Consider the following 57,290-nt stretch of genomic DNA (forward strand, 5'->3'; position numbering starts at 1 on the left):
GCATCCACATCAAAGGATGGAATGCCGAGGCATTGAAGCTTTGGACGATCCGGCGGATTAAAGTGAGTTTGGGCGATCGTTTCAGAAAGCCCATAGCCTTCGACAAAATGGAGACCTGTCAGATCAAACAGCTTTTCTCCTACTGCTGCCGGGAGGGCCGCTCCTCCGCCTGCAAGTCCCTGAAGTGACGCCATATCTTCCTTTTTCAGCTTCGGATTCGCCAGGAAATCAATAAGCATTGTACTAATGTTGACCCAGTTGCTTACCTTTTTCTCACGGATGATGCTGCGCGCGTATTCACGTTCCCATCTTGTCATCAGCACCATGGTCGCCCCTGACATGATCGGAATATGCATGCTATGGATCATGCCGGTAACGTGAAAGAGCGGAAGGGTTGCAAGGCTGACGGCATCGGAAGTTGCATTAAGCCAGTGGTATCCACCGAATGTATTTGCCTGAACGGTCCGATTTGTATGCATACAGCCCTTTGGCAATCCGGTAGTCCCGGACGTATAAGGCATAACAGCTAGATCATCCGGTCCTGAAGCGGACGGAAGCGGTATGCACCCTGCACCTAATGCCTCCTTCCATAAAAAATGTCCTTCTTCATTAAACATTCTTCTTTCTGCACGAACCTCTTCCGGCAAATTCAACTCGTGAGTTCCGGCATAATCAGAATAGGCAGCAGCGACGACCTGTGTAATCAAGCCTTCTTTTATTAGCGGTGCAGCCCGGTCATATAATTCCTGTCCCACTATGGCACTTTTTATTTCACAGTCTTTTACGTAGAAACGGAGTTCATCTGCGGTGTTCATTGGATTGATTGGAACGACCACTGCATCCGCTCTAAGAATGGCATAAAATCCAATAATAAATTGAGGTGAGTTCTGCATATAGAGGAGAACGCTCTCCCCTTTCGTCACATTCATTTTTTGCTGCAGAAAACCAGCCAGTTCATCTGCTTCTTTTAATAAATCTCCAAAACTCATTTCATTTCCGTAATAATCGATCGCTGTTTTACTGGGATATCTGGAAGCCGTTACCTCAAGGTTGTGATAAAGAGTGGTTTCCGGCAAAGTCAGTGTTGTGGAGGTTCTTACCGGCCAAAATTTAAAATGATCCTGATTCAATTTATCCACCTCATCCTGTATATTGTAAACGCTTACTTTGTTGAATTTCTAGATACTGAGTCTTTTTCCTTTCGAGAATCGTATTATTTTCTTCGTTATAATTCGACATTCACATGTATACTGATTTATTAGTAAAAATTGCCGCTTGTTTGTCCTCCCAATTTAAAAGAAACTTAAGGTAGTAAAAAAACAGCCAAACCTTTAGGAGGAGATTATGAAGAATCATAGATTGATGATTTCACTCATCACGTCCGCGGCTATCCTTTTCTCAGCTATAACCATCCAGCCATCTGTATCAAAAGCAGACACCGGTGACCGCAATCCTGTTATTTTCATTCACGGTGCAGGCGGAATCGGCACAAGCTTCTACAGCATTGAAAATTACTTAAAATCACAAGGATGGTCCGACAATGAACTCTTTGCGATTGAAATGCGCGATAAGACGGGAAATAACAAGAATAACGCCAAGCAGCTTGCTGCATATGTAGATGAAGTTCTTAAGAAAACCGGTAAAAGCAAGGTTGATATTGTGGGACACAGCATGGGAGGACCAAATGCCCTCACCTACATTTTAAATAGCGGCGGAAGCAAGGTTGATGACGTGGTCACATTCGGTTCGCCAAATAAAATGGTGACATCGAAGGCGCCTGCCGGCAATGACCCTAACCATAAAATTCTTTATACTTCCATTTACAGCACAAACGACATTGTCGTAAATAAATGGCTATCTCCCCTTCAAGGAGCAAAGAATGTTCAAATCAGCGGACCAGGCCATCTTGGAATGCTTGCGAACACTCAAGTTAACGAGCTGATTAAAGAGGGATTAAATGGCGGGGGCAAAAATACGAATTAACGATTAAGGCCTGTCTCAATGAGGCAGGCCCTTTTTACTTCCTGAAAACGAGAGCGAAAAAAGCCAAAGAATTGATTCCTCTGGCTTTTTTAACATTTACGGAACCAAAATTAATTTCCCTTTTGTTTCCCGCCCTTGAAGCATCCGGTGAACTTCCGGCGCTTCCTCAAGCGGGTAGACGCCTCCTATTGTCAGCTGCAGCTTCCCTTCGCTTAAGAAAGCAAGCAATTCATGCAGGCTTTGTGTGTAAAGCTCTTTCTTGCGCATCATTTGCGGAAGAAAGAAGCCGATTACAGACAGGTTTTGCCCCATTAGCGACGAAGGGTACAGCTTTGCCTGTTCTCCGCTCGCTACTCCGTAGATGACGAGACGGCCAAACGGTGCCATACAGGAAAGGGTTTTTCTGAAAATATCCCCTCCGGCCATTTCAAGCGCCACGTCCACCCCTTTACCTTCTGTAAGATTAAGTACTTCTTTTTCCCAGCCTTCCATCGTATAATCGACAGCCTCGTCCGCACCAAGCTTTAATGCTGCCTGCCGCTTTTCTTCTGTACTGGCCGTTGCAATGATTTTCCCTGCTCCAAAAAGCTTGGCAAGCTGAACGGCAATCGAGCCTACTCCTCCCGCTGCCGCATGGATAAGAACCGTTTCTCCCTCTTCAAGCCGTCCCATCGTTTTCAAAACATGATAGGCACTTAAACCTTGCAGCGGCATCGCTACCGCATGATGAAGATCGACGCCGGCGGGAACGGGAATGAGACCGCGCTCGTCTGCTACTGTATATTCCGCATACCCCGTAGCTCGTGAGGTTCCAAGGAGGGTGACAATTTTATCTCCTTTTTTGAACCTCTTTACTTCACTCCCTGTTTCAACGATCGTTCCAGCCACCTCAGCTCCCGGAACAAAAGGAAGCGGCGTATCAATGACATATTGCCCCTCGCGTCTTGCTGTATCCGCATAGTTCACTCCGATTGCTTCTATTTTAATTAATACTTCTTTTTCACCTGGGCTTGGTGTTTCAAGATCGACGACCTTCATCACTTCTGGACCGCCATATTCATTCAGCTGAATGGCTTTCATCTTCTTCTCCTCACTTTCCCTGAAATTCCGGTTTTCTTTTTTCTTTAAATGCCAAGACACCCTCTTGATGGTCAGCTGTTTCAATCATCATCGGCTGTGTCAGCCTCTCCTGCTCAAGAATATCCTCTAATCGGGAATAGGAGGCTTGTTCAATGATCCGCTTCATTTGGCCGAATGCCTGAAGCGGTCCCTGGGAAAGTCGGAAAGCATAGGAGCTCACCTCATCCTTTAGCTGCTCGAGCGGGACCGTCCGGTTGACGATGCCATAGGACTTTGCCGTCACTGCATCGATTGGCTCTGCGTTGAAAAACAGCTCCTTCGCCCTCTGCGGTCCGATCAGACGGGGGAGAAAATAAAGGCCTCCCCCATCGGAAATCAGCCCCACCTGGGCAAAGCTCATCACGAATTTGCTGTCCTCCGCTGCAAAGATAAAATCACAGGCAAGCGCCAGGTTAAACGCAGCGCCTGCTGCAAAACCATGAACCGCAGCAATGACGGGCTTGCCAAGCTTTTTAATAGCAAGAATACACTCGTTCAATTTTCCAAGGTGCTCGTATATTTGCTGTCCGTTAACCTGGCCCATTGTTTTGACATCCCCGCCTGCACTGAATGAGCGGCCAGCCCCCGACAAAATCACGGCTTTTATTTCCTCATTTGCCTCTGCCATACGAAGTGCCTCGGTGATTCCAACAATCATTTCTGCACTGAAAGCATTTAACGATTCCGGACGGTTCATCGTGATCGATAAAACCGGTCCACTTTGTTCAACCAATAAATGAGACATTGAATTTCCTCCTTTTATTTAATGAGCCATCCGCCATCAACAAGTAAATCGGAGCCTGTCATATAGGACGCATGCTCAGATGCAGCGAAAGCAATAACATGGGCGATTTCCTCTGCCTTGCCCACCCGCCGCAATGCCGTATTTTTTTCAATCGCAGCGGCAAATTGAGTGTTTTGCAGTCCTTCTTCGGTTAAAGGCGTCTCCGCAAATCCAGGTGAAACGGAATTGACCCGGATTCCATATGGGGCAAGCTCCAGAGCAAGGGCCTTAGAAAAATTAATGACACCTGCCTTGGCTGCGCTGTAATGAGGAATATGAGAACCTGCTTTATAGCCGGAAAGGGATGCCACATTCACAATCGCACGATCCATCCTTTTCTCCTTGCTGCTCTCAATCATGAGTTTCCCAAGTACCTTGCTCACAAGAAAAACGCTTCTCAGGTTCAGGGACTGGACCTCGTCCCAGTTTTCTAATGACGTTTCAAGAATTTTGGATTGCCCGGACCCTCCGGCATTGTTCACGAGAATATCGAGCGAACCGGCTTCCTTTACATATTGAGCTAACGCTTGAATTTCTTCTTCGTTCGTCACATCTGCCCTGAAAAACACGGCCTTCTCCTGTACTGTCTGTTCATTTATATACGCTGCCGCCTTTGAAAGCTTATCCTCGGTCCGTCCGACAAGGATCACCCTGGCTCCCTCTTTGGCGAGCATACAGGCCGTTTCCATCCCGATTCCGCTGCCGCCGCCTGTTACTACTGCTGTCCGCTGTGAAAAACGCATGAAGTTTCTTCCTCCCTACATAACGATATAAGATTCTTTTTGCAGAAGAGCGTCCGCTATAAAACGGTTTCTTTCTACACGGTTTGCTGAACCGAGTTCAGCAAACGTCACGCTGATCCGGGAAAGAAGAAGTTTCTTCCGGTCATCGGCAACTAATTGATGAACGAGCTGCCTGGCTAATGCTCCGCCTTCATACAAGGCTTCCTCGGCTGCCGTTTGGCATAGGCTCACCATTAGCTTTGCTTTTTCTTCTCCTTTTGCATCCAGCGTCTTTTTAGCGCGGAGCAGAGAGGATTCTGCAGAAAATAAAGCCGCTGCCAGATCGGACAGTTTCAAAAGCGTCTCCTGTTCTTCGGTCATGTTCCCGCCGTATTTTTCAAAAGCCGCTCCAAAGCAGACAAGCAGAGTATTCCTGAGTGCTGAAACGATCATTTCTTCGTTTTCAAGAAGTCTGCCGCTGCCTTTTATATCCTCTTGAAGGGCTTCATACGCCTTCGATACCATGCTTTCAAATTCGACCTCTCCTTTTGCAGCCTTCCTCAAAAAGTGGGTAGGCAGCAAAAGACGATTGATCTCATTCGTTCCTTCAAATATCCGGTTGATCCGTGAATCCCGGTACACCTGCTCGATCGGATATTCCTGAATAAAGCCCGCACCTCCATGCAGCTGCAGAGATTCATCTGCCGCATAATCGAGGGTTTCTGAACCAAACACCTTGCAGATTGCGCATTCGGCAGCGTACTCCATCATCTGTTTTCCAATCAGCCTGTGATCCTCCGCTTCATATAAATCACCAAGCGCATCCTCAAGGAGACCTGCTGTTCGATACTGAATCGACTCCGCCGCATAAATTCTTGAAGCCATGAGGGCGAGTTTTTCCTTCGTTGCCGGGAAGTCTGCGATGCTGCGCTCGAACTGAAAGCGCCCTTTCGTAAATTCAAGTGCGAGCTTAAGTGCATGCTTGGATGCACCCATACAGGCTGAACCTAGATTAAACCTGCCCAGATTTAAAACATTCAGAGCGATCACATGACCTTTTCCCGGTTCCCCAAGCAGATTTTCTTTCGGTACAAGACAATCTTCGAGCAGCACCGTTCTAGTTGACGAGCCTTTGATCCCCATCTTTTTCTCTTCGGGTCCTAAGGTTAAACCCGGGAAGCTTTTTTCAGCGATAAAGGCAGAGAAATGCTGGCCATCAATTTTAGCGTAGATGATAAACGTGTCCGAAAAAGCAGCGTTCGTAATGTACAGCTTCGATCCGTTCAGCACATAGTGCGTTCCGGCATCATTCAGAACAGCAGTCGTTTTCGCAGCCAGTGCATCCGATCCAGAACCGGGCTCAGTCAGGCAGTACGCACCGATGTATTCACCGGATGCAAGCTTCGGGAGATATTTAGCTTTCTGTTCCTTTGTTCCAAAATACGTAATAGGCAGGGTCGCAATACACGTATGATTGGAGTGGGCGACCCCGTAGCCGCTCGTTCTCCCAATCACTTCTCCAACGATTCCTTTCGTGATTTTGTCTAATCCCAGTCCGCCGTATGTCTCTGGAATGCTGTGGGCAAGCAGGCCAAGCTCTCCCGCTTTATGCAAAAGCCCGACAACCCGCTCAAAATTTTGTTCTTCAATTTCTTCACGGTATGGATCCACTTCCCTTTCAACAAAAGCCCGCGCTGTTGAAGCCATCATTTTTTGCTCATCGGTAAAGTCTTCAGGTGTAAAGATGGTGCGGTAATCTGAAGCTTCATACATAAAGCTTCCGCCTTTAATTTTTACAGAGGCTGTCTGCAATTCTTTCACTCTCCTTTTTTAAAAAACCGTATCCTGCATGCTTTACTCCATACTCATCGGAATGAGTCCAGGGTTTCAGGGTATCTACTTAAAACGCTTCAGCGATCTGTTTTTTAAAATGGGCAGGACATCATAAACATCTGTTTGAGCCGCATAGGCAATTTCTTCTGCAAATCCGTATTGGCTGAGCATCTTTCCGACTCTTGAGGCAGACAGTATTTCTGTTTTTTGACTTTTAAGACTTGAATAAAAGAGCTTTGCCGCAAGCGCCGAATCGGTCAAATCCCATGTTGAACTCAATGTAAGAAGTTCAATCAAATAGCCGGCCCCGAGAAAATCCTCCACACAGAACTGGCCGGAGGATCCGGAGCATATGAGAATCAGAGTTTCTTCAGAATGTTCCGACTTCAGTTGCGCTGCCATTGTCTTTGCATTAAGGAAGCTGGCCGCATACACCGCTTTTGCAGATGCTGAATTTCGGATCGCAACGGTCCCATTCGTTGTAGAGAGAATGGCCGTCTTTCCGGAAACATGATTTTTTAACATAGAAGGTCCCGGATCAAGAAAGCCTTCAATCGTTTTCCCCTCATACTCCCCAATCAGAACAAACGAATTTTCCTCAAGTGCAGAGGCTGCTTTTCTTGCCTCTTCTCCGTTTAGCACCGGAATAACTTCCTTTGCACCGTTGGCAAGGATGCTCGTTATGGTCGTTGTCGCAAGCAGCACATCAAAAACGACAGCGATTTTCCCGGCAATCTTTTCCGGCTGAATGTCTTCCTTTTTCAATAAAACATGGATTTTACCCATGAAACGTGCCATGTGCTGTTCTCATTGCCTGATCGATTAAAGTGCGGACAAACGGCGCAAACTTAGCGAAGCGTTTATCCTTTGTCTGGCCCTTTTGATAGCGGTAATAAATCTGCTGGCAGATTACGGCCAGTTTAAAATAAGCGAAAGCCAGATAATAAGGAAATTCTTCTAAATTTCGGCCGCTTTTCTCTGCATAGCGTTCTGCAAACTGCTGTCTTGAATAGAAAGCGGGATGAACGGTAATGGAAGGCTTCCCAAAGCCGAATTTGAGTGAATCCGGGTCATCCTCCTCTACCCAGTAGCTCATGGCTGCTCCAAGATCAGCAAGCGGGTCGCCGATCGTCGCCATTTCCCAATCAAATAAACCCGCCATACCTGTTAAGTCCTCAGTAAAAAGAGCATTGTTCAGCTTGTAATCATAATGAATGACAGATGGAGAACCGGACGCAGGAAGGTTCTTTTCAAGCCACCCTGTCAAGGAGTCGACCGCTTCAATTTCTTCGGTCTTTGCCCGGTGGTATCGTTCAATCCAGCCGCCCACCTGGCGTTCCATAAATCCTTCAGGCTTGCTTAGATGGATTAAGTCTGAATTCTGATAAGGAATGGAGTGGAGCTGAACGAGTTTATCGACCATAAGCTCAGAAAGCATCCGCCCCTTTTCTTCCGTCATTTCCATACCTTCCGGAAGCACGGTATCCACCATGACCCCTCTTCTTCTTTCCATCAGGAAAAACGAACTGCCTGCCACTGAAGAATCTTCTTCATATAAGAAAGGCTTAGGCGCTTCAGGAAACAGCGGATGCAGCGCTTTTAATATACTAAACTCCCTTTTCATATCATGAGCCTTCGGTGCAACAGGACCGAGCGGCGGTCTTCTCAGCACCGCCTCCCAGTCTCCCGCTTTTAATGCATAGGTGAGGTTGGAAGCACCCGCTCCAAATTGCTCAATTTGCAGCGGCTGATCCGGCATTACCGGAAACCGCTCTTTTAAATACCGCTCCAGCGCCTGCAGCTGAAGTTCTTCCCCTTCTCTTACAGGGATTGTATAGGACATCCATGCCGCCTCCCTTTTTAGGCGTGAGCCAAATATTTTTCAAGCACGCTCCGAAGCTCATCCGGTATTTCTTCACTCTTCTGCAATGTAAAATTAAAATAGACAATCACTGCTTTTCCTTTTGCAATCATTTTTCCGCTGTTTGCATCTTCAATGATGTGTTCGAGATGAAAGCTTTTCCCGCCTACCTTTGAAATCGCCGTTTTCACAATCAGCTCCTGATTGAAATAGGCCTGCTCCATAAAATCACAGGAAGCAGAAGCGAGGATAAACGGCCAATTATCCGCCGAAAGAGGCGAGCTTAGTTTTCCGAAAAACTGAACCCTTGCTTCCTCTATGTAGATGAAATAGCTCGTATTATTCACGTGTCCTAAAACATCGGTTTCACAAAATCTGACTCTGATCTTTATCTCATCATGCATGTCGTTATGCCTCCTTAGCGGTGGGTAAATTCCGGCTTCCGTTTTTCAATGAACGCCTGTACGCCTTCTTTAATATCGTCCGTCTGGAAAACCTCCTCAAAAAGCTCGGCCTCCCGTTCCAGGCCAGCCTTTAAGGAAACACCCAATCCTTCATCAACAGAGCGTTTAATCCTTGAGAGGGCAGGCAATGAAAAACGGCTGATTTTCGCAGCGAGCTTCAAGCCATGCTGAAGGCCCTCTCCTTTTGGAGTGACTTCATTCACCAAGCCGATTTCCTTGGCTTTCGCAGAATCAATCGGATCTCCGGTAAACATCATTTCCTTTGCCCGCGCTTCCCCTATTACTCTCGGAAGCCGCTGTGTCCCGCCGCCTCCTGGGAATAGACCGAGTTTAATTTCAGGCAATCCGATTTGAACGTGTTCTTCTGCAATTCGTATATCGCACGTCAGCGCCAGCTCGCAGCCTCCGCCAAACGTCAGCCCATTTAATACAGCAATCACCGGCTTTGGAAAATCATCGAGTTTATTCAGAACAGCATGGGATTCCATGAACTGTGATTTGATTCCTTTTTTCCCTATCAAACTCGGAAACTCCTTAATGTCCGCTCCTGCCATAAACGCACGGTCCCCTGCACCGGTCAGGATGACACAAACGATTTCCTGGTCATTTCTCATTTCATCCAGCAGCTGATCCAGTTCTCTCAGGACAGCCTGGCTCATCACATTGAGCGGCGGATGGTCGATTGTCAGGACCATAACTGATCCTTGTTTATCTCTCTTGATCACACTTTCCATTATTGCTTCACCTCTACCTTCGAGTATTCATACCAGCCCTTGCCCGTTTTTCTTCCAAGATGGCCCTGTTTTACTTTTTCTTCAATGCAGACAAATGGCTTGTCGGCAGGATCTCCCGTTTCCGCATAACGCTGCTGCATGACATAATAACCGACGTCTATACCGGATAAATCCATAAGCTCAAATGGACCGATTGGATGATTGAGCGCTTTCCGGCAAATGGTATCGATGTCTTTATAGTCTGCATAGCCGTTCTCATAAAGGTATACTGCTTCCCTTTGAAGCGCTCCAAGAATCCGGTTGGCGATGAAGCCTGAAATTTCTTTTTTCAGAAGAACCGCTGTCCGGTTAATGGTTTCGCATACGCCCATTGTCAGCTGCGCTGTTTCTTCAGATGTCTGTTTGCTTGTCACCACTTCCACACAGTCCATCACAAGGGCAGGAAAGAAAAAGTGCATATTGATCACTTTATCCGGTCTGTTCGTAGCTCCCGCGATATAAGAGTTCATAATCGTTGAAGAATTCGTGGCTAAAATCGCATGAGGCTTCGCATATTCATCCAGCTGTGCAAACACTTCTTTTTTTACCTCCAGCTTTTCCACCACGGCTTCAATAATAAAATCAGACTTTGAGGCAGCTTCTTTTAAGCTTGCAGTCATGGTGAGGAGGGAGAACGCCTTTTTCGCTTCCTCTTCTGACAGCTTGTTTTTCTGCACGCGCTTGTCTATTAATCTTTGGAGGACGGCATCCGCATTGGATAAAGCGTTTTCATTTACATCCTGCAAAATGGTTCTATATCCTCCAAGTGCACACAGCATGGCAATTTGATGCCCCATTTGTCCTGCGCCAATGACGGCGATCGTTTTGATGTCTTCTCTTTTCATCTTTTATCTCTCCCTTTCACTTACTAACCGGTTGGTATGCTGAAAGGAAAGAAAGCATCAAGTGCTTCCCTTTAATCCCTCAAGCAGTATTTTAATAAAGATGTCTGAGATGCTAGAATCCGTTTCACGGCCGGATGGGTCAAACCAGAAGTAGCTCCAGTTGGCCATTCCCAGTACTCCGAGGGCGACAATATCCACTGGCAGATCATCTCTGAATTCCTGTTTTTCCATCCCGGCCCGCAGAATTTCTTCGATTTGCCTGCGGAACAGATCGCGTTTAGAGGCAATCAGGCTAAGATGGGGTTCGCTCAAGTTACGCATTTCCCTGAAATACACCTTCGCGCTCAATCCCTCTTTTTCTATATCGTGAATAAGCAAATAAACGACCTCATGCAATTTTTCCCGATAACTTTTTTGCGGATCTTCGAGGATGGTCTTTTGCTTTTGAAGAAGACTGTCAATATAGCTTAAATGAATGTCCATCAGCAGCTGTTCTTTGCTTGTGAAATAATAATAGAATGTTCCTTTTGTGACATTCAGCGCGTTGACGATATCCTGAATCGATGTTTCCTTGAACCCTTTTTCAGCAAAAAGCTGAATACTCATTTGTCTGATTTGTTCTTTCATGCTTATGTCCTCTCGATCTAGCCGGTTTTGCTCCGATTATAGCATAGCCGCTTAAGATTAGAGTTTCTTTGCTGATTCTTCTCTTAGTGCGCGTCTTAAAATTTTCCCAACGTTTGTTTTCGGCAGCTCTGCCCGGAACTCTACCTCGCGCGGCACTTTATAGGCAGCCATCTGATTGCGGCAAAATTCAATGATTTCATCAGGCGAAGCATTTTTGCCTTCTTTGCACACCAGAATCGCTTTAACGGTTTCACCCCGGTATGGATCCGGAACACCTATCACTACAGCTTCCTGTACAGCTGGATGTTCATACAGCACCTCTTCCACGTCGCGTGGATAGATATTATAGCCGCTCGCAATAATCAGGTCCTTCTTTCTGTCTACGATATAAAGATAGCCCTCACCGTCTATCCTGGCCAAATCACCGGTAAAAAGCCATCCGTCCCTTAATGCGGCAGCCGTTTCCTCCGGCATGTTCCAATAGCCTTTCATAATTTGCGGTCCGCTGATGACCACTTCTCCAAGCTCTCCATTTGGAAGCTCCTCAAGGCCTGTAGCAACATCGACAATTTTATAAGCGGTTTTCGGAAAACCGATTCCAACACTGCCTAATTTGCGCTCCCCAAAGTTCGGGTTGCAGTGGGTACAAGGCGACGCTTCAGATAAGCCATACCCCTCGAGTACCTTCGCCCCTGTTTTTCGTTCAAACTCTCTCATAAGCTCAACCGGCATGGGTGCACTGCCGCTATTGCAGATCCGAATGCTGCTAAGATCATACTCTTCCGCTTTAGGATGGCTTGTGAGCGCTACATACATGGTCGGTACACCAGGGAACATCGTTGGCTGTTCTTCCTTAATCGTTTCAAGAACTTCCTCAAGGTCAAATCGCGGCAGCAAAACCATGCAGCTTGCCGTTAATACAGATAGATTCATACAGGAAGTCATACCGAAGACATGGAAAAACGGGATAACCGATAAGCTTTTTTCCTCTCCGATTACAATATCATTCTTAAAGAACTCATAGGACTGGTAAACATTTGCGACAAGATTCTGATGGGAAAGCATCGCTCCCTTTGATCTTCCTGTCGTACCTCCGGTATACTGAAGGACGGCAATGTCATGCTCCGGTTCAATCGGAACATGAATGGGAGCTTCTGCTGCTTCTGCAAGAAAGGATTCAAAGCTGAAGGCCGCATTTGCAGGCTTTTCGGTGTATCCTGGTGTAAGGCTTACCGTGACCACTTGTTTTACACTCGTTTCTTCCTTAACTGCTTCTACTTTCGGATAAAGCAGGTCATACACAATGAGCGTTTCCGCACCGGAGTCCGTTAAAATATGGGAAAGCTCTCTTTCCATCAGCATCGGATTCACTTGAGTGACAATCGCGCCTGCAGCCAGGATACCGTAATAAGCGATGACATATTGGGGGCAGTTCGGCAGCATGATGGCCACCCGATCGCCTTTTTGCACACCATTTTTTTGAAGAGCCGCAGCGAATTTCCCGGCCAATCCTGCAAGTTCCTTGTAGCTGAATGTTTTTTTGTAAAACGTGATCGCGGTCTTTTCCCCGTGCACCTCAGCAGTTGAGCGAAGCATTTCATGAATCGGTATGTCAGGTATCAGGCAATCATGGTCAATGCCTGGCGGGTAGCTTGCTAACCATTGATTCGTTGTCTCCATCCTTCATCCCTCCATCTGTCAGTAAGTTAAAGTGCCCCCATCAACAAGGAGCGTACTGGCCGTTACAAATGAGGCATCATCGCTTGCGAGGAAGAGTGCGGCTTTTGCGACTTCATCCGGGCTTCCCGGTCTGCCAAGAGCATTAGCGGAGGAAATAATCGGCCAGTTTTTTTCATCCAGCTTCCAGTCTTTAATAATATCTGTATCAATGACTCCCGGGGCAATCGCATTTACCCGGACCTTTTTCTTCCCGTATTCAAGCGCAGCATTTTTCGTCAGCATAATCACGCCTGCTTTTGAAGCATTGTAAGGCGCAAGGAGCTTCTTCCCTTTTAGCCCAAGGATGCTTGAGGTGTTAATCACACTTCCGCCACCGCTCTCCAGCATTTTCGGAATTCCATATTTCATCCCAAGAAAAACACCCGTCAAATTGATATCAATGACCCGCTGCCATTCCTGAAGGGACATGTCTGCAAGCCTTACACTTTCATTGCCTACACCGGCATTGTTAAATAATATATTGAGAGATCCATAGGTTTCCACCGCTTGCTCCATAAGCTGCTTGATTTCATCCTCTGACGTTACGTCTGTCTTAATAAAAATGGCTTCTCCGCCATCTTCGCGGATTTGAGAGACCGTTTGCAGGCCCCCCTCTTCCATTACGTCCGCTACGGCTACACTTGCCCCTTCTTTTGCAAAAAGGAGAGCCGCCGCCCTGCCAATTCCGCCGGCTCCACCGGTCACGACCGCCGTTTTCCCCGCTAGCTTCATACTGGTCTCCCTGCTCTCTTTTGTATTTCAGTCTCCAAACCTGCTTTTACAAAACGTGCGTGCCTCCATCTACCACCAGTACATCACCTGTCACATAATCAGACGCCTGCGAAGCCAGAAAAACAGCCGCTCCTTTTAAATCCTGACCGGATCCAAATCTGCCAAGCGGAGTACGCTGAAGAAGACCATCCTTCCCCTTTTCTATAATGACCTGTGACATTTTAGTAGGGAAAAAACCTGGTGCAATGGCGTTGACATTGATGTTGTGCTGACCCCACTTGGCTGCGAGATCCTTCGTGAACGTAATAACCGCACCCTTGCTCGTATTGTAGCCGATGGTATCCATATATTTCGGATCCGCACCGCCAAGACCCGCAACGGATGATATATTAATGATTTTTCCGCTTCTCTGCCGGATCATGTAGCGGCCAGCTTCCTGCGACATTAAAAACGTGCCTGTTACGTTTACATTCAATACTTTTTGCCAAGCATCAAGAGGCATATCCTCAGCAGGGGCACCCCAGGTGGCACCGCTATTGTTAACTAAAATATCAATGGCCCCGAACCGTTCATACGCAAGCTGAACAGCCCTTTTTACATCTTCCTGTGACGTAATGTCGCAAGCTAGGGCCATTGCATGACAGCCTGTTTCTTTCTCGAGTCTTAAGGCCGTTTGTTCACATGCCTCTTTTTTCCTTGAGCAAAGGACGATATTCGCCCCCGCCTCGGCAAGCGCCTCCGCAATCTGCTCACCAAGCCCTCGTCCCCCGCCGGTAATCATCGCGGTTTTGCCTCTTAAGTTGAATAGTTCATTTACATGCATTCGCTTCACCTCATACCGTCTGCAGGGAGACGTCGTATTTTTTCAATTCAAGCCGTGCAAGCTGTGCTTTGTGCACTTCATCCGGTCCATCTGCAAGTCTGAGCGTTCTCGCATTCGCCCACTGCGCGGCAAGCGGAACATCCTCACTGACCCCTGCTGCTCCGAATGCCTGGATCGCCCGGTCAATCACTCGTAAAGCCATGTTCGGTGCAACTACTTTAATCATCGCAATTTCAGGCTTCGCTATTTTATTGCCGGCCGTATCCATCATATAGGCTGCTTTAAGCGTCAATAGCCTGGCCTGCTCAATGTCGATGCGCGATTCAGCAATCCAGTCCTGCACAACACCCTGTTTAGAGAGCGGTTTGCCAAACGCTTCTCTTTTTTGTACACGCTTACATAACTCCTCAAGCGAGCGTTCAGCAGCTCCAATTAATCTCATGCAATGATGAATTCTCCCAGGTCCCAGCCTCCCTTGGGCAATGGCGAACCCCTTTCCTTCTCCCCAAATCATATTGGATGCAGGGACACGGACATCCGTAAATGAAATTTCCCCATGGCCATGAGGGGCATGATCATATCCGAAAACCGGCAATGTCCGTTCGATTTTCACTCCAGCTGTATTTAGGGGAACAAGAATCATCGACTGCTGCTCATACTTCGGTGCATCCGGATCGTTTTTCCCCATCACGATCGCAATTTTACAGCGCGGATCCCCCGCACCGGATGACCACCACTTCGTACCGTTAATGACGTAATCCTCCCCGTTTCTTTCTATGCGGCATGAGATATTCGTCGCATCAGAGGAAGCCGCATCGGGCTCTGTCATTGAAAAACAGGATCGGATTTCTCCAGCAAGCAAAGGCTCAAGCCACTGCTTTTTTTGCTCCTCTGTTCCATAGCGGACAAGCACTTCCATATTTCCTGTGTCCGGAGCCCCGCAGTTAAACACCTCGGGGCCGATTAAAGACCGTCCCATAATCTCACATAGAGGAGCATATTCAACGTTCGTCAAGCCTGCTCCATACTCACTGTCTGGAAGAAACAAATTCCACAGACCCTGCTTCTGAGCTTCTTTTTTCATCGTTTCCATAATTTCGGGAACAGCTGACCATCTCGATGATTGGCTGTTTAATTCTTCTTCATACCGTTTTTCATTCGGATACACGTGCTCATCCATAAATTCATTGAGCCGCTTCTGCAGATCCTGAACCTTTTCCGAATACGAAAATTTCATATCGGTTCCTCCTTGGGCCAGCTAACTAACCGGTTGGTATGTAACATAACTCTATCATATACTAAATATTCTAAATCTTTCAACCGATAATCCGGATTTTTAGTCATTACCATAACTGAATAACATACCGGGTCTATTTTTCGGCATCAGCCAATACAGATAAAGAAGAAAATATGGAGAGGCTGATGAGCGATGACGGGACTAAATCAGGATGAACTCGAGAAAAAAATCGATGAGCTGAACAAAAAGATCGAAAGACTGGAGTCAAAATTGCAGCAGTCACACAATATAGGATCGAACATTTGGGTGCTTGTTCCCGTTGCGGCAATCATTATGTGGGGGCTAACAAAAATCTTTTAAAAGCAGAAAGGCACAGACAGGCATAGGTCCCGCCAGTTTCTGTGCCCTTTTTGATTTAGATATGTTAAATAACTCTGTTGATAGTACGCAAAAGAAAAAAGTGTGGAGCATTACAGATTTCAAATCAGATGGTAAGGAACGTGTTCGAGGTGTGTACCATATTCAAAATTTGAATGGTTATCACAATCGCTTGAAGGAAAATATAAATCGGGTTAATGGAGCGGCAGTGAAATACCTCGAGCATTATTTGAGCTGGTTTCAATTTTTAGACCAAATCAGGCACCGAAATGACGATACAACCGTTAGCAAGATGATTGTTGAAGGCTGCCTGTTCTCAATAGATGCCACCTATGATAAATTTAGGTTATCAGAATTTTCCAAAGGAATATCAAAGCGATATTGATCATTAAGGGGCAGTTATATGGAACAAGTTAAGTTCCTAATTTGAATAAATAATATTACATAGTAAAAGGGGATAGTTATGAGTTTATTATTAGGTAAAGTTTCTATGGATGAAAGTGAACTAAAAAGTATATTAACTAAAATAAAATATGGAGAAAGTGACTGGCAAGAGGCGGATAGGTTATTGATATTAAAATCTATGATAGAGCATATCGGTTCAACAGATGGTGAACTCCGCGACCAGTTGATTTATACCTCTTTTTATAGATTGATAATTGAGAGTAATCAATTAGAACCTGAAATTTTAAAAGAATTATTAGATACTTGTTTGAATGACCTTCTTTTTAAAGGAATCGGTGAAAAAGAAACGGATACTGTATTCACAAGAGCGTTTACTACACTTTTAATAGCAATAATCTTGAACAGAGATAATCAAGCAAATTTTTTATCACCAAGCACAGTTTATAGCATTAAAGAGAAGTTAATTAAGTACATCAACCTTGAGAGAGATTTAAGAGGATATGTCGCTGGCAAAGGGTGGGCACACAGTATTGCACACGTAGCTGACACTTTTGAAGAATTGGTGAAAAATCTAAAATTAGACACAGATGTTTATCCAGAAATACTAAAGACATTGTGGAGTAAGATTATAATATCTAACAGTGTCTATGTCCACGATGAAGATGAAAGGATATTAATACCTATACTTGAAATGCTGGAAAGAGGATTGGATGTTCAAGAAATAGAAGAATTAATGCAACACTTACCGATTGAATTAATGGCTCAAAAGGAGCAGCTTGAGGATGAAAAGTATTGGCTCTTAGTGTTTAATATTAAAACATTCTTAAAAAGTTTTCACATTAAAATAAACGGTAATTCTAAATTACTATCATTTCAGAAAAGTATTGAACAGTGCCTAACAAAAATCCATTGAAGAAACCTCTTCACTATCTGTGATATGAGATTAAGCATAATACTTGGTCCTTATCAGGGGGCTTTAATTAGTCAAAGGAACTCCAAAATAACGGAGTTCCTTTTCTTTATTTCAAAGACTTTGTTAATGCCTGGTGTTGATTTTTAACACCTGTTGATTGGAGCGGAAGGCGTGAGACTCCGTGCTAAGAGCAGCGGGACAGGTGAGACCCCGCAGTCGCGAAGCGAAGAGGAGGCTCACCGCCCGCCCCGCTGGTCGCTGAGCGCCTGCAGCGGAAATCAACAGCCAAGTTTAAAAGATCTATTTAAAAAATCAACATGATTGTTTAACATAGCTTTTCATTTAGTTAAAAATCTAATTAAAAACTTATTTCGCTAATTCATAAATCGCCTGCGCATAAATTGCGGTTGCGCGGATTAAATCCTCTATTTCAATATACTCGTCCTTTTGATGAGCAATATCCGGTCTGCCAGGGAATAACGGACCGAATGCCACGCCGGCTTTCAGTGAGCGGGCATATGTTCCGCCGCCAATGGAGATCAGGCGCGCTTTCTCCCCGGTTTGCTCTTCATACACTTTGGATAGCGTTTGGATAAGCGGATGATTCGCTTCTACATAATGGGATGGTGAGTCATTGAACATGGTCAGTTCCGCACCTTCAATGGATTCAAAAGCAGCCTTGATTGGCTGGGATGATGCGGTAACCGGATAGCGGACGTTGATTCCAAGCTCGCCGGTCTGATTTGAAAATTTCATCGTTCCAAGATTAACCGTTAAATCTCCGCTCACATCATCGTTCGCTTTTATTCCAAGAGCCTGACCTCTTGTATCCCCATCAAAATGGTCTTTAATAAAAGAAACGAATCGTTTTCCGGCTTCGTCCAAATCGAGTGTTTCAAGGAATGAAGCTAAGCTGACTCCGGCATTCTTTCCATTGTTCGGTTCCATTGCATGTGCGGAAACCCCTTCAACCTGAAGAACCGTTTGTCCGCTTCCTCTTCTAACAGAACCCTTTACATCTTCTTTTTCAAGCCATGCTGAAAATTGAGCTTCGAGTTCGTTCGTTCCTTTTACTTCAGCTTCCGCAAAATCAGGCACCATGTTAAACCGGCGGCCCGAGGAGAAGGAAACAAGGGTTAAGCTACCGGAATCAGCTGAATCTCCATTAAATTGGAGTTTCGCATCAATAATTCCTTTTTCCGCATGAATAATCGGGAAATCCGCATCTGGTGCAAATCCGATATCAGGCATTTGCTCGTGTTTAAAATAGTGGTCGACACAGCGCCAGTCACTCTCTTCGTCCGTTCCGATAATCATACGTACTTTTTTATTCAGCTGCACACCTGAATCCTTAACAAGCTTCATCGCGTGATACGCTGCCATTGTCGGCCCTTTATCATCGAGAGCGCCACGGGCAAATATTTTTCCGTCCCGTATTTCTGCGCCATAAGGATCTGAAGTCCATCCGTCTCCCTCAGGAACCACATCAATGTGGCACAGGATGCCAAGCAGTTCATCCCCCTTGCCCATTTCCAAATGACCTGCATAGCCGTCAAGGTTTTTTGAAATGAAACCATCCTTCTCGCCTTTATTCAGCAAGTGCTCAAACGCTTCCTGAATTCCTTTCCCAAAAGGAGCTCCTTCCTGTCCGTCTTCTTCATCCAAAACGCTTTTAATGCGCAAAAATTCCTGAGTATCCTTAATGATCTGTTCCCGTCTTTTTTCTGTTTCTTCAATCCAATTAAACATCTTCAAACCCCTCTTCTGCTCTATGTATGATTTTGCTCTATATATGATAAGATACCAAACGAATAGGTTCTATGAAAGAACGGGGCACAAAAAAGAAACATACCCCTTGCATTTTTAATAAAAAACGAATATTATTATTAAGGTTTTGAAATAATGTTCGTATTATTTGGAGGTTTCCCATGTTTAAACTAAAAGAGAACCAAACCACTTTAAGAACTGAAATAATCGCTGGCTTTACGACTTTTCTTACCATGGTCTACATCGTGGTAGTTAACCCGCAAATTCTATCTGCTGCGGGAGTACCTCCTCAGCAAGTATTTGTTGCAACCATTATCGCATCCATCATCGGAACCCTGTGGATGGCGTTTTTCGCGAACTACCCTATTGCAATCGCTCCGGGAATGGGCCTGAACGCCTATTTCGCTTTTTCCGTCGTTGGAGGAAAAGCAAACATTTCCTATGAAGTAGCATTCGCTTCCGTGTTTGTTGCTGGTATTATTTTTGTCATCCTTTCCCTTACTCCATTCCGAAAACAGCTGATTGAAGCGATCCCTTCAAACCTGAAAAATGGAATTACAGCTGGAATTGGATTATTTATCGCTTTTATTGGACTACGTACTTCCGGAATTGTTGCCGATCATCCTCAAAATCTCGTAGCACTGGGAGATCTTCATTCAGCACCTGTCGTGCTCACCTTAGTCGGACTTGCTATTACACTCGTTCTGATGACACGCAATGTTAACGGCGCAATCTTTATTGGAATGATCGCGACCGGCCTCATTGCCTATTTTACCGGTCAGCTTAAGATTACAGGAGTCATGGCACTGCCTCATCTGCCTGAAGGAATCATCATCAACCCTATTACTGCATTTGGTGATGTCATTCATTACGGTTTGTACGCTGTTGTATTCTCCTTTCTGCTTGTGACGATTTTTGATACAACCGGAACGATGATCGGGGTTGCCCAGCAGGCTGGCCTTATGAAAGGCAAAGAGCTTCCTAACGCAAGAAAAGCATTGCTTGCAGATTCGTCCGCTACAACAATCGGCGCCATGTTTGGTACAAGTCCTACGACAGCATACATTGAATCATCCGCAGGTGTTGCCGCTGGAGGAAGAACAGGTCTTACTGCGCTCGTAGTCGCCATTCTGTTCGCAATATCCTCCTTCTTCTTTCCGCTAGTAAGCGCAGTATCCGGGATTCCGGCGATTACGGCTCCTGCCCTGATCATTGTCGGAAGCTTGATGATGGGATCCATTGCGAACATCAACTGGGGAGAATTGGACGAAGCGTTCCCTGCATTCCTTGTTATTCTTAGCATGCCCCTTACTTCAAGCATTGCAACAGGTATTGCCCTGGGATTCATTTCTTACCCGCTCATGAAAGCAGCCAAGGGCAAATGGAAAGAGGTTCATCCTTTTGTTTATATCTTTGCCGTTTTGTTCTTTATTCATCTTGTTGTGATTGGGTCACATTAAAAAAAATGCCGCCAATACTCTGTATACAGAGCTGGCGGCATTTTTTTTATGGACAACGATAAATGCTGCAGAGCGATGGATTCGGTAAGCTGCAATTTTGCGGGAGTGAATTCTTAATTGGATTCCCACGTCCTTCTGTTCACATAAAACGGAATATTGTCCTCAGGTACGGTATAAATCAATCCTCCATAAGGAAGGTATTCAGGCTGACCAAGCTTTGTCTCATAGTATGACCTTGCCTGCTGCTCTGGCCAGATCATTTTCATTGGAATAAACTAGTCCGGTTACCTGATGCTGAACCATTTCAGGAATGCTCCCAGCCGCAGGCAATCCAAAGATTTGTACCTTAGCTTAGAAAATCATATTTCATATTAACATTCTGTTTCTATAGAACTAGGCAGAAGTCGAATTTGAGAAAAATTCATAATATGTGTGCCAGCTGGCATAAAGGATCGAAAATAGCATATATAGTAAACTGAAGTATGTTTTTAAATATGAATATGTTAATATTGTGTAAATTCAAGCCTCAAGGTAGAATCTTTCCAGCGATATCGTGTAAAATATAAATGTAGCATCAACTATACCAACTAAATAGGGTAATACGAAGACATTTTCAGTGGTTGACATCCTAGATTGCTTCGGGTCTTTAGACCTGTTCAATCCAATAATGAGGAGTGGTTTTTTGAAACCTTCAACTAATCGTATGCTAAACCGTATCAAATCTATCTACATGTACATCATGGAAAGAGGTACAGTTACAACACAGCAGCTTGTTGACGAGTTTGGTATAACACCAAGAACCATTCAGCGTGATTTAAATGTGTTAGCATACAACGAGCTTGTCAAGAGCCCCAGCAGAGGTAAGTGGACGACTACAAAAAAGAAAGTAAAACTCACTTCGTAACGCAAGCATGGTAAGAACCTATACATAAAAAAGGAGCCTCGAAATTCAGGCTCCTCTTTTTTATATAAAATCTGCCGGTTTGCTATTTCGCAGAATCTCCACTTCTTCATCGGTCAAATCCCGGTACTCTCCAGGTTCAAGATCCTCATCCAGCTCTAAATCACCCATCGTAAGCCGCTTTAGGTACGTCACTTTCTTACCGACCGCCTCAAACATTCTTTTCACCTGATGAAACTTCCCTTCTGTAATCGTCAGTTCAATTTCAGAGGTTTCCCCGCTTTTTAGAATAATGAGTCTCGCAGGCTTTGTTACATATTCATCATCCAAGGTTACTCCTATTTTGAAAGCAGAGATATCAGATTCCGTGACCTCACCTGAAATATCCGCATAATACGTTTTCGGAACATGCTTTTTTGGAGAAAGAAGCTGGTGGGAAAGCTGTCCATCATTCGTTATCACAAGCAGGCCTTCCGTGTCTTTGTCCAATCTGCCAACTGGAAAAGGCTCTCTGACCGCATCCTCTGGAGTCAGCAGATCGATTACCGTATGCTGTGCAATATCCTCTGTGGCAGAGAGAACGCCTGGAGGCTTATTCATCATTAGATAAATAAACTCCCTGTACTCCACCTGTTCACCATTTACCGTCACCATCTGGTTTTCAGGATCCACATGTGTCTTGGCATCCTTTATGACGACACCATCTGCAAGCACAGCGCCTGTTTTCAGCATTTTCTTTACTTCCTTGCGGCTCCCATAACCGATTGTAGCCAGAAGTTTATCTATTCTCATTTTACTTCCACCTCATTTTAAAAGGAAAGGCTCTTAGGCCTTTCCTTTGTTTTTTCTGTTCAAAAATGCAAACCGTGAGCCGAAGAGTTTTTCAAGAAGGCGGGATTTATAAGCTCCATAAAGATAAGCTGTCGCCCCCCCGCCAATCGTCAATGCAAGCAAGAAACCAGCCTGTACTTTTCCAGCTTTAAAGTTAATAAAGATTTCGGCAAATGACTGTACAACCGAAACAATAATACCCATCATAACAGTCAAAATCAGAATGAAGATTGTTCTTTTAAAGAATTTATTCATACTAAACTTCGCATGTCTTTTAATCATAGCAAACCCGTACAGAATGGAAACGGCGAAGCCAAGAGAAGTCGCAAGAATTGATCCTTCTCCTCCCATCCACAGAACGAGCGGATAGTTTACTGCCGCTTTAACGATTAACCCGACTGCAAGGCTGATTACCGCAAGCTTCTGCTTGTTAATCCCCTGCAGGATTGCAGCATTTACGGTGAAATAGCAAAATAGCAGAGCAGATGGAGCCTGCCATTGAAGGAGCCATGCAGCTTCTTGAGAATAATCAAAAAACAGTTCATAAATCGGTCCAGCAAGAATGATCATCCCTGCTGATGCTGGCATAATCAAAAACATGATAATTTGAAATGCCTGATTGATCTGCTGGTGCACCTGGCGCATTCCGCCTGCTGTAAAGGCTCTTGTAATGGAAGGAACAAGAGTTAAACCAAATGCGGTAGCTAGAGAAACTAAAATCATAATTAAAGATCTGCCTTGAAATTGCACATAAGTAAAGATGTCTTTGGATTCTTTATTTGAATAGCCGGTTTCCCTTAATGCAGCATACATGGTCCCCTGGTCAATCAATTGATAAAGCGGAATGGCAAGGCCGACAAATACAAATGGAAGCGAGTAGGCAAGAAGCTCTTTAAAAAGCTCTCTCATTTTTACATCTGAAGGCGGCACTGTATTTTCTTTCATCGCCTCAAGGCTATGTCTTCGCTTTCTCCAATATACATACAAGACTAAGAGGCCTCCTGCTGCTCCAACGGCAGCAGCCAGAGTCGCATATCCGATAGCTGTTACAAGCGAGCCATGATAAATATTAAGCACCGCATATACGGAAGCGAGAAGGAAAATAATCCGGAACAGCTGCTCAACAACCTGAGAAACGGATGTCGGCGCCATCATTTGATGACCCTGAAAAAATCCTCTGATGAGAGCCATAATGGGTACGATAATCAACGCAACGCTCAGCATTCGTATTACATACGTGACATTCTCAATTTCCTGGATTGGAGGATTTTTAGAGTCCAAAGAAGAACGGGCAATGTCCGGGGCAAGATAATACAAGGCTGCAAAGCTTGCCAAACCCATAAGGAGCATAACAACCATTCCATTCCTAAACATTCTAAGGCTGGTCTGGTAATCCCCGAGAGAGTTATACTTGGACACGAATTTGGAAACAGCCATTGGAAACCCAGCTGTAGCAATACTAAGAAAAATAACATAGGGAGTATATCCCATTTGGTAGAGAAATGTTCCATCATTTTTGACCATTGCAAAAAATGGTACCATGTAAATAATGCCTAGTATCCTTGATATGTATGTACCTAAAGTTAATATAAACGTGCCTTTTAACAATTTATCCGACATAAAGGTTATCACCATTCTTGTGAAAGATAGGGTTCTTCTATTAATTGAACTTTTCTATTTTAACACACGAATGCACGAAGCGGAAAAGTTGTTCGGATTTGGCATTTTTCTTTCTCCTGCTTTCGGCTATAATGAATGGAGATTTGCGGAATGAAAACGAAGGTTGTGAAAAGATGAACTATGATGTTATCGTAATCGGCGGAGGTCCCTCTGGACTTATGGCGGCAATTTCGGCCGGCAGCAGGGGCGCCAAGGTTCTCCTCATCGATAAGGGCAGCAAGCTTGGCCGGAAGCTCGCAATCTCCGGAGGCGGACGCTGCAATGTGACGAACAGGCTTCCTGTGGATGAAATTATTAAGCATATACCCGGCAATGGCCGATTTTTATATAGTGCTTTCTCAGAATTCAGCAATGAAGATATCATTTCCTTTTTTGAAGGACTTGGAGTCGGACTGAAGGAAGAAGACCACGGACGGATGTTTCCCGTTTCAGATAAAGCTCAGTCCGTCGTCGATTCGCTGCTTGAGGAGCTGAAAAGGCTCAAGGTTCAAATCAGAGTCAATGAGCCGGTTAAACAGGTCGAATATGAAAATCATCAGGTGAAGGGCGTCACCTTGAAGACCGGCGAGTTTATTTCCTGTGATGCCGTCGTAACAGCCGTCGGCGGGAAAAGTGTGCCTCACACAGGAAGCACAGGCGACGGATATGCGTGGGCTGAAAAAGCCGGCCACACAATCACCGACCTATTTCCGACCGAAGTCCCCGTCACTTCAAGCGAACCCTTTATCAAAAACAAATCACTTCAGGGACTCGCATTAAGAGATGCGGCTCTGAGCGTGCTGAACCCTAAAGGAAAAACGGTCATTACGCATAAAATGGACATGCTCTTTACTCATTTTGGCATTTCAGGACCGGCCGTCCTTCGCTGCAGCCAGTATATCGTGAAAACGATGAAGAAGTTCAATGCACAGTATGTCAGAGTATCCCTTGATGCTTTGCCTGGCCGAAAAGAAGAGGAAATTTTTCTGGAGCTCGTGAAGCTTGGAAAAGATGAACCGAAAAAAGCCCTTAAAAATCTCTATAAAGGGCTGCTTCCTGAGAGGTATCTGCTATTTTTACTGGAACAGCAATCCATCGATCCTACTGAAACGTATGCCCAGATTCCCCATGATAAGCTCAGAGCTTTCGCTAAATCATGCAAGCAATTTGAGTTTAAGGTCGATGGCACCCTGCCGCTCGATAAAGCATTCGTTACAGGCGGCGGTGTATCCGTAAAGGAAATTCATCCGAAGGAAATGGCCTCCAAGCTGATGCCTGGTCTTTATTTCTGCGGAGAAATTCTTGATATTCATGGCTATACAGGGGGGTACAATATAACGGCCGCCCTCATAACCGGGAAACTTGCAGGACACAATGCAGCCGAATACGCGAAACTTAAAGAGGAAAGCCCGGTGTGAATTTGCCGGGCTTTTATGCTTTTTATAAGGGGCTGCATATGGGGCTGCGGGCATTAGCGAAAGCTGTCGAAAAGTCGATATTCTTAAAAAATAGCCGATATATTCGAATTTGGGTCGATATATCTAAATTTCGGAGATATATCTAAATTTCAGTCGATATATTCGAATTTCGGTCGATATTCGAATTTCGCCTAGGAGATATCCGTATTTCGGTCCAGATATCCATATTTCGGTCGAGATCTATCTTAATATCACCCAAGACATCCGTATTCCATCCCGCTATATAAGAATTTCACACGAAATAACACCGTTTCGGCCAACATTCCAGTTGCACCCGACCTAAATAAGTTTCCACCGCCACTCCAGTTCGATCCCTTTATATCAAGCCTCACTAAATAGATCGAGTCCAGCCCCCGCCTAAAAAAAAGCAAGCACACTGTTCCTCATGCCCGGTACATGACCATAGCTGAGAAACAGTACACTTGCTCACCACCGGAATCACATGAGGCTGCTACAGAAAATTTTATATCCACCAGCTGTTCATCATCGATGGAGGATAAGAAGCGGTTTACCTCTTTCTCCAGGTCTTTTTCATGCTCTTCATCAAACAGAGCTACTTTCATTGAATCAGCACCACCCTAAGTCGCAGCCCTCCGCATATTGCTGCTGGCCGCAGTTTCGGTCATACAATTTGTAAATCCTGCCTTCTTCCAGTATAAAACCTTCCATTAAATCATATTGCTTGCCCTCTTCATTTATGACAAGCAGTCCGATGCAATCTTTTCCGCAGTACAATTCAATGAGGTCGTCACTTAATTTCGCTGTTATGCGCTTTGTGATGTCGAGCATATGGTATTCACTCATCGCCCATTCCCCCTTTACCTCAATGTATGAAAGGAGGGGTTATTTATGTTAACGCTTTCATTACAATGCCTTTGATGAACATTAGCTGGATCATGAAGAGCTGAGATTCAGCTTACCCATTATGCATTTAAGCAGGGATTGCTAGAGTAAAAAATAAACCAAGTCTCCTTCCAGTTTAAGAAAATAAAATCCTTTTAGACTGTCTTCTCTCCTATTTACAGTAGGCAAAATGGGGATTGATCGTTGGGAGACTACTTATGATAGGCTAGAATTAACATCTTTTCAGTTTTAATGTTGCGTTCTCCTTATTCATTAGGCAATTTCCCCAATAAAGGCAGGAGATAAAAATGAAACGAGGGATCAGTTTCGAAATTCCCAATGATTATGGAAAATATCTTTGGGATGGATTAATGTCAATTGATATCACTGAATTCGATTGGACAAGCGGAGGCGAAGAGTCATATTTAGTAAAGGGAGATGAGTTACAGGAACCTCTTTTCCCAGACGAGGTACGCGGGATGGATGGCTTCCTTCTTAGAGAACTTCTAGAAGAAAATAAGTATTATCTCATCTTTGTAAATTTACAAGCCTTTCCCAAAGGCGAAAGTTCATTACGTGTTGAGACGTATGAGGAATTTGTAAACAGCAATTGTCAGCTCTTGCTTTTAGTCGTTGACTCTATACATGTGGAAATTTATTGTAAAGACAATATAAGACTTGAAAGCTTGTATCAAAATGCAAAATTAAGATGTTTTAATAATCTTCAATATATAACGGACAAAAACGATATAAGAACTAGACTATCCGTGTGGTAGCAGCTAATTTATAATTAATAAATCTTTGCTCAAATACCGCATACTTTTCTTCATAGGAATTAAATTAAAGATCAAAAAATACCGTTAGTTTTAAATATAAACGCAATTATTTTACATATCCTTTTAAAAGAAGGAGAAAGCCGGTATCGATCATCTCGATACCGGCTTTTAATTTCACAGGAGGATGATCTGTTCTATACAGGCAATGCTACCTTTTTTTCTTTTTGGAGTTGTCTGCAGCCGCTTTACTTTTAATGACGCTCTGAAAAGCAACTAGAACACGAACATTTTTTTCATCGGTTTGGATAACCTCTGAAACTTTTCCTAATTTCCCTTTAATTTTCAAGTCTTCTCCAACGCTTGGAACTCTTTTAAGCATCTGGCTCAATACAACGTTTTTACCGTCAAAAAAATGAACCGTAGTCAGCACGATCTCACCTGCTTTATATGAATGGGATTAGAAAAAACATCTATTTCCTTCATATAAACTATAAGTTTAGCGTGCTGTTTAGAACCATAATTCGTTTTAGGTTTGACTTAAGAAAAATCTAAAAAAGGGTATCCATTAAGTCCGTTTTAATGCTCTCTCCCCTTTTTAAAATATGTTTGATTTGGCTGATTTCTTTAGAACGAACTTATTTTCACAAAAAAACCCCCGTTTTGCTTCAAATCAAAGCATACCCGGGGGTTTTTCATCTCATTATTTTCTTTCAGCAGGACTTCTTAAAAAGCCCCGTTTTCACTTATTGCTTCGGTACGGTTTCGCCTTTCCATTCAAGCATGCCGCCTGTCATATTAACTACTTTGTAGCCCTGCTCCTGAAGGAAAGCAGCGACATTTTCGCTGCGGCGTCCTGAGCGGCAAATAAAGATGTACTCTTTTTCTTTATCAAGCTCTCCTGCTCTAGCCGGAATATCTCCCATTTTAATATGCTTCGCCTTTGAAATGATGCCTTCTGCTACTTCTTCGTCTTCGCGGACATCGATTAATTCAATATTTTCTCCGTTTTGAAGCTTTTCCTGTACTTCTGCCGGTGAGATTTCTTTAATCATAACTGCATTCAGCTCCTTATTCATAATGTCTTTATTATAGCAGGCGGGCAGGCGGGTTGCGAATCGCCGGATTATGCAGGAATTCTGCAGGTTACTGGTGAATAGACGTTCTATACAGGAGGGGATGATGTGAAGGAAATAGATAAACGAAACCGTTTGGATGAGAAGCCCTTCAGCTTTCAAATTGCAAAGAATCAGTCAGTTTTTCTTTTCTGCAATGGAAAGCAGGTGAAAATAGTAAAGGGCCGAGAGGCGGAGAAGTTTTTAGCCCGAATCCATCTAGCTAAGGATGAGCGTGAGATTCAGCTGATTCTGGCTAAAGCGACTGGTAACTTTAAACGGGGAAACGAGCGCATGCAATAATATCTATAGCAAAAAAGCTTGCAGAAGCATACCTCTGCAAGCTTTTGCTATCTTATTCAGTTCGCCACAATATTAATCAATTTGCCAGGTACGGCGATTACTTTGCGGATGGTTTTGCCCTCAAGCTGCTCTTTTACTTTTGCATCTTCAAGCGCAATTTTCTCCATTTCTTCCTTTGATGCCTGGGCTGGAACAAGAAGTTTCGCTTTTACCTTGCCGTTGAATTGAACGACCACTTCCACTTCATCTTCCACAAGCTTGGACTCATCATACTGCGGCCATTTTTCGTAGGCAATGGTGTCTGTATGACCAAGCTTTTCCCAAAGCTCTTCCGCAAGATGGGGAGCGATTGGAGAAAGAAGCTTCACAAAGCCCTCCATATACTCTTTCGGAAGCTCAGTTGCTTTATACGCATCATTCGTGAATACCATCAGCTGTGAAATCGCCGTATTGAAGCGAAGCCCTTCGATGTTTTCGCTCACTTTTTTCACGGTTTCGTGGTACACCTTTTCTAAAGCCTGATTTCCGCTTTTTGTAACCTTCGGAGTCAGTTTGCCGTCATCTTCAATCAGCAATCTCCATACGCGGTCAAGGAAGCGTCTTGCTCCATCCAGTCCTTTTTCAGACCAGGCGATGGAAGCTTCAAGCGGCCCCATGAACATTTCGTAAAGACGAAGGGTATCGGCACCATGGCTTTCCACAACTTCATCCGGATTGACTACGTTGCCTTTGGATTTACTCATTTTTTCATTATTTTCACCAAGGATCATTCCTTGGTTAAACAGCTTTTGGAACGGCTCTTTCGTTGGCACCACGCCGATATCGTAAAGGAACTTATGCCAGAAACGTGCGTAAAGAAGGTGAAGCACCGCATGCTCGGCCCCTCCGATGTACGTATCAACCGGCAGCCATTGTTTGATTTTTTCCGGATCCGCTAAATGGTTTTCGTTCGCTGGATCGATGTAGCGCAGATAATACCAGCAGCTTCCCGCCCATTGCGGCATCGTGTTCGTTTCTCTGCGTCCTTTTTTGCCCGTTTCAGGATCTGTTACATTCACCCATTCTGAAATATTGGCAAGCGGCGATTCACCCGTACCGGACGGTTTGATTTCTGTTGTTTTCGGAAGCACAAGCGGAAGCTGGTCTTCAGGAACAGCAGACATGGTGCCGTCTTCCCAATGAATGATTGGAATCGGCTCGCCCCAGTAGCGCTGGCGGCTGAACAGCCAGTCACGCAGGCGGTACGTCACTTTCTTTTCGCCTTTGCTGTTTTCTTCCAGCCATTCAATCATTTTTTGAATCGCTTCTTCTTTCCCTAATCCGTTCAGGAATTCAGAGTTTACGTGCTCTCCGTCGCCAGAGTAAGCTTCTTTCGATACATCGCCGCCTTGAACGACTTCTTTAATCGGAAGCTCGAATTTCACAGCGAATTCATAATCGCGTTCATCATGGGCAGGCACCGCCATAATCGCCCCGGTACCGTAGCTGATCAATACGTAATCTGCCACCCAGATCGGCATTTTTTCGCCGCTCACAGGGTTGATGGCATATGCACCCGTGAAGACACCAGTTTTATCCTTTGCAAGATCTGTTCTTTCCAGATCAGACTTGGATTTCACTTGATTGATATAAGCATCTACCGCTTCTTTTTGATCAGCTGTTACAATCTTGCTCACTAGCGCATGCTCAGGGGCAATAACCGCATAGGTTGCACCGAAAAGAGTATCCGGTCTTGTTGTGAAAACGGTGAAGCTCTCATCATGTCCATCTACTTCAAAATGAACGTGAGCTCCTTCTGAACGGCCAATCCAATTGCGCTGCATTTCTTTAATGCTTTCCGGCCAGTCTACCTCATCCAAATCTTCAATCAAACGATCCGCGTATGCTGTAATTTTCAGCATCCACTGCTTCATTGGACGGCGTTCGACCGGATGTCCGCCGCGCTCGCTTTTCCCGTCAATGACCTCTTCATTCGCAAGAACGGTTCCAAGTGCCGGACACCAGTTCACGGCTACCTCATCAATATAGGCTAAGCCTTTTTCATAAAGCTTGAGGAAAATCCATTGTGTCCATTTATAGTAATGAGGATCGGTCGTGTTGACCTCGCGATCCCAATCATAAGAAAAGCCAAGTGCCTGGATTTGGCGTCTGAAATTGTTGATGTTCTGTTCCGTGAATACTGCCGGATCATTTCCTGTATCCAGTGCAAATTGTTCTGCAGGAAGTCCGAATGCATCCCATCCCATCGGATGAAGAACATTGTATCCTTGCATCCGTTTCATACGGGAAAGAATATCTGTCGCCGTAAATCCTTCCGGATGCCCTACATGAAGACCTGCTCCTGACGGATACGGGAACATATCAAGCGCATAAAATTTAGGACGGTTCGGTTCCTCACCTGTTTTAAATGTCTTGTTGGAAAGCCAATGCTTTTGCCATTTCTGTTCGATTTTCTTATGACTGAAACTCATATTCATCCTCCTTGTTTTCGCTGAACGGACATCGAGTACGCGGCCGTGAAAAATAAAAAAAGCTCCGTCCCTATAAAAAGGGACGAGAGCTTTCTCCCGCGGTACCACCCAAATTAGTGTATACAAACTACACTCGCTTGACATTCGTAACGTGAATGCACGGCAGACACTACTGATTTCTTTCGCATCTGCAAACTCAAAGGCGAGTTCATGAACATTTGCTGCTGACTTGCACCTTCCGTCAGCTCTCTATGGTGCATCCTGTTCACTACTGCTCCTTGTCACCGTTCGACTATTTCATTCTAATGCTATTTTATAAAAAATTTGAGGGATATGCAAGCTGGTTGCGATTTTTTAGGGAATGCTGTCAGCAAAGAGGCATTGCTTAAGGGAGAGGCGGCTTGTGACTTGGACAATTTTTGGTTGGGGGACCTTCAGGCTGTTCTTGCTGAGTGGAAAATTCAAAGCTTTTTAGTACGGCTTCCCCGCTGTATCCGGCGATGATGGATAGCAGGACTAATTGAAAAGAGGATTGCGGTTCTGAGGAGAGGACCAGCATGATGGCCGCGATCGTTCCAACTGCAAAGTCTTCATAGAATCCAAGATATATAAAACGTTTCGTCATTCTCGGTTTTTCAAGACGCCCCCTTTTTTTCATGTGGCTAACAATCCCCATTATGCCTCCGATGATACTGGCAATTAAAATTTGAGCTGTCAATTACACCACCATTCCTTCTTTTTTATTCTGGCAAAGCTGAATAAAAAATGCAGTTCGGCGGTCCCACGGGGATGGGGAAGGCTTTTTTATTTCTATTATACAAAATGAATGGGTAAACCGCCTGATTAATTGGAATTATTTTCTATATCGAACAAATGTACTAATTTGATATGGGGTTCTCTATTTCAAAGACTAAAATTCACATTTTCTTTCTCGTATAGCTTGGTTTTAATTTTACAGGATTTAAGATGTGACCACGGGATAATTTTTTTAGAAAACGGTCAAAATCCTTCGCTATTTGAATCTGGCTCCAATTCTCATAATCTGTATAAAAATAAACTACTGTGGGATGTTCAGTGGTTTCTTCATAGTTTAATGCGATCCAACTATGATAATCCCCCCAAAGGATGATTATATGATCAGGCAGACCACACTCCTTAATCCAATGCTTAGAAGCAAGGATCCCTTTTTCTCCTTCAAAATCAATTCCATTGATCTCTGGAATGGTTATTCGTTGTTTATCTTTTTCTTCTAAAAAAAACTTAGGGAAATTTAATGTTCCGCCGTTCTTTACTTTTAGTAATTCTTTATAAGATGGAGGAAGTTTCACACCTAACCTTTTCTCAGCAAGACTAATAGCTGCATCCGATATAGGTTCTTCGCCTTCAGCCCAAAAATCTATACCATTGTAGAGCTCCAAACTATCACCTCTTATTTATAGGATCAAAAGCTGCGGATACGTACTGCCTCTATTGAAAAGAAATGCCGGAGCTTGTGCTATAAAACAAAATAGTGCCAATTTCTCTTTAATAGAAATCGGCACTTCATATATTCGCAGTAGGTTATCTTGACGCTTTTGGCGGCTGGCATGCGTCACATTTACGCTGGTTGTTGTTTTTAAATTTTGTAAATGTTTTTTCAAAGGTACTGCCGCATGCACATTTAAATTGCAGCTTTTGAGAGAAACCGTGATATTCCGTTGACAACAGGGTGCTATCCGAATTTTTCTCAACAAAACCTTTAATTTTATCGATTGTCCATCGTTTATTCATTCTCTTACACCTCCAAATTTTTAGCGGAGGCTTTTCTCGGCATCCGTTCGATTATTCATAAAAGCAAAGTTTACAAGCTGTTGTTTATCATAACATGAGCTGGCGTTTTGGTGAACAGGTAGAGAGAATCTTGTTCATTAAAATGCGCGGTAAAATAATTTAAAAAGTGAAGGCATCAGTTAAACAGTGTTAAATTGTTTGAAAGTACTTTTCCTTTTTCTTGAGTTTTCAGCCGTTTTTGAAGAGCGATTGGTAAAATAAATGAAGCACTTTCCAAATGATCCAATGTAACGGTTTCCTGGTTCGCATCACCAGATACTTCCTCACCAATAATTGCTAAATCAAAGGGTGAATCGTTATATATAGTTTCAGCCAATTTTATAAATGTTTCTTCCACGCTATTTAACCAGGGATTTAGTTTTTTAGTAAGTGGATATTTATAAAGATAGGACATTTTGAAAGCAGCCTGCGGTATTGAGATATCCAGCCAATCGGACTCACCATCAATTCTGTTGATAGTAATTACACAGGGCAAAATATTTCTATCAGGAATATGAAGAATCCCATAATATAGGAAAACCGATTTGTTCTTCACCTATTTCCTATAAAGAAAACCTTGAAAGGCGATTAGCCAATCAAGGTTTGGAGTATTAGAATTCTTCCAGTGAAATAGCTTCCATAGAACTACAGTAAAACTCAATAAAGTTGTATCCATCGTTCTCACCATACCCACTGTCATCATGTACGTGGTATCGTTGACTCCTATCCCATCCTAACTCTTTTTTATCATGTACGATCAAACTTCTCGTCAGGTAAAGTTTTGTAATTTTTCTAATATTAAGGTCTGAAACATTAAAATATCTGATTTTCATTTTGAAGCGTTGATTTGGTTCAATAACCGAAATATGAAAAGAAAGGGTTAGTGAAGGCATGTAATTATCATTAAAATCAGTATCTATAGCGTAGTCAATTCCCACTATTTCCTTATAAGTCCACGAGCCAAGGACGTTTAAATTATCTGTTATAGTTTCGTAATTTTTTATAAAAATCAAAAAGCGTTCCTCCCCCATTAATCAATAAACTTTATCTTGTTTGCTTTACCATTAATTATCGCCAGATTCATCAGGGGTACAGATTTCTTCCGGCATGGACATTGATCCGCTGCTTGAGGTTTTTATTATTCCGGCCATACAAGATAAGTAATTCCGTGTAAGTTCTGAATAACTAGTTTTTTACTTGTTACTGCCTCATTATTTTACCGAATCCTGCTCTACTTCTTTCAGTACATGTCCCCACGCATCGTATTCATAGGAAGCCTAGACATTACGTTGGGCATCCGTTAGGGCAATTACGTTCCCGCGTGCATTGTAGTAATAGAAATATTGGCTCGAGCCCTTCTTCATTCAAAGCAGGTGGCCGTCTTCGCTGTATTGATAGGTGGCAAACGGCTGGGATTCTCCTTTTTCGTGACGGCGGTCAGCTGATTGGCCAGGTTGTACTGGGCATCGACCGTGGTGGTTTGTACGCCGCTTGTTTCTGTGGTAGAGAAGCGGTTGCAGAATCCGTCATAGCTGTACTCTTTGGCAGTTCCATTCGAATAGATCTCCTTCGTCAGCTGATCGAGTGCATCATATTAATATGTAGGGCTAATTATACCCCATAAAAAAAGCTCCTCAGAGATTTCTCTTTACGGAGCTTATTAGATACTTTAAGCGGGGCAGGCGTCAATGATTTTAAATCAGTTTAAAATTTTCGTGATTAATAGAAATCATCCCTGCCTCTATTAACAAGACAGAATCCCATATCTCTATCGCAATATTAGCATTAGAGTTATATTGCTTGACCCAAATTTCTTCAGAATCTATATTAATATCTCCTAATCCCTTCTCATAATAATCGATTGATGTAAGTTCTAAATAATCGGGTTTCACCATCTCAAATCTTCTGTCTCCAGAATCTTGAATATAAATGTAGGAGGATACCTTTGTTATATTCACTGTGAATAACGTTTCTTTTTTGTTTTCGATAACTTTAACTTTTAATGATATTTCGTTGTCAGGTACACTAAAGTCTATCTTCTCTATTATTCCAGCTGTAAGTTCATTTAAGAGAGCATCCAATTTTCCGCGGAGCACCACAAGATATCACCATCTTCCGAGAATGTTCCTTTATTTATAATAACCTTAACCTGAACTCTTACCTCAGAAAGTCGCATAACTTTACAAGCATTTTTCCGCCTTATAAATTTAAGCTCTGTTAAACCTGGCTGTTGATTGCAGCTAGCAGGCGTTCGCTTTCCGCGGGGCGTGCGGTGAGCCCCCTGAAAAACATCCGAATGCAATGTTTTTCTCCAAATAATCTAAGAGGAAAGGAAAGTCTCCCATCTATTATTTGTCTATATAAGTTTGCATGTCGGTCTTTGACATGTCTAAACATAAGTAAAACAAACAGGAATTTTAGTTTAATAATCAATTTTGTTTATTACACTCTACCGGTTATATGAAAAATATCGTCCATTATTTCACCGGTTTCAGGATCAAACAGCATTTTGTACTCTCCTATTGTAGTTTCAGAATAATCAAAGCCTAGAAAAATAATGATCTCGTTAAAATCTTCGTCAGGCCAATTTCTTATTCTGAGCGAAACGTCATTTATATATAATTCTAAATTTGTTGGGTCAAATTTCTTTCTAAAGGCTCTAGTAAATTCTTTGGGATATTCTATTTTCCAATAATTAAAAGCTTTCCAAAATCCTTCGATCGTTTGTTCCACCAGCTTTTTTTCCAATACAAAATTTTTAAGTTTTTTAATATCCATTGAATCCATTGGTTAGTTACTCACTCCAAGAACAATTTTTAATAAAATCATAAATGATATCCGAATTTGGTAAAATAATAGCAACCTAGCCCACTATCCCAATTCCCAATTAATCTATAGCCTCCGAATTCTTCATATACCTTTACTTTCCATCTATATATTGTCTTATTTTGGTTATTCAAGTAATAGGTTTTTGTATATTAATTACATACCTATTAATTGTGCGCTAAAGACTTGATAATACCTAAAAAATACTCTTGAAAAACTCCCTCTCCATCAAAAGAACTTTCAATCAAATCTTTGTACTCCATAAAAATTTGATTGCATAATCTTTGATTAAAAGGTGAAATATTTCCAATATTAAGCAACATTAAAAATGGGTCATTGCTTAATTCACTTCCCTTCTTTAGCATTTCACTACTTTTATTTAGCCAATATTCTGTATCATCGCCCAATATATATGGAGTAATTGAAGTCATGTACCCATATAAAGCCAAAAAGTATGGGTTATCAAAATACTCTTCTTGCCCTAAGTTATATAGATATTTTAAATTTTCATGGCACTCTTTATCAATACTATTATCTATAGCAACAACCTCTCCCTCTGTTAACAAGTACCAATTAAGAAAGCTATATCTTATATAGTTTTTAACTTCCTTTTTTCCATTCTTCCAATCTTTTCTCATATATTGTAATGCATGTTCCCATTCTTTTTGATTTTCGAGCTTATCTATTGGATCCCATCGCCAAGAAATCATAAGTTTGCTCCCTATCTTTTATTTGTTTACCCAACCATTGGAGACAAAAATTTTACCTTTCTTTCTAACAAATGTAACTGTTACAGTCTTACCGTTAAATTTTTTAGTCTTTTTTAGTGAATTCACTTTGTAAGATGACTCGTTTCATTCAGTTAAGACTCGTTTCATTACATTTTTCACTTGGTCTTGGCAATCAAAGAATAATCTCCGTTCCCGGGTGTTCCGTTCACCTGGTCCGCTTTGGATAAACCAGTCAGGGTAAAGGAGAATGGAGTGCTTCCTGCGGACTGTCCGATGGTGATCGTTTGCTTGTATAGAGAAACTTCCTGTGCAGTGGAGGTTCGGACTACTTTCAGGGAGCTGGTGCCATCAAATCCCGTAGTAGTGTCAACACTTCCCCCTGAACCTGTCCAGTTGGCGGCGCCTGATTCGAAGCTGCTGTTTAGAACCGGATTGAAGCTGGAGGAAACCTCCCCTTTTTCCAGGTGCATTCCATCAAATAAGGCAGATCCAGAAGCCGTTGGATCCTTATGGTCGACTTCCAAATAAACCCGGATGAAGGAGGTCCCTTCTGGAGTCGTAAAGCTAACTTGACGGTCTGTCCATGGCTGATTTGCCTTCAATTGACTGTAGCGATTATCGGCCCATCCAATACTGGATTTTTGGGCATTTAAAAACTCAACGTTCATAAACGCATTGGATTTTAAGAGATTCGTTTTGATAGAACCGCTTAATGTGTAGGCAGTCTTAGGCTGGGCCGCAACTTCCTGGGTAGCCGCAACATAACCGTGTTCGGTTCCGCTTGACGTGGAACGAACAGTTAGTTTTATGGCTTTTTTTCCAAGAATTCCGTTTCCATCGGACAAAATTTCTTCTGCGATTGTGCCAGAATCACGATTCGAAAGCATCGTCCAGGAAGTTAAACCTGATTCAAAACTTGGATTGCTCAGCCTATTTGTTCCAGCTGCTAAGTCTTTGCTGGATTCTACTGCGTTTCCATATGCATCATATCGTGATACGGATGAACTTTTACCTGACTGATCCGTTTCAGATACCGCATCCAAACCATCATAAGAAATGGTCGTTTCTTCACTTTCCGTATCGATAACTGAGGTCACATCATTGTTCTTGTTATAGGTATACTCCTCTGTCCCATAGGCATCTTTAGAAGTGAGTATGTTCCCATTGCTGTCATATCGATAGGTTTTAGTCACCTCAGAAGCCCCTTGATCATTTGGATCAACTGACTGTGTCAAATTGTTTCCTTCATACACGGACGAGGTTTTGATTTGCAGTCCTGCGGTATCCTCAATCACTTCGACTGGATTGGCTGCTTCATTGTAGCGATAAGAAGTTTTGATGCCATTTGGTTCTGTATAAATGACTGATCGATTAGCGGGGTCATAGGCTAGAACATATTGATGATTTTTAGCATCAAAGGACTCCGTTACCTTTCCGGCTGAACGCACAGTTATCCTATTTTTACCCTCACCTTTTGTCAGGAAAATAAATTCCAGCAGGTCAATTTTACATTTATGTATTGGTTTTTTTAATTTCCCCTATTGCAGCAAGAATATGCTTCTCTCCGCACAATTTTCGACGGCTTAACGATATCCTATTCGTCATTTTTAATTTCTCTTTTAACATGCACATTTGAGAACACTTAGTTTTACATGAACAGTGTAATGCACCCACTCCGTTTCTAGACATAAAGGTGGACACACTTCCTTGCCAGGCATAGAGAAAACGGTTCGCGCTGGTGCCGTCCTTGAAGGCCGTATTCTGAACCTTTTGATTTTATTCAAAGAGTTATGAAAACCAATTTTCTCTTCACCTATTTCCTATAGAGAAAACCTTGAAAGGCAATAAGCCAATCAAGGTTACAAGGAGTATTACCTACAATTAAACATTAGTGATTATATAACAAACATTAAACAAAATATTATTGTTTTTTAGTAGTTCAATAAATTTTCTGAGTGATAAAGTCCCTTCAATTATTTCATGATCTCCACCTTGATATCTAGCTAAAAACAATATTGTATTAGTTGGAGATTGTTTAATTAGAAATCGTGATATTGCTTCAAACTCTTCTAAATATTCTTTATGAATTATTAATGGCGTTAAGTTGTAAATACTATCTTCATTGTCAATCCAGAAAGGAATAGGCAAATCATCTGCCTCTTTTTCAAAATCAGATGTACAAAGTAAAAATGCATTTTTAATTCCCTCATCCTCTTTCACAAGAGAGTACCAAATCCCTTTTGTTTGACTCATGAATTTCCATGTACTTTCTAATCTTAAAACCATTTTATCGTCAATTTCATTCATTACTTCTATAGAAGTGACGAAGGGTATTGGTAATGGTTTAATTTGATTAACCACTAATATATTAATTTCATATGACATAGATTTCACCTTTCATTTTTAAGGTAGGAAATGTTTTATATTCCAATTAGTATCAAATGAAGTCTTCCCATTTCTAGACATAACTCTAATTAAACCATTTGAACTTAGGTGAATATCTGGATTACTACCAACTTTTTTCATAGAAGCTTTGTACGGGGACTTTTTATTAGTAAGATCTTTAATTATATCTTGTTTTACTTGGTGAAACTCTCCCTTTCTTAAGCCGTACTTCTTCTCAATTTCTTTAGCTGAATAATTTTTAAACCCTTTACCCTTACCTTTGTTCTTTTTACTTGTCGGAGGTTTAAAGCTTTTGGCAATTTTTCCAGCATATTTTCTTAACCCTTGTTTTACTTGCGACCTAACCCACATTCCTCCTACATAAACAAATACATAAGCTTTTACAATATCTTGAGGTCGAGGTTGATACCGATTCCCATCTGGATCAATCATATTGATAGGATTATTTCCAGCATAAGCATATCCATTTTGCGTAAGAATGTCGTCGTCATCACCCGGGTCTGGATCCGAGGCTAAAAAGACTCCGTGTTTTGGTTCATAGTACCGGGCAATCAGATAATACATCCCTGTTTCTTTATCATATTGGTACCCTGCGTAGTGGTAAGGATTATCTTTAACCGAATCCTGCTCTACTTCATTCAGCACATTTCCCCATGCGTCATACTCATAGGAAGCCACGACATTACTTTGGGCATCTGTTAACGCGATGACGTCCCCGCGTGCATTGTAGTGATAGAAGTATTGGTTTGATCCTTTCTTCATTGAAAGCAGCTGGCCGCCTTCTGAATACGTGTAGGAACGGACGACCTGATTGCTGCCATTGGTCTCGTAGAGAACATTCAGGCTGTCCCCATCGTAGAAATAGTTGGTGACGGTTCCGTTCACCGTTTTTTGAATGCGTTTGCCGTCTTCGTTGTATTTGTACGTGGCGAACGGCTGGGATTCGCCTTTTTTCGTGACGGCGGTCAGCTGATCGCGGCTGTCCCAGGTGTACTGGTATTGGCCATCCTCTGTCCGGTTTCCGTTGAGGTCATAGCTGAGCGCTTCTGAGCCGAAACGGGTCAGTTGATTGGCCAGGTTGTACTGGGCATCGACTGTGGTGGTTTGCCCATCTCTTGTTTCTTTGGTAGAGAGGCGGTTCCCGAATCCGTCGTAGCTGTACTCTTTGACCGTTCCATTCGAGTAGGTTTTCTTCGTCAGCTAATCCAGTTCATCATATTAATCCTGTACGTTGGACCCGTTGCCAGATTCAATTTTCGTCCGATTTCCATTGGCGTCATAGGTATACGTTTCGCTTAAGACCGATGTTCCGTCCTGCAGACCGACTTGGATTTGTTCAACTAGTCCTGTCGAATCTTATTGGAAGGAAGTTCCTGATCCGTTTCCGGAAATAAAGGTCGTAACTTTTCCTTACTTGTCATCACCTTAGAGAGGCGTGATCGAATCTATCTAGCACTGGTTAATTAGTTAGGTCAGTAAAATCTAGTGATGTTATGCCTTAAGTTCAAGGTCCTGTTCTTCTTTTCGAAAAGCCAATGCTTAACTGAAATCCTAAAAAGAAAAGCCCCGCGGAGGATTTCTCTCTACAGAGCTTTCTGGTGGTGGGACAAGGAACCTGTCCCCTTGTCCCTTTTTTTGTAGCCTGATGTAAAAAGAAGCATTCCATAGGCTGCTTCTTTTACTTGTTTTTAATAAACGTATTATACATCCACTCATTAAAATGTTCCTTCTCTTCCAATTGCGGATAATGAGCAGACTGATTGAAGGTAATAAATTCTTTTTTCACAGCATTCAGTTGATTAAAATAGGTTCTAGCCGCACGGGATGAAGTCATATAATCATACTTGCCCATTACGAAATAAGTCGGTATATCAAATTGTTTTACTAGATCAGATAATGGCTTTTTTAATACTTCTTTTACCAGAATCTCTTGAGAATAAGCAATTCCATAGTTATAGTGTATGACATCGATCACAGCTGAACCCTTCTGAACCACCTCGTGTAAGCTGAATGGCCAGAATGTACTGGGATTTAATGTTGTGGTTTGCCTGCCTTTTACACTAGTTTCTTCACTTATAATTGATATAAGTGAATTTCACTGATGTTGCATAACTCTATTAATTGTTGTAAAAAAAAGCTCCGAAGAGATTTCTCTCCACGGAGTCATTCTACATACTCATCAATGTGAAGACACCGTCTTCAAGTAGCTGTATTTTCTACATTTTGCGATAGAAATGTAACAATCTCTCTTAGATAACAATAACAGGTTAATTTTTCCTTATTAATATTAACCAAATCTAAATAATTCTGAGATTATAAAAATGATTTTTACTCAAAATTTAAGTGGTTGTGATATAGGTCAACTAGTTCTTCACTGTATTTTGAAGCTTCCTTTTCATTAAGCTCTCTACTTTCCAACCATTGCTTATAGTGTGCAAGCTCATGTGCAATACTTTCCATATATGCATACAATGCATCTATTTGTCCTCTAACTTTAACTAGATCTTCATAATCTCCAGTAGCGATTCTAATATAAGGTTCTACATTTAATTGATATGGTGCAAAAAAGGTGGCGGATGCAAGTTGCTTAGTAGTTATATTTTTAACATAGTAACTTTTTTTTATATAAATAACCACTCTAACAGGAAATTCCATTTCCTTCCTGAGCCATTTACAAAAATCTAAACATGCTGTACGTACATCTTCGTTAACACCTTTTTCCACCCTTACCCTTAGGCCTTCCCTAGGAATCATGTTTACTTCTTCCCTTTCTTATGTCCTCTACCAGGAGTATGTTTTTTCATATCACGATTCGAGCTTTTATTTGATCTTGATTTAAAATTCTTACCGCCTCTTTTTTTCTCATTTACTTCTCTTCCTTGTTTTTTTCTATTTGCTTTTCCAATTGGTCCGTTGCTTGAAAAAGCATAGTTTATAGCAACAGCAGTTCCGATTACTGCAGCATCAGCTAGAAGAACCAGTGGTATTGCCACAGCAATATTACCATCTGGGTCAAACATCATTACCGGATTATTTATGGCATACGTGTACCCATTTTGAGTAAGCAGATCGTTATCATCCCCGGGATATGGGTCCAAGGCTAAAAAGACACCATGCTTCGGTTCATAATACCGGGCAATCAGATAATACATCCCTGTTTCTTTATCATACTGATACCCCACATACCGGTAAGGATTATCCTTTACCGAATCCTGCTCCACTTCCTTCAGGACATTTCCCCATGCATCATACTCGTACGAAGCCACAACATTGCTTTGGGCGTCCGTTAAAGCGATGACGTCCCCGCGTGCATTGTAGTGATAGAAGTATTGGTTTGACCCTTTCTTCATTGAAAGCAACTGGCCGCCCTCTGAATACGTGTAGGATCGGATGACCTGGTTGCTGCTGTTTGTTTCGTACAGGACGTTCAGGCTGTCCCCGTCGTAGAAATAGTTGGTGACGGTTCCGTTCACCGTTTTTTGGATGCGTTTGCCGTCTTCGTTGTATTTGTAGGTGGCGAACGGCTGGGATTCGCCTTTTTTCGTGACGGCAGTCAGCTGATCGCGACTGTCCCAGGTGTACTGGTATCGGCCATCCTCTGTCCGGTTTCCGTTGAGGTCATAGCTAAGCGCTTCTGAGCCGAAACGGGTCAGCTGGTTGGCCAGGTTGTACTGGGCATCGACCGTGGTGGTTTGTCCGCCGCTTGTTTCTTTGGTAGAGATGCGGTTCCCGAATCCGTCGTAGCTGTACTCTTTGACCGTTCCATTCGAGTAGGTTTCCTTCGTCAGCTGATCGAGTTCATCATATTGATACTGTACATTGGACCCGTTGCCGGATTCAATTTTCGTCCGGTTTCCATTGGCGTCATAGGAATAGGTTTCGCTCAAGACCGATGTTCCGTCCTTCAGACCGACGTGGATTTGTTGTACCAGGCCTGTCGAGTCGTATTGGAAAGAAGCCCCGGCTCCGTTTCCTGTAATAAAGGTCCCAACGTTTCCTTGCTCGTCATAGTCGAAACGGTAAGCGCTGGTGCCGTCTTTAACGGCCGTATTCTGATCCTTTTGATTGTACTCGAAGGTGTTCGTCTGGTTAAACCCGCCATGCGTGAACTGGAACGACTTCAGTTTATCGGTTTCGGTCGGATAGGTCCAGGTTTGGCTGCTGCCCCGGTCGGTTAGGGCCGTTACCCGGTTCGCTTTGTCAAAGGTCCGGGTTTTCGTTCCCCCTGTTGCCAGGTCTTTTACGGACAGTTCGTTTCCGTTCCGGTCATAGCTGTAATCATAAACAGGCGTGCCGTTATATCCGATGGATTTGACTCGGTTCGTCCCGTCGTACGTCCAGTTGACCATGGTTCCATTCGGAAGTGTCGTTTTGACTTTGTTTCCATTTGGATCATATTCGTTGCTTGTCACATCTTGCAAAGGACCCTTGGTTTCGAGCAGCTGCCCCAATTCATCATATTGGTAGCTAAAAGTCTGTTTGACCCCTGCAGAGGAAGTGATAGCCTTGGAAAGCATGTTTCCATTCGCATCATACTCATAGCTGACATCGGTGCCGTTTTGGAGCAGCAGTTTCTTCAGCTGATTCGACAGGTCGTAGGTGAAGGATTTGCTGTAGCCTTTCGGATTGGTCTCTTTTACGGCATTCCCGAATGAATCGTATTGCATGATTGTCTTATTCCCTGTTTCATCTTCGGTTTCGGTCTCATAGTTACCGGCTGCATCATATTTGCTTTTGGTCATGACGCTTCCTTTGATTAAACGAATGGCATCAAACCATGCGGTGCCGGTGGTGTTTCCGCCAAAGGAGGAAAGGACCTCTACGCGATCGACCGGTTTTGATTTGGGCACCGTCACCGCACCGCGGTTCCACTCCTGGGTTCCGGCTGGGAAATTAGCTGTGTAGCTGCCCGTTGTTCCATCTGTGTAGTACACCTTGGCGATTAAAGAATAGTTTCCATTCCCAGGTGTTCCGTTCACCTGGTCCGCTTTGGATAAGCCAGTCAGGGTAAAGGAGAACGGAGTGCTTCCTGCCGACTGTCCGATGGTGATCGTTTGCTTGTATAGAGAAACTTCCTGTGCAGTGGAGGTTCGGACTACTTTCAGTGAGCTGGAGCCATCAAATCCAGTAGTAGAGTCGACACTTCCCCCTGAACCTGTCCAGTTGGCAGCACCTGATTCGAAGCTGCTGTTTAGAACCGGATTGAAGCTGGAGGAAACCTCCCCTTTTTCAAGGTGCATCCCATCAAATAAGGCAGATCCAGAAGCCGTTGGATCCTTATGGTCGACTTCTAAATAAACTCGGACGAACGAAGTCCCTTCTGGAGTTGTAAAGCTAACTTGACGGTCTGTCCATGGCTGATTTGCCTTCAATTGACTGTAGCGATTATCGGCCCATCCAATACTGGATTTTTGGGCATTTAAAAACTCAACGTTCATAAACGCATTGGATTTTAAGAGATTCGTTTTGATAGAACCGCTTAATGTGTAGGCAGTCTTAGGCTGGGCTGCCACTTCCTGGGTAGCCGGTACATAGCCTTGTTTTTAACACCTGTTGAAGCGGAAGGAGTGAGACTCCAGCGGGAGCAGCGGGACAGGTGAAACCCCGCAGTGGCGAAGCCAGGAGGAGGCTCAACGCCCGCCCAAGGATAAGCGAACGCCTGCAGCGGAAATCAACAGCCGAGTTTAAAAGAGCTACAGTTTTAAAAAACGTGAAGAGTTTATGCTCTCGAAAAAAGCCCAAGAAGGATCCAACATCCATCTCAGGCTTCTATTTACCCTTTCACCGTTTCGGCGGAAAGGTCTTGATTTGAAAGATATTTAATATTGCGGTCATAAATCACAGTAATGAAGAAGCTAATAACGAGCAGGCCAATCAGCACGGCAAACATGACCGGCATGTTGAACATGTCTACTAAAATTCCTCCCAGCAGAGGACCGACCATTCTTCCAGCGGTGGCTGTGCTGTTTACGAATCCCTGATAGAAGCCTTCTCTTCCTTTTGGAGCGAGATCATTTGCAATGGTCGGCACGGCTGGCCAAACGAGCATTTCCCCGATGGTTAAAATGATCATGGCAGTTAAGAATCCGGAGAATCCGCCCGCTGCTGCAGCGATGACGAAGGATACCATGAAGATTCCCATTCCAATCAGCATCTGGGACTTGAGCGTTTTTGCAAAGCGTTTTACAAAAGCCGAAAGCAAAGGCTGTCCAAGGACAATCATCAGTCCGTTAATCGTCCATAGGAGACTGTATTGCTTCAGGTCAATGTTCAGCGTTTGAGTATGTGCGGCAATCGTCGACTGCCATTGAACGTAGGCGACCCAGCATAGCAGGTAGGCAATGGACAGGATGGATAGCGCGGTAAATTTCGTGCGGTCCTTCATGCCAGGTTTTTTTGTGACCAAGGCGGTCGGATGAATCGTTTGCCCCTGAATATTTCGGTATCCGAAAAATGCCACCAAAAAAAAGAGAACATACAGCAATCCGTTCGCCATAAAAATCCACTGAAACGAGATCGATGCAACCAGTCCACCTAATGCGGAACCGATGGCTACCCCGGCATTTTGAGCTACATAAATCGCGTTGAACGATTTTCTTCCGCCTTCAGGCCAGACACTGCCTGCCAGCGCATAGGTTGCCGGGAAAACAATCCCTGATCCAAAGCCAACGATCGTAAGCAGAATAACGTAGTGCGGCCAGCCATGGAAAAAAATCATTCCAATTAGAGCGGCAAGCGTAATGATGATACCAAGCAAAATCGAGCGATAGCCTCCGATTTTGTCAAACAGAACCCCGCCCGCCAGATTTCCGATTACACTAGCGCCTGCATTCAGCATAAGCACGACGCCTGCTACGGTAAGCGATTTTCCAAGTTCATCGTGTATATATATCGTATTAAGAGGCCATAAAAAAGAAGCCCCGGTTACATTTATGATCATCCCAATTACGAGAAGCCATAGGGAACGCGGCATACGAACCCCTCCTTCTGTATAAATCTTTCATTTCCATTAGCTAGTGTATGAGGTTTTGGCACGTTTTTCAATAGAAGAATACTGGTTTAATAAATAAAAAACATTTCAGATAATTGGAAGGATAATCAAAGGCATTATTATCAAAAAAATTAAAATTCAGCCTAAAGTTCCACCCGGGCAACCCGCTTAATGATGCAACAAAAAAAACAGGCATCGGCCTGCTCTATTTTAAATATTCCATCATTACGTTTTTGACTTTCGGCACCACATAATGGCTCCCGCCTCTGTCTTTAACATCTTCGACCATCATGGCCACAAGCAATCTCGGGTCCTCCGTATTCATGGCCACGAACCAGCCATTTTCCTGTCCCTCTCCGTCTTTCGTTTGTTTTAGCTCCGCTGTTCCCGTTTTCCCGGCAATCTCCAATCCTTTTACGAAAGGTTTATAGCCAGTTCCATTAGGATCGTCAATAACTTCTTTCAAATCTTCCAGGATCAACGTGGCATTTTCTTCTGCAATCGCCCCTTTTCTCCAGTAAGCCGGTTGAGCCGAAGCTCCTATTTCGAGATAAGGCCTAATGAGATCCCCGCTATTTTGAAAAACTGTATAGGCGGCCGCCACATGAAGGGGACTCATGAGTACCTCTCCCTGACGGAATCCGGAATCAGCAAGCTGCCCTTCTGAAATGATTCCATTTTTTGATACAGAAGAGGTTTCAGTTGGGAAAGGGTAAAAATCAAGCTTCTCTGAAAAGGCAAAACGTTCTTCCATTTCAGCTTGAAAGGATTCCCTGCCGATTGCCAATGCGGATCTGGCAAAATAGATATTATCTGAAGTGACCAATGCATCCTTTAAATTCACTTTTTGCAAACGATCCGAGACACGGGTGACCTCATAGTTTCCCCATCCTTCTTTTGACCAGACAGGGCCGCTGATTTCTTCTTTTTTGGAAGGATCAAGCTTCCCCGTTTCCAGGCCAATTGCTGCAGTTAACGGTTTTATCGTGGATCCCGGGGAAAATAGCTTATTAAATCGTGCGACAGAAGCACCCCGTTCTTCATTGCTGTATGCCTTATATTCCTCTTCTGTCCATCCGAAAAGAAAGTTGTTCGGATCGTAGGACGGCATGCTGACGAGCGCAAGCGTTTCACCGGTTTTCGGATGAATAGCTGCGGCTGTTCCTTTATCTTTCCTCAATTGTACGGATAGATTATTTTGTAATTGGCTGTCGATAGTTACATTTACATCACGGCCGTTTTTTGCAGGTTTTTCTGCGATCACCGCTTTGCTGCCGGTCGTTTGTATGGTCCATCCGGGCTCACCGCGCAATTCTTTTTCGTAAACTTGCTCCAGCCCTCTTGTACCAATCATGGAATTAGAAGAGTATCCCTCGTTTTTCTTCTCTTCCAGCTGCTCAGCCGTAATCGGCCGCACATAGCCAATGAGATGGGCTGCATTTTCTCCAAGTGGATAAAAACGGGCTTGAACTTCTTTTTTCTGAATACCAGGCAAAGCCATTACCTTCTTAAACGTTTCCTGATCGGCGGGATTCATTTTGGCTACAGGAACAAAATCGCTTTCCCTTACCCATTCGGCGGCAAGTGCTTTTTCCACTTTCTCTTTGGAAACAGGGAGGAGCGCGGTCAGTTTGGATAACACTTCCTCTTTCTTATCCGCCATTCCTTTGGGTACAATACCGATTTCATATACCTTTGCATTTACAGCAAGCCCTTCTCCATCCCGGTCAAAAATCTGGCCTCGCTGCGGAGAGGATGAAGCGACTCTGAGCTCATCTCCGTCCTTAAGCTGCGGAAAAATATAGGATGGATCCCACTGAATCATCCAATCCTTCCCCTTTTCTTTCTCTTCCTGAATCAGTGTGGCTTCATGATCAAATTGAACAGGTCCAGCTACGGTTTCCATAGAAACGGAGAATGTAAATTTAACAGGCTTTTTTCCATCCTTATGGTATGAATCTCGCTGTTTCCATAAGTATGGAATTCGCAATAGAATCGGAAAAAATTTATACTAAATATATAAGACTGGAAAAAGAAGAAAAGAAGGAATGCATCTATGCAAAACAATAAATGGGTTTCATTTCTGATCACGCTGCTTTTTGCAGTGACCGGCGGAATCATATTTCAGCTGATTTCAATGCCAATTCCATGGCTGATTGGCTCCATGGTTTTTGTACTGATCGGCTCAAACATTTTTCGAAGCATCAAGCTATACTGGCCTCAGCAAATACGAAATTCAGGCATGGTGATCGTCGGCTATACGATTGGATTGTCGTTTACAATGGAGGCACTGCATCAAATTGGACTGCAGCTTCCCGCCATGATCCTGCTGACCGCGATGCTTCTCATGCTTTCAACACTCATTTCAATACTCGTTTCCAAGCTATCCGGGATTTCTTTTCCCACCATTTTAATGGGCAGTATTCCGGGCGGGCTGAGCCAGATCATTCCCCTTGCAGAGGAAACAAAGGGGATTGACATAACGGTTGTCACCTTTCTCCAAGTATCCAGGCTGATGATGATTGTCTTCTGTGTACCGCTGCTGATATTCAGTCCCATGTTTGGAAATCCCGACCACCATGCGGCAGACGTCCAAAAGGCAGCCGGCTGGGACGGGCTATTCCCTCACATTTGGATTTTCGCAGTCAACTGTATACTGGCAGCCATCATTGGAAAAAAAATAAAACTCCCGACGGCCTACTTACTCGGACCGATGATTGTGACCATTATTCTCAATCTATCAGGGTATGACGGACCGCCTCTTCCTCAATCCATCCTGAATATCTCCCAGCTGATGATCGGTGCGTATATCGGACTCATGCTGAAGCCTGAAAGACTAAAAGATAAGGTGAGAATTGCTTTCCTTGCTTTGCTTAGCGGATTGCTGCTGATTTCCGGCTCCATCGGCTTGAGTCTTCTTCTTACACAGCTTCATCCCATCACCTTTGTTAGCGCCTTTTTAAGCCTATCCCCAGGGGGAATGGACCAAATGGCGCTGATTGGAAAGGAAGTAAACGCTGATCTCTCAGTCGTAGTTTGCTACCAGCTATTCCGGATTCTATTTATCTTCCTTGCCGTTCCCCCGCTCATCAGGGTTATTTTCAGAACGATTTTGAAAAGAAGTTTGGCTGCAGAGGCATCGAAAATAGAATAAATGGCATGCAAAGAGAGGGCATGATTGAAACCAAAACCCCCTGAACGCTATGTGTGAGCATTCAAGGGGTTTTGGTTTTTATATAGGTACTTTTGAACTATTATTGTTTAGGTTGGTTGGAGCGGAAGGTGCGCGACTCCTGCGGGAGCAGCGGGACAGGTGAGACCCCGCAGGCGCTTGCGCCGCGGAGGCTCACCGCCCGCCCCGCTGGTCGCTGAGCATCCTGCAGCGGAAATCAGCCAAACCCAATCCATTTAAAAGCGAAAAGAGCTTTTGAGATTAACTTTCCATGGCCACTTTTGCGCTAATTAAATTTCACGCCGAAGCGCGGACAAAACATCAATATTCGTCGCCTTCACAGCTGGGCGCAGGCCGGATAGGATGGCCACTCCAATGCTGATCGCGGCGGCAATAAGAACGAGTGACACCGGAATGTAGGAAATCTGCATATCAAAAGGAGCGGCCTCACCCCCGCCAGCTGTTGACTGCAGGATAAGCGGGACAATTTTATTTGCAGCCCAGCTTACTCCGTAAGAAATAATAACCCCGATCACAGACCCTGCAACCCCAATCCATGCGCTCTCCATTAAAAACAGCCTTCTAATCATGTTTGGCTGCGCACCGATCGCCTTCATAATTCCAATTTGCTGCGTTCGCTCCGTAACGGCCATTGTCATCGTATTGAAGATACCAATGGAGGCGATTAGTACAGCTACCGTCCCGACAAAGATCAGCCCAACCTTAAAGGCAGTGAAAAACAAATTCATGCTTTCAAGCTCCTCTGTAATCGAGTATACGAGATAGCCTTTGTCCTTAAGTGCTTTTGTCAGTCCATCCACCTGATCAATGGATGACGCATAAGCGTTCACATTGCTATACGTGATTTCCTTTTCATAATCAAAATCCGGATTGACGAGCGGAGCCAGCTCTTTCAGCATATTGTCCCCGATCATCACATTTGTGTCTTCCATAAAATCTCTTGCAGGCTTTTTGGATACTCCCGTAATGAGAAACGGATAAGTCTTTTCTTTCCCGTTTAGATCGGTATACACAAACGTAACTTTTTTGTTCAGCACGTCCTCTTTATATCCTTCAGGTCTCTTCACATTGCCTTCTGGATTAGAGTTGTATGCATCAAGCTGCTTCTGTTCATTTTCAGTGAGAAGCTGTTTTCCAAAATGATAGCCGACCACGATTTCGTTCGGCTTCTCTGGCATTTTCCCCCGGTCCAGGGATAGATTCGCTTTTTTCTCCTGCTTCATATTCGTTACAATCGATGTGAAATTTTGTCCCGTTCTTCCTTCTAACTGAGCTTTTGCCGGGGCCTCAATCATGTTTCTCGTAACGACCGCTTTTACATTTTCGGTTTTCTCAATATCCTTAATTAAACTGCTCGTAATGGGCTTGGCAGATTCTTCTCCATCCTGTTTTCCTTCAACCTTCACTTCCGTAAGGATCTGCTGCTTTTGAATCTCATCTGTCAGCGTTTTTTGAAATCCAAACCCAACCGAAGCTAAAACAATCAGGAAGGAACAGCCCATCGTTGTCGCTAGAATGGTCATGAAAACACGAAGGCGGTTCTTTTTAATGTTTTGCCGGACAAATCCGATCTGATCCTTAAGCTTCAACCGTCACACCCCCGTTCACTAAAACGCCATCATGAAGATTGAAGCGTTTATGGCTGATTTCCGCTACTTCATCATCATGAGTAATGATGAAAAAGGTAATTCCCTTCTCGCGGTTCAGCTCCTGTATCAGACCTAGAATCTCTTTTTCTGTTTCTGAATCCAGGCTTCCAGTCGGTTCATCCGCGAGAATGATCTGAGGATTTAATATAAGGGCCCTTGCAATACTAACGCGCTGCTGCTGACCGCCCGAAAGCTCATTTGGATAATGATTCGCCTGCTCTAAAAGACCAACACGACCAAGCATTTCATTCACTCTGATTTTCCGCTGAGATGCAGAAACTCCTCTAAGTGTTAAAGGAAGAGCAATATTTTCAAAGGTTGACAGACTCGGTATCAACTGAAAATTCTGAAAGATAAACCCGAAATTCTCTAATCGGAACTCCGCCCACTTCTTTTCGTTAAATTTAGTTACGTCGTGTCCATTAATAAGAATCTGTCCGGATACCGGTTTCATAAATCCTGAAATTAAATTCAGCAGCGTCGATTTACCCGATCCGCTCCGGCCGACAATAGAAGCAATTTCACCCTTTTCAATATCAAGGGAAATACCGGTCAGCACCGGAATTTCCCTCTCCTTTCCTTTCTTGCCGACAAAGAAGGAATGAGATAGGTCGTTGATTTGTATCATGAAGTCCTCTCCCTGCATTATAATTTTGCCTTTTTATATATTAGAAAGTATCCCAGGGTTCCACCTATTCCGGCACCTATTAACAACCCAATTACATATCCGGTAATAGAATTTGATGAGCCGTAAGAAATCCCCCCAAATCCTAATGTCCCAAGTAATACCACGATAATAAAGACAGGTAAATTTAATTGCTTCCAGCTGAAGAAATAACCGTTTCGCTCCATAGGCTGCTTCAAGAAGGAAGCATATCCAATAATCAGATAAACTAAAGTCATAAATAGAGGAGCAAGCATCTGAGTATATGACAATTCCTTAGCATAAGCAAAGTAAGAAGGAGCTAAGAATATCGCCATTTCTTCAGAAAGATTCACCAGACTTGACGGCGGGTGCTCCATAAACGGATATAAATTCATAACAACTACCCCTACTACTAAAAGAGGAAGCATTGCCGTGCTAATAGCCACTATACCTTGAGCAAGCGATGTACCTGTCATACAGCCCGCAGCAAATACTAATGTAAATACCATAATCAGCGAAACGCCGGTCATGCAAAAATAATGAAGAAAACTGCCGTTGATCGCCGTGCCATGATATAAACTTAACTGCAGCAAAGTAATTCCATATGAAATAAGCATGGAAACGACAATGATGCATATTCCAGTGAACCATTTCGTCCAAAAAATTGTGCTTCGGGAATAAGGAAGAGCCAGAGTGAAATCCATGCTCCCGCGCTGTTTTTCACTGCCTAAAAAACCGACTGCCAGGGAAAATGCGATAATTAAAATAATCCCCATAAAAAATTTTGATGAAAAATCAAATTCATATGGACCAGAAATACGATTGGTAATGAAAGAAGAGTAATCCTCCCATAAAATAAAGGGCATATTTCCAATCAATATAATCATCGACACAGCAATAATAACCGCTGATTGCCTTAATTCTTTAAGTATGAGCCCCTTTATTACCATCTCCGTTTACCTCCAAACCTCGCAATAAATACTTCCTCTAAGCTGACTGGGAGTTCATTCCAGACTCTCGGTTCCAGGGATTGAAGCCACTCTCTTTGCCCGCTGTTTCTTTTCTCCAATAAAACTGTATAGAATACCCCTGTATGATCAAGGATGGGAATCCCTTTCTCACGAATTTGAAGATGATGGTCGTTTTCAAAAGCTAACTGAACCTTCAAGTAATCCCCTTTTACATCTTCCATATCCACTAGGTTCGAGATTGTATTATCCTCTAGAAATGCAATACGGCTGCAAATTCTCTCAATGTCTTCTAGTCTATGGGAAGTAATCACGATCGCTGTGCTTCGGAGGGCCACCTCATCAATCATTAACTCGAGAACATCGTGGCGGGTTACTGCGTCAATCCCATCCGTTGGTTCATCCAGCAAAATAAGATCAGGCCTCATAGCAAAAGCAATGATTAAAGCAAACTGTTTTTTCAAGCCCGTAGACAAATCACGGTACTTTTTCGTTTCAGACAGACCGTACCTGTTCATCAATTCATTGGCATACGTCACATCAAAATCCGGATACATCGGCTTAAGTATTCGAATCAGCTGTTTATACGAATAACGCTCGTAAAATCCATTTTGAATAGGCACATAAATTATCTTCCTTTTCACCTCAGGATTTGAAGCAATAGGAAGCTCATTAAACAAAATCTCCCCCTGATCTGGTATGAGCACCTGTTCAATCAGGCGAAGCAGCGTAGTTTTACCCGACCCATTTCTCCCAAGAAGCCCAAATATTTCTCCTGCATGTATCGTAAAAGAAATATTGCTTAAAATAAGCTCCCCATTCATCTTCTTAGACAGATTCCGAACCTCAAGCATTCTTGTTTCCCCCAACCTCTTTCTTAATCTCATCAATCCACTCATGGAGCTCATTAATATCTATCCCTGCATAAGCCGCATCTATAATCAATGTCTTCAGCTGCTCCTTAAGCATTTCCATCTTCCCCTCATCCAGTTTTATTTTGACATTCTCCGAAACGAAGGTTCCCCTGCCCCTTAACGTCTCAATAATGCCTTCACGTTCAAGCTCCTTGTATGCTTTTCCCACAGTATTTGGATTCGCAATGATAATGGTCGCTAATTCACGAACAGAAGGAAGTTTATCCCCCGGTTTTAGAGCCCCTTTTAAACACAGCTCCTTCATACTCTGAACCACCTGTTCATAAATAGGTGTCGAGCTGCGAGGATCAATTTGTATCATGATCTCCCTACTTTCTTATATTGAATGAACTGTATTAGGTGTACTACAATGATTAATACACTTACTACAATATACAGTTGGTGAGGATTTGTCAACGGCATTTTTATGGAGGGGAGAGATGAATAATTTTATTGGCCTGGCATCGCACTTGGTTTCCGGTTTGCCTAGCATTCTTGCCTGGCATCACACCCGTTTTCCCGTTCGCCCGGCATTCTTGCCTGGCATCCAACCCCTGTTCCGTGTTTGCCTGGCATTCTTGCCTGGCATCGCACCCGTTTTCTGGTTTGCCCGGCATTCTTGCCTGGCATCGCACCCTTTTTCCGGTTTCCCTGGCATTCTTGCCTGGCATTACACCCTTTTTCCGGTTTCCCTGGCATTCTTGCCTGGCATCGCACCCTTTTTCCGGTTTCCCTGGCATTCTTGCCTGGCATAACACCCTGTTTTCCGCGTTTGCCTGGCATTCTTGCCTGGCATCGCACCCTTTTTCCGGTTTGCCTGGCATTCTTGCCTGGCATCACACCAGTTTTCCGGTTTGCCCACTGCCCCAAGTTCTCTACGCATTCCCTCCCCCCTTCCCCCAAAAAACCCCAAACAAAAAAGCACCCCCAAAAACTCAGGGTGCCCTCCATCATTCCTTGCCCTATTCACGGTCCAGCTGGATGTCATTTTCACTTTCAACGGTTACGTCCATGTGGCCTTTTTCTTCGAGCTCCCGCTGCATTTCCATGGCTTCTACTTCGCTTCCGAAGGCGGGTCCGTCGAAGACCCGCTCGCCTGTTTCTTTGTCTGTATACTGAACGATATATGTTTTCATAACGCATCTCCTCCCATTATTCTTCTTCCCTTTTTTTATTTAAGGAAAACGAGGGATGACGTTGTTTTACTTTTCAGAAGGATGCTGTTTGGATTTGATTGGCTGGCCTTGCTTTGCGTATTTCTGTTTTGCCTTTGATACTGGATCGAGTTCATTGGAAAATTCGCTTTGGCCGGTTTTTTGTTCTGGGTTGTTCTGATCGGAACGTTTTTTCATGGGTGTGAACCTCCTTAATGTCTTTGAAGAATCATTTCGTTTTGCAGCTGCTGCAATTGAAGCCTCATTCTGTACAGCTGTTCTTTTTGCTGATCATCACAGCTTAATGTGAGTTTGTTTAGTTCATTTACAGCGTCCTCGAGCTTGGATTGGGCTTCTGTGTATTCCTGGTCATGATAATGCTCCTGTTTTGCTCCGCTTTCAAATTGCTCTTTTGCATAGTTGTATGTGTCTGTGCACATTTGCATATATTCTTCAACCGATTGCCTTGTCGCCATTGGATAATCTCCTTCCATTATTCAGGTTCGATGCTTCACTTTTATAGGGTTTACGATGGCTGGCGTTTTAACACCGAGAAAATTTGTCATTCAAAAAACGAGCGTGCTAAAATGGCTTAATGACTATAAAAATTTTTCGGGAGGCTTTTCTGATTTGATTCAGTCCAACCCATTTCCATATGCGAACGATAAAAAAAGGTACCATACATGGAATTATCATTTAAAAGATTTCTTTGGACATAAAGTATTCAAAGTGGCGTTAGACGGGGGATTTGATTGCCCGAACCGCGATGGAACGGTCGCTTACGGAGGCTGTACCTTTTGCAGTGCTGCAGGATCCGGAGATTTTGCCGGCAGCCGGGCGGATGATCTTACAACCCAATTTAATGAAGGTAAAGCAAAAATGCATCAGAAGTGGAAGGATGGCAAGTATATGGCTTACTTTCAGGCGTATACGAATACGCATGCTCCGCTTGAGGTTTTAAAAGAGAAGTTTGAAACCGTGCTTGGATTTGAAGATGTTGTCGGTCTGTCCATTGCGACAAGACCGGATTGTCTTCCAGATGATGTGGTGGAGTATTTGGCTGAGCTGAACAGGCGTACTTATTTATGGGTAGAGCTCGGGCTTCAGACGGTTCATGAACGGACGGCTTTGCTTATTAACCGGGCCCATGATTATCCTTCCTATGTTGAAGGAGTAAACAAATTAAGGAAGCATGGAATCCGGGTTTGCACCCATATTATTGACGGACTTCCTCTGGAAGATCGGGATATGATGATGCATACCGCTAGAGAAGTGGCGAAGCTAGATGTGCAGGGGATTAAAATTCATCTTCTTCATCTATTGAAGGGCACTCCGATGGTAAAGCAGTATGAAAAAGGGATGCTTGAGTTTCTGTCATTCGAGGATTATATTCAGCTCGTTTGCGATCAGCTGGAGGTCATTCCTCCTGAAATTATTGTTCACCGGATTACGGGGGATGGTCCGATTGACTTAATGATCGGGCCGATGTGGAGCGTAAATAAATGGTCGGTTATTAATGCGATTGATGCTGAAATGGAGCGGCGCGGCAGTTTTCAGGGGAAATTTTTTCAAGCAGAAGGGGTGGACATAACATGAAGATAACCCGGATTCTTCCCTTCTGCAGGGATTTGCTTTCTGCTGCCGTTCAGCCTGGCGATACCGCAGTAGATGCAACCGCGGGGAATGGTCATGACACAGTTTTTCTGGCCGGATTAACAGGTGAATCGGGCAAGGTATTCAGCTTCGATATTCAAGAGGATGCCCTCCTGGCAACCGAGAGGCTCCTTGAGGAGAAAAATCTCAGCAGCCGTGTAACCCTTTTTCATAAAGGCCACGAGTGCGCTGAAGAATCCATTCCTGCTGAATACCACGGAAAACTTGCCGGAGCGGTTTTCAACCTCGGCTATCTCCCCGGAGGCAATAAAGAAATTGTGACGTCCCCTGACTCCACCCTTGCAGGCATCGGCCAGCTTTTCCGCATGCTTAAGCCTGAGGGAATCATCGTTCTTGTCATTTACCATGGGCATCCTGAAGGGAAAATAGAAAAAAACGCGGTCCTTGAATTTGCAAAAAACCTTCCACAGGATGAAGCCCATGTGATTCAATATCAGTTTATTAATCAAAAGAATAATCCTCCCTTTATTTGTGCAATTGAAAAAAGATAAAAAAGCGCCGGCCGATGAGCCGGTTTTTTCGTTTGCAGGGAAGAATAAATTCACCTGAAAAATAAAATACTAAATTCGAGATTTCTTCGTTGACTTTCGACAATTTCTGCCTTAATCTTATAAAGTATTTTTTAAATAAATTAAACCTATCAACTAACTGGGGGATTACAAAAATGAGAAGATTTTTATCCATTTTTCTTATAGCGGCTGCTTTGCTTGCATTAGCTGCCTGCGGTTCGAAAAAAGAAGAAAGCGCTGGAAGTCTGTATGATTCCATTAAAGAAAAAGGCGAAGTTACGATTGGAACGGAAGGTACATACGCGCCATTTACGTTTCATGACAAACAGGGAAACCTTACAGGATTTGATGTAGAGATTGCAAAAGAGGTTTTTAAACGCCTTGATATTAAACCTAAATTCATCGAAGCAAAATGGGATGGAATGATTGCAGGTCTTGATTCCAAACGCTATGACATGGTTGCCAATGAAGTAGCGATCCGCCCTGAACGTTTAGAGAAGTACGATATGTCTGAGCCCTACATCGTTTCAAAAGCGGTTCTTATCGTAAAGGAAGACAATAACGAGATTAAATCCCTAAAAGATTTAAAAGGCAAAAAAGTGGGGCAGTCACTGGACAGCAACTATCGTAAAATTGCTGAAGAAAACGGTGCAACTAATACGGTTGTGGATGGCTTCAATCAATCCATTGATTTGATTGCTGCTGGAAGAATCGATGCGACAATCAATGACAGTCTTTCATACCTTGATTTGAAAAAACAGCGTCCTGAGCTTCCAATTAAGAAAGTTTATGAAGAAAAAGAAGCGACAGAAAATGCATTCCTTTTCCGCAAAGACAGCGGAAAGCTGAAGGAAGAAGTCGACAAAGCATTGGCTGAAATGAAAAAAGACGGTACTTACTTGAAGATCTCCGAAAAATGGTTCGGAACAGATGTCTCGAAATAAAGGATTTGAGTGAATATGTTTGCTGATGAACGTTCACAGCGGATTATAGGGATTCTA

The 57,290-nt window shown here is 43.4% G+C and carries 60 protein-coding genes, 4 pseudogenes and 1 other annotated feature (2 of these 65 cut by a window edge); of the genes and pseudogenes, 14 read left to right on the forward strand and 50 right to left on the reverse strand.

Annotation, left to right across the window (positions count from 1 at the left end; all coding sequences use genetic code 11):
• Positions 1–1,130, reverse strand: the 5' portion of a protein-coding gene (locus tag AS29_RS04185) for a long-chain-fatty-acid--CoA ligase (RefSeq protein WP_035409627.1). It extends 547 nt beyond the left edge of the window; the window shows 1,130 of its 1,677 coding nt (coding positions 1–1,130); it begins with the start codon at positions 1,128–1,130; its stop codon lies off the left edge, out of view.
• Between the two features lie 214 nt (positions 1,131–1,344).
• Here AS29_RS04185 and AS29_RS04190 point away from each other — a divergent pair, with 214 nt between their 5' ends.
• Positions 1,345–1,983, forward strand: coding sequence for an esterase/lipase family protein (locus tag AS29_RS04190; RefSeq protein ID WP_035409629.1), 639 nt, complete (start codon positions 1,345–1,347; stop codon positions 1,981–1,983).
• A 96-nt stretch (positions 1,984–2,079) separates the two neighbouring features.
• Here the strand turns inward: AS29_RS04190 and AS29_RS04195 are convergent, their stop codons facing one another.
• The 14 genes from AS29_RS04195 to AS29_RS04260 form a co-directional block, all read right to left on the reverse strand.
• Positions 2,080–3,063 carry a quinone oxidoreductase family protein gene (locus AS29_RS04195; RefSeq protein ID WP_035409640.1) on the reverse strand — a complete coding sequence of 328 codons (984 nt, stop codon included), beginning with the start codon at positions 3,061–3,063 and terminating at the stop codon, positions 2,080–2,082.
• Positions 3,064–3,073: 10 nt separating this feature from the next.
• Entirely contained in the window at positions 3,074–3,847 is a 774-nt protein-coding gene (locus tag AS29_RS04200; RefSeq protein ID WP_035409650.1) for an enoyl-CoA hydratase/isomerase family protein, read from the reverse strand.
• A gap of 14 nt (positions 3,848–3,861) precedes the next feature.
• Entirely contained in the window at positions 3,862–4,629 is a 768-nt protein-coding gene (locus AS29_RS04205; RefSeq protein WP_035409658.1) for an SDR family NAD(P)-dependent oxidoreductase, read from the reverse strand.
• Positions 4,630–4,644: 15 nt separating this feature from the next.
• Complete coding sequence (locus AS29_RS04210) at positions 4,645–6,420, reverse strand: acyl-CoA dehydrogenase family protein (protein ID WP_442854516.1); 1,776 nt, start codon at positions 6,418–6,420, stop codon at positions 4,645–4,647.
• A gap of 84 nt (positions 6,421–6,504) precedes the next feature.
• Positions 6,505–7,239 (reverse strand): 2-phosphosulfolactate phosphatase, encoded by a 735-nt coding sequence (locus AS29_RS04215; RefSeq protein WP_231889902.1) that lies wholly within the window; start codon positions 7,237–7,239, stop codon positions 6,505–6,507.
• Positions 7,220–8,284, reverse strand: coding sequence for a phosphotransferase family protein (locus AS29_RS04220; protein WP_035409664.1), 1,065 nt, complete (start codon positions 8,282–8,284; stop codon positions 7,220–7,222). The genes AS29_RS04215 and AS29_RS04220 overlap by 20 nt, the downstream gene beginning before the upstream one ends.
• Before the next feature lie 17 nt (positions 8,285–8,301).
• The gene (locus AS29_RS04225; protein ID WP_035409667.1) at positions 8,302–8,706 is read right to left on the reverse strand and encodes an acyl-CoA thioesterase; all 405 of its coding nucleotides are present in this window, start codon (positions 8,704–8,706) and stop codon (positions 8,302–8,304) included.
• 14 nt (positions 8,707–8,720) lie between these two features.
• Complete coding sequence (locus tag AS29_RS04230) at positions 8,721–9,500, reverse strand: enoyl-CoA hydratase (RefSeq protein WP_035409671.1); 780 nt, start codon at positions 9,498–9,500, stop codon at positions 8,721–8,723.
• A complete protein-coding gene (locus AS29_RS04235) occupies positions 9,500–10,384 on the reverse strand; it encodes a 3-hydroxyacyl-CoA dehydrogenase family protein (RefSeq protein WP_035409674.1) in 885 nt (294 codons plus the stop codon). Before AS29_RS04235 ends, AS29_RS04230 begins: the two co-directional genes overlap by 1 nt.
• 57 nt (positions 10,385–10,441) lie before the next feature.
• Complete coding sequence (locus AS29_RS04240; RefSeq protein WP_035409676.1) at positions 10,442–11,011, reverse strand: TetR/AcrR family transcriptional regulator; 570 nt, start codon at positions 11,009–11,011, stop codon at positions 10,442–10,444.
• Positions 11,012–11,068: 57 nt separating this feature from the next.
• Positions 11,069–12,691, reverse strand: coding sequence for a long-chain-fatty-acid--CoA ligase (locus AS29_RS04245; RefSeq protein ID WP_035409679.1), 1,623 nt, complete (start codon positions 12,689–12,691; stop codon positions 11,069–11,071).
• Between the two features lie 18 nt (positions 12,692–12,709).
• The gene (locus AS29_RS04250; RefSeq protein ID WP_035409682.1) at positions 12,710–13,462 is read right to left on the reverse strand and encodes an SDR family NAD(P)-dependent oxidoreductase; all 753 of its coding nucleotides are present in this window, start codon (positions 13,460–13,462) and stop codon (positions 12,710–12,712) included.
• A gap of 46 nt (positions 13,463–13,508) precedes the next feature.
• Positions 13,509–14,285 carry an SDR family oxidoreductase gene (locus AS29_RS04255; RefSeq protein ID WP_035409685.1) on the reverse strand — a complete coding sequence of 259 codons (777 nt, stop codon included), beginning with the start codon at positions 14,283–14,285 and terminating at the stop codon, positions 13,509–13,511.
• A 10-nt stretch (positions 14,286–14,295) separates the two neighbouring features.
• On the reverse strand, positions 14,296–15,522 hold the full coding sequence (locus AS29_RS04260; RefSeq protein WP_035409689.1) for an acyl-CoA dehydrogenase: 1,227 nt from the start codon (positions 15,520–15,522) through the stop codon (positions 14,296–14,298).
• Positions 15,523–15,714: 192 nt separating this feature from the next.
• On the opposite strand from AS29_RS04260, the gene AS29_RS21235 reads away from it, so the two are divergent.
• The 3 genes and pseudogenes from AS29_RS21235 (at position 15,715) to AS29_RS04265 (ending at position 17,218) form a co-directional block, all read left to right on the forward strand.
• On the forward strand, positions 15,715–15,882 hold the full coding sequence (locus AS29_RS21235; RefSeq protein ID WP_156505859.1) for a hypothetical protein: 168 nt from the start codon (positions 15,715–15,717) through the stop codon (positions 15,880–15,882).
• An 84-nt stretch (positions 15,883–15,966) separates the two neighbouring features.
• Positions 15,967–16,285: pseudogene (locus tag AS29_RS21545) on the forward strand (IS1595 family transposase); the annotation flags it as partial.
• A 78-nt stretch (positions 16,286–16,363) separates the two neighbouring features.
• On the forward strand, positions 16,364–17,218 hold the full coding sequence (locus AS29_RS04265) for a DUF2785 domain-containing protein (protein ID WP_051860755.1): 855 nt from the start codon (positions 16,364–16,366) through the stop codon (positions 17,216–17,218).
• A 366-nt stretch (positions 17,219–17,584) separates the two neighbouring features.
• On the opposite strand, the gene pepV is transcribed toward AS29_RS04265, so the two are convergent.
• Positions 17,585–18,967, reverse strand: a complete 1,383-nt coding sequence (gene pepV / locus AS29_RS04270) for a dipeptidase PepV (protein WP_035409692.1) — start codon at positions 18,965–18,967, stop codon at positions 17,585–17,587.
• Between the two features lie 179 nt (positions 18,968–19,146).
• Here pepV and AS29_RS04275 point away from each other — a divergent pair, with 179 nt between their 5' ends.
• Complete coding sequence (locus AS29_RS04275) at positions 19,147–20,445, forward strand: NCS2 family permease (protein ID WP_035409695.1); 1,299 nt, start codon at positions 19,147–19,149, stop codon at positions 20,443–20,445.
• Positions 20,446–20,558: 113 nt separating this feature from the next.
• Here the strand turns inward: AS29_RS04275 and AS29_RS21240 are convergent, their stop codons facing one another.
• The gene (locus AS29_RS21240) at positions 20,559–20,711 is read right to left on the reverse strand and encodes a hypothetical protein (RefSeq protein WP_156505860.1); all 153 of its coding nucleotides are present in this window, start codon (positions 20,709–20,711) and stop codon (positions 20,559–20,561) included.
• A gap of 416 nt (positions 20,712–21,127) precedes the next feature.
• Here AS29_RS21240 and AS29_RS04280 point away from each other — a divergent pair, with 416 nt between their 5' ends.
• Positions 21,128–21,349 carry a DeoR family transcriptional regulator gene (locus AS29_RS04280; protein ID WP_035409698.1) on the forward strand — a complete coding sequence of 74 codons (222 nt, stop codon included), beginning with the start codon at positions 21,128–21,130 and terminating at the stop codon, positions 21,347–21,349.
• A 60-nt stretch (positions 21,350–21,409) separates the two neighbouring features.
• Here AS29_RS04280 and AS29_RS04285 read toward each other — a convergent pair whose 3' ends face one another.
• Positions 21,410–22,138, reverse strand: a complete 729-nt coding sequence (locus tag AS29_RS04285) for a pseudouridine synthase (RefSeq protein ID WP_035409702.1) — start codon at positions 22,136–22,138, stop codon at positions 21,410–21,412.
• 33 nt (positions 22,139–22,171) lie between these two features.
• Positions 22,172–23,797 (reverse strand): putative polysaccharide biosynthesis protein, encoded by a 1,626-nt coding sequence (locus AS29_RS04290; protein ID WP_035409704.1) that lies wholly within the window; start codon positions 23,795–23,797, stop codon positions 22,172–22,174.
• 173 nt (positions 23,798–23,970) lie between these two features.
• Between AS29_RS04290 and AS29_RS04295 the strand changes: the two genes are divergently transcribed.
• Entirely contained in the window at positions 23,971–25,254 is a 1,284-nt protein-coding gene (locus tag AS29_RS04295; RefSeq protein WP_035409937.1) for an NAD(P)/FAD-dependent oxidoreductase, read from the forward strand.
• Between the two features lie 443 nt (positions 25,255–25,697).
• Here the strand turns inward: AS29_RS04295 and AS29_RS04300 are convergent, their stop codons facing one another.
• Together AS29_RS04300 and AS29_RS04305 are read right to left on the reverse strand one after the other, a co-directional pair.
• Positions 25,698–25,877, reverse strand: a complete 180-nt coding sequence (locus AS29_RS04300; RefSeq protein WP_035409708.1) for a sporulation protein Cse60 — start codon at positions 25,875–25,877, stop codon at positions 25,698–25,700.
• A 4-nt stretch (positions 25,878–25,881) separates the two neighbouring features.
• Positions 25,882–26,118 carry a DUF2553 family protein gene (locus tag AS29_RS04305; RefSeq protein WP_035409711.1) on the reverse strand — a complete coding sequence of 79 codons (237 nt, stop codon included), beginning with the start codon at positions 26,116–26,118 and terminating at the stop codon, positions 25,882–25,884.
• A 347-nt stretch (positions 26,119–26,465) separates the two neighbouring features.
• Between AS29_RS04305 and AS29_RS04310 the strand changes: the two genes are divergently transcribed.
• Positions 26,466–26,933 (forward strand): DUF2691 family protein, encoded by a 468-nt coding sequence (locus AS29_RS04310; protein WP_035409714.1) that lies wholly within the window; start codon positions 26,466–26,468, stop codon positions 26,931–26,933.
• 208 nt (positions 26,934–27,141) lie between these two features.
• Here AS29_RS04310 and AS29_RS04315 read toward each other — a convergent pair whose 3' ends face one another.
• Together AS29_RS04315 and AS29_RS04320 are read right to left on the reverse strand one after the other, a co-directional pair.
• Complete coding sequence (locus tag AS29_RS04315; RefSeq protein ID WP_051860756.1) at positions 27,142–27,363, reverse strand: hypothetical protein; 222 nt, start codon at positions 27,361–27,363, stop codon at positions 27,142–27,144.
• A gap of 313 nt (positions 27,364–27,676) precedes the next feature.
• Positions 27,677–27,985: a rhodanese-like domain-containing protein gene (locus AS29_RS04320; RefSeq protein ID WP_035409717.1), complete on the reverse strand. Its 309-nt coding sequence runs from the start codon at positions 27,983–27,985 to the stop codon at positions 27,677–27,679.
• Between the two features lie 129 nt (positions 27,986–28,114).
• On the opposite strand from AS29_RS04320, the gene AS29_RS04325 reads away from it, so the two are divergent.
• Complete coding sequence (locus tag AS29_RS04325; RefSeq protein WP_035409720.1) at positions 28,115–28,348, forward strand: hypothetical protein; 234 nt, start codon at positions 28,115–28,117, stop codon at positions 28,346–28,348.
• A gap of 56 nt (positions 28,349–28,404) precedes the next feature.
• Here the strand turns inward: AS29_RS04325 and leuS are convergent, their stop codons facing one another.
• From leuS to AS29_RS04410, 18 genes and pseudogenes are all read right to left on the reverse strand, one after another.
• Entirely contained in the window at positions 28,405–30,819 is a 2,415-nt protein-coding gene (leuS, locus tag AS29_RS04330) for a leucine--tRNA ligase (protein WP_035409723.1), read from the reverse strand.
• 75 nt (positions 30,820–30,894) lie between these two features.
• Positions 30,895–31,113, reverse strand: a binding site (T-box leader).
• A 91-nt stretch (positions 31,114–31,204) separates the two neighbouring features.
• Positions 31,205–31,537, reverse strand: a complete 333-nt coding sequence (locus AS29_RS04335; RefSeq protein ID WP_156505861.1) for a DUF4257 domain-containing protein — start codon at positions 31,535–31,537, stop codon at positions 31,205–31,207.
• 199 nt (positions 31,538–31,736) lie between these two features.
• A complete protein-coding gene (locus tag AS29_RS04340; RefSeq protein ID WP_051860757.1) occupies positions 31,737–32,237 on the reverse strand; it encodes an SMI1/KNR4 family protein in 501 nt (166 codons plus the stop codon).
• A 142-nt stretch (positions 32,238–32,379) separates the two neighbouring features.
• On the reverse strand, positions 32,380–32,589 hold the full coding sequence (locus AS29_RS04345; protein WP_035409726.1) for a hypothetical protein: 210 nt from the start codon (positions 32,587–32,589) through the stop codon (positions 32,380–32,382).
• A 175-nt stretch (positions 32,590–32,764) separates the two neighbouring features.
• The gene (locus tag AS29_RS04350; protein WP_035409729.1) at positions 32,765–33,184 is read right to left on the reverse strand and encodes a hypothetical protein; all 420 of its coding nucleotides are present in this window, start codon (positions 33,182–33,184) and stop codon (positions 32,765–32,767) included.
• A gap of 55 nt (positions 33,185–33,239) precedes the next feature.
• Positions 33,240–33,641 (reverse strand): hypothetical protein, encoded by a 402-nt coding sequence (locus AS29_RS04355; protein ID WP_035409732.1) that lies wholly within the window; start codon positions 33,639–33,641, stop codon positions 33,240–33,242.
• A 681-nt stretch (positions 33,642–34,322) separates the two neighbouring features.
• Positions 34,323–34,724, reverse strand: coding sequence for a YxiG family protein (locus AS29_RS04360; RefSeq protein ID WP_156505862.1), 402 nt, complete (start codon positions 34,722–34,724; stop codon positions 34,323–34,325).
• 346 nt (positions 34,725–35,070) lie between these two features.
• On the reverse strand, positions 35,071–35,415 hold the full coding sequence (locus AS29_RS04365; RefSeq protein ID WP_035409736.1) for a hypothetical protein: 345 nt from the start codon (positions 35,413–35,415) through the stop codon (positions 35,071–35,073).
• Between the two features lie 206 nt (positions 35,416–35,621).
• Positions 35,622–36,164 carry a hypothetical protein gene (locus AS29_RS04370; protein ID WP_035409739.1) on the reverse strand — a complete coding sequence of 181 codons (543 nt, stop codon included), beginning with the start codon at positions 36,162–36,164 and terminating at the stop codon, positions 35,622–35,624.
• 18 nt (positions 36,165–36,182) lie between these two features.
• Positions 36,183–36,305: pseudogene (locus AS29_RS21870) on the reverse strand (polymorphic toxin type 35 domain-containing protein); the annotation flags it as partial.
• 35 nt (positions 36,306–36,340) lie between these two features.
• Entirely contained in the window at positions 36,341–37,633 is a 1,293-nt protein-coding gene (locus AS29_RS04375) for an RHS repeat protein (protein ID WP_035409742.1), read from the reverse strand.
• Positions 37,634–38,066: 433 nt separating this feature from the next.
• Positions 38,067–38,570, reverse strand: a complete 504-nt coding sequence (locus AS29_RS04380; RefSeq protein WP_035409743.1) for a hypothetical protein — start codon at positions 38,568–38,570, stop codon at positions 38,067–38,069.
• An 18-nt stretch (positions 38,571–38,588) separates the two neighbouring features.
• A pseudogene (locus tag AS29_RS20930) lies at positions 38,589–40,001 on the reverse strand (RHS repeat domain-containing protein); the annotation flags it as partial.
• Positions 40,002–40,269: 268 nt separating this feature from the next.
• On the reverse strand, positions 40,270–40,566 hold the full coding sequence (locus tag AS29_RS04390; protein ID WP_035409746.1) for an alpha/beta fold hydrolase: 297 nt from the start codon (positions 40,564–40,566) through the stop codon (positions 40,270–40,272).
• A 353-nt stretch (positions 40,567–40,919) separates the two neighbouring features.
• A complete protein-coding gene (locus AS29_RS04395; protein WP_035409749.1) occupies positions 40,920–41,345 on the reverse strand; it encodes a hypothetical protein in 426 nt (141 codons plus the stop codon).
• Positions 41,346–41,590: 245 nt separating this feature from the next.
• Positions 41,591–42,706 (reverse strand): annotated as a pseudogene (locus AS29_RS22010) (RHS repeat domain-containing protein); the annotation flags it as partial.
• A 1,658-nt stretch (positions 42,707–44,364) separates the two neighbouring features.
• Positions 44,365–45,564, reverse strand: coding sequence for an MDR family MFS transporter (locus tag AS29_RS04405; protein WP_035409751.1), 1,200 nt, complete (start codon positions 45,562–45,564; stop codon positions 44,365–44,367).
• Between the two features lie 223 nt (positions 45,565–45,787).
• Positions 45,788–47,572, reverse strand: a complete 1,785-nt coding sequence (locus tag AS29_RS04410) for a penicillin-binding transpeptidase domain-containing protein (protein ID WP_082883728.1) — start codon at positions 47,570–47,572, stop codon at positions 45,788–45,790.
• Between the two features lie 66 nt (positions 47,573–47,638).
• On the opposite strand from AS29_RS04410, the gene AS29_RS04415 reads away from it, so the two are divergent.
• On the forward strand, positions 47,639–48,736 hold the full coding sequence (locus AS29_RS04415; RefSeq protein WP_035409754.1) for an AbrB family transcriptional regulator: 1,098 nt from the start codon (positions 47,639–47,641) through the stop codon (positions 48,734–48,736).
• Between the two features lie 308 nt (positions 48,737–49,044).
• Here the strand turns inward: AS29_RS04415 and AS29_RS04420 are convergent, their stop codons facing one another.
• From AS29_RS04420 to AS29_RS04460, 9 genes are all read right to left on the reverse strand, one after another.
• Complete coding sequence (locus tag AS29_RS04420; protein WP_035409756.1) at positions 49,045–50,364, reverse strand: ABC transporter permease; 1,320 nt, start codon at positions 50,362–50,364, stop codon at positions 49,045–49,047.
• Positions 50,354–51,052: an ABC transporter ATP-binding protein gene (locus AS29_RS04425; RefSeq protein ID WP_035409960.1), complete on the reverse strand. Its 699-nt coding sequence runs from the start codon at positions 51,050–51,052 to the stop codon at positions 50,354–50,356. The genes AS29_RS04420 and AS29_RS04425 overlap by 11 nt, the downstream gene beginning before the upstream one ends.
• Before the next feature lie 17 nt (positions 51,053–51,069).
• Positions 51,070–52,020 (reverse strand): ABC transporter permease subunit, encoded by a 951-nt coding sequence (locus AS29_RS04430; RefSeq protein WP_035409759.1) that lies wholly within the window; start codon positions 52,018–52,020, stop codon positions 51,070–51,072.
• A complete protein-coding gene (locus tag AS29_RS04435) occupies positions 52,014–52,892 on the reverse strand; it encodes an ABC transporter ATP-binding protein (protein ID WP_035409761.1) in 879 nt (292 codons plus the stop codon). Before AS29_RS04435 ends, AS29_RS04430 begins: the two co-directional genes overlap by 7 nt.
• Positions 52,885–53,274: a GntR family transcriptional regulator gene (locus tag AS29_RS04440; RefSeq protein WP_035409765.1), complete on the reverse strand. Its 390-nt coding sequence runs from the start codon at positions 53,272–53,274 to the stop codon at positions 52,885–52,887. Before AS29_RS04440 ends, AS29_RS04435 begins: the two co-directional genes overlap by 8 nt.
• A 164-nt stretch (positions 53,275–53,438) precedes the next feature.
• Complete coding sequence (locus AS29_RS21250; protein WP_156505865.1) at positions 53,439–53,822, reverse strand: hypothetical protein; 384 nt, start codon at positions 53,820–53,822, stop codon at positions 53,439–53,441.
• 92 nt (positions 53,823–53,914) lie between these two features.
• The gene (locus AS29_RS21255; RefSeq protein WP_156505866.1) at positions 53,915–54,088 is read right to left on the reverse strand and encodes a hypothetical protein; all 174 of its coding nucleotides are present in this window, start codon (positions 54,086–54,088) and stop codon (positions 53,915–53,917) included.
• A 66-nt stretch (positions 54,089–54,154) separates the two neighbouring features.
• Entirely contained in the window at positions 54,155–54,304 is a 150-nt protein-coding gene (locus tag AS29_RS04455; RefSeq protein WP_035409773.1) for a hypothetical protein, read from the reverse strand.
• Between the two features lie 14 nt (positions 54,305–54,318).
• Entirely contained in the window at positions 54,319–54,582 is a 264-nt protein-coding gene (locus tag AS29_RS04460) for a YtzC family protein (RefSeq protein WP_035409777.1), read from the reverse strand.
• Positions 54,583–54,736: 154 nt separating this feature from the next.
• Here AS29_RS04460 and AS29_RS04465 point away from each other — a divergent pair, with 154 nt between their 5' ends.
• The 4 genes from AS29_RS04465 to AS29_RS04480 all read left to right on the forward strand — a co-directional run.
• Positions 54,737–55,702 (forward strand): TIGR01212 family radical SAM protein, encoded by a 966-nt coding sequence (locus tag AS29_RS04465; RefSeq protein WP_035409963.1) that lies wholly within the window; start codon positions 54,737–54,739, stop codon positions 55,700–55,702.
• The gene (locus AS29_RS04470) at positions 55,699–56,271 is read left to right on the forward strand and encodes a tRNA (mnm(5)s(2)U34)-methyltransferase (RefSeq protein ID WP_035409779.1); all 573 of its coding nucleotides are present in this window, start codon (positions 55,699–55,701) and stop codon (positions 56,269–56,271) included. Before AS29_RS04465 ends, AS29_RS04470 begins: the two co-directional genes overlap by 4 nt.
• Before the next feature lie 173 nt (positions 56,272–56,444).
• Complete coding sequence (locus AS29_RS04475) at positions 56,445–57,233, forward strand: amino acid ABC transporter substrate-binding protein (protein WP_035409784.1); 789 nt, start codon at positions 56,445–56,447, stop codon at positions 57,231–57,233.
• Between the two features lie 15 nt (positions 57,234–57,248).
• Positions 57,249–57,290: the beginning of an amino acid ABC transporter permease gene (locus AS29_RS04480; RefSeq protein ID WP_035409787.1), read on the forward strand. It continues 642 nt past the right edge of the window; the window shows 42 of its 684 coding nt (coding positions 1–42); its start codon is at positions 57,249–57,251; its stop codon lies off the right edge, out of view.

It is taken from the genome of Bacillus sp. SJS (assembly GCF_000732485.2).
In the GTDB taxonomy this organism is placed as follows: domain Bacteria; phylum Bacillota; class Bacilli; order Bacillales; family Bacillaceae; genus Metabacillus_B; species Metabacillus_B sediminis.

What these genes read in the sequence shown, in the direction of transcription:
- AS29_RS04190 (WP_035409629.1), top strand. Translation starts at nt 1,345, where the DNA reads ATGAAGAATCATAGATTGATGATTTCACTCATCACGTCCGCGGCTATC.
- AS29_RS04195 (WP_035409640.1), bottom strand. Translation starts at nt 3,063, where the DNA reads ATGAAAGCCATTCAGCTGAATGAATATGGCGGTCCAGAAGTGATGAAG.
- AS29_RS04200 (WP_035409650.1), bottom strand. Translation starts at nt 3,847, where the DNA reads ATGTCTCATTTATTGGTTGAACAAAGTGGACCGGTTTTATCGATCACG.
- AS29_RS04205 (WP_035409658.1), bottom strand. Translation starts at nt 4,629, where the DNA reads ATGCGTTTTTCACAGCGGACAGCAGTAGTAACAGGCGGCGGCAGCGGA.
- AS29_RS04215 (WP_231889902.1), bottom strand. Translation starts at nt 7,239, where the DNA reads ATGGCACGTTTCATGGGTAAAATCCATGTTTTATTGAAAAAGGAAGAC.
- AS29_RS04220 (WP_035409664.1), bottom strand. Translation starts at nt 8,284, where the DNA reads ATGTCCTATACAATCCCTGTAAGAGAAGGGGAAGAACTTCAGCTGCAG.
- AS29_RS04225 (WP_035409667.1), bottom strand. Translation starts at nt 8,706, where the DNA reads ATGCATGATGAGATAAAGATCAGAGTCAGATTTTGTGAAACCGATGTT.
- AS29_RS04230 (WP_035409671.1), bottom strand. Translation starts at nt 9,500, where the DNA reads ATGGAAAGTGTGATCAAGAGAGATAAACAAGGATCAGTTATGGTCCTG.
- AS29_RS04235 (WP_035409674.1), bottom strand. Translation starts at nt 10,384, where the DNA reads ATGAAAAGAGAAGACATCAAAACGATCGCCGTCATTGGCGCAGGACAA.
- AS29_RS04240 (WP_035409676.1), bottom strand. Translation starts at nt 11,011, where the DNA reads ATGAAAGAACAAATCAGACAAATGAGTATTCAGCTTTTTGCTGAAAAA.
- AS29_RS04245 (WP_035409679.1), bottom strand. Translation starts at nt 12,691, where the DNA reads ATGGAGACAACGAATCAATGGTTAGCAAGCTACCCGCCAGGCATTGAC.
- AS29_RS04250 (WP_035409682.1), bottom strand. Translation starts at nt 13,462, where the DNA reads ATGAAGCTAGCGGGGAAAACGGCGGTCGTGACCGGTGGAGCCGGCGGA.
- AS29_RS04255 (WP_035409685.1), bottom strand. Translation starts at nt 14,285, where the DNA reads ATGCATGTAAATGAACTATTCAACTTAAGAGGCAAAACCGCGATGATT.
- AS29_RS04260 (WP_035409689.1), bottom strand. Translation starts at nt 15,522, where the DNA reads ATGAAATTTTCGTATTCGGAAAAGGTTCAGGATCTGCAGAAGCGGCTC.
- AS29_RS21235 (WP_156505859.1), top strand. Translation starts at nt 15,715, where the DNA reads ATGACGGGACTAAATCAGGATGAACTCGAGAAAAAAATCGATGAGCTG.
- AS29_RS04265 (WP_051860755.1), top strand. Translation starts at nt 16,364, where the DNA reads ATGAGTTTATTATTAGGTAAAGTTTCTATGGATGAAAGTGAACTAAAA.
- pepV (WP_035409692.1), bottom strand. Translation starts at nt 18,967, where the DNA reads ATGTTTAATTGGATTGAAGAAACAGAAAAAAGACGGGAACAGATCATT.
- AS29_RS04275 (WP_035409695.1), top strand. Translation starts at nt 19,147, where the DNA reads ATGTTTAAACTAAAAGAGAACCAAACCACTTTAAGAACTGAAATAATC.
- AS29_RS21240 (WP_156505860.1), bottom strand. Translation starts at nt 20,711, where the DNA reads ATGAAAATGATCTGGCCAGAGCAGCAGGCAAGGTCATACTATGAGACA.
- AS29_RS04285 (WP_035409702.1), bottom strand. Translation starts at nt 22,138, where the DNA reads ATGAGAATAGATAAACTTCTGGCTACAATCGGTTATGGGAGCCGCAAG.
- AS29_RS04290 (WP_035409704.1), bottom strand. Translation starts at nt 23,797, where the DNA reads ATGTCGGATAAATTGTTAAAAGGCACGTTTATATTAACTTTAGGTACA.
- AS29_RS04295 (WP_035409937.1), top strand. Translation starts at nt 23,971, where the DNA reads ATGAACTATGATGTTATCGTAATCGGCGGAGGTCCCTCTGGACTTATG.
- AS29_RS04300 (WP_035409708.1), bottom strand. Translation starts at nt 25,877, where the DNA reads ATGAAAGTAGCTCTGTTTGATGAAGAGCATGAAAAAGACCTGGAGAAA.
- AS29_RS04305 (WP_035409711.1), bottom strand. Translation starts at nt 26,118, where the DNA reads ATGAGTGAATACCATATGCTCGACATCACAAAGCGCATAACAGCGAAA.
- AS29_RS04310 (WP_035409714.1), top strand. Translation starts at nt 26,466, where the DNA reads ATGAAACGAGGGATCAGTTTCGAAATTCCCAATGATTATGGAAAATAT.
- AS29_RS04320 (WP_035409717.1), bottom strand. Translation starts at nt 27,985, where the DNA reads ATGATTAAAGAAATCTCACCGGCAGAAGTACAGGAAAAGCTTCAAAAC.
- leuS (WP_035409723.1), bottom strand. Translation starts at nt 30,819, where the DNA reads ATGAGTTTCAGTCATAAGAAAATCGAACAGAAATGGCAAAAGCATTGG.
- AS29_RS04345 (WP_035409726.1), bottom strand. Translation starts at nt 32,589, where the DNA reads ATGAATAAACGATGGACAATCGATAAAATTAAAGGTTTTGTTGAGAAA.
- AS29_RS04365 (WP_035409736.1), bottom strand. Translation starts at nt 35,415, where the DNA reads ATGGATTCAATGGATATTAAAAAACTTAAAAATTTTGTATTGGAAAAA.
- AS29_RS04370 (WP_035409739.1), bottom strand. Translation starts at nt 36,164, where the DNA reads ATGATTTCTTGGCGATGGGATCCAATAGATAAGCTCGAAAATCAAAAA.
- AS29_RS04380 (WP_035409743.1), bottom strand. Translation starts at nt 38,570, where the DNA reads ATGTCATATGAAATTAATATATTAGTGGTTAATCAAATTAAACCATTA.
- AS29_RS04395 (WP_035409749.1), bottom strand. Translation starts at nt 41,345, where the DNA reads ATGATTCCTAGGGAAGGCCTAAGGGTAAGGGTGGAAAAAGGTGTTAAC.
- AS29_RS04405 (WP_035409751.1), bottom strand. Translation starts at nt 45,564, where the DNA reads ATGCCGCGTTCCCTATGGCTTCTCGTAATTGGGATGATCATAAATGTA.
- AS29_RS04415 (WP_035409754.1), top strand. Translation starts at nt 47,639, where the DNA reads ATGCAAAACAATAAATGGGTTTCATTTCTGATCACGCTGCTTTTTGCA.
- AS29_RS04425 (WP_035409960.1), bottom strand. Translation starts at nt 51,052, where the DNA reads ATGATACAAATCAACGACCTATCTCATTCCTTCTTTGTCGGCAAGAAA.
- AS29_RS04430 (WP_035409759.1), bottom strand. Translation starts at nt 52,020, where the DNA reads ATGGTAATAAAGGGGCTCATACTTAAAGAATTAAGGCAATCAGCGGTT.
- AS29_RS04435 (WP_035409761.1), bottom strand. Translation starts at nt 52,892, where the DNA reads ATGCTTGAGGTTCGGAATCTGTCTAAGAAGATGAATGGGGAGCTTATT.
- AS29_RS04440 (WP_035409765.1), bottom strand. Translation starts at nt 53,274, where the DNA reads ATGATACAAATTGATCCTCGCAGCTCGACACCTATTTATGAACAGGTG.
- AS29_RS21255 (WP_156505866.1), bottom strand. Translation starts at nt 54,088, where the DNA reads ATGAAAACATATATCGTTCAGTATACAGACAAAGAAACAGGCGAGCGG.
- AS29_RS04455 (WP_035409773.1), bottom strand. Translation starts at nt 54,304, where the DNA reads ATGAAAAAACGTTCCGATCAGAACAACCCAGAACAAAAAACCGGCCAA.
- AS29_RS04460 (WP_035409777.1), bottom strand. Translation starts at nt 54,582, where the DNA reads ATGGCGACAAGGCAATCGGTTGAAGAATATATGCAAATGTGCACAGAC.
- AS29_RS04470 (WP_035409779.1), top strand. Translation starts at nt 55,699, where the DNA reads ATGAAGATAACCCGGATTCTTCCCTTCTGCAGGGATTTGCTTTCTGCT.
- AS29_RS04475 (WP_035409784.1), top strand. Translation starts at nt 56,445, where the DNA reads ATGAGAAGATTTTTATCCATTTTTCTTATAGCGGCTGCTTTGCTTGCA.